This is a genomic window from Coprococcus sp. OM06-34AC, from assembly GCF_003462545.1.
In the GTDB taxonomy this organism is placed as follows: domain Bacteria; phylum Bacillota; class Clostridia; order Lachnospirales; family Lachnospiraceae; genus Coprococcus; species Coprococcus aceti.
Genome location: NZ_QTZF01000002.1, coordinates 461,374 through 519,044, shown reverse-complemented (window position 1 = coordinate 519,044; position 57,671 = coordinate 461,374). Strand labels below are relative to the sequence as shown.

General features: G+C 45.7%; 52 protein-coding genes and 1 other RNA gene (2 of these 53 only partly in view). 36 read left to right on the top strand and 17 right to left on the bottom strand.

What is annotated here, in order from left to right:
* Positions 1–720, top strand: partial view of a glycoside hydrolase family 5 protein gene (locus DXB91_RS05525; RefSeq protein ID WP_055145864.1) — the 3' portion only. Its footprint begins 357 nt before the window's first position; the window shows 720 of its 1,077 coding nt (coding positions 358–1,077); its start codon lies beyond the left edge, outside the window; it ends in the stop codon at positions 718–720.
* Between the two features lie 107 nt (positions 721–827).
* Here DXB91_RS05525 and DXB91_RS05520 read toward each other — a convergent pair whose 3' ends face one another.
* The gene (locus DXB91_RS05520) at positions 828–1,043 is read right to left on the bottom strand and encodes a cold-shock protein (RefSeq protein ID WP_015534471.1); all 216 of its coding nucleotides are present in this window, start codon (positions 1,041–1,043) and stop codon (positions 828–830) included.
* A gap of 261 nt (positions 1,044–1,304) precedes the next feature.
* On the opposite strand from DXB91_RS05520, the gene DXB91_RS05515 reads away from it, so the two are divergent.
* Together DXB91_RS05515 and DXB91_RS05510 are read left to right on the top strand one after the other, a co-directional pair.
* Complete coding sequence (locus DXB91_RS05515; protein ID WP_243002908.1) at positions 1,305–2,255, top strand: SpoIID/LytB domain-containing protein; 951 nt, start codon at positions 1,305–1,307, stop codon at positions 2,253–2,255.
* Positions 2,256–2,338: 83 nt separating this feature from the next.
* The gene (locus DXB91_RS05510; RefSeq protein ID WP_055145858.1) at positions 2,339–3,100 is read left to right on the top strand and encodes a M23 family metallopeptidase; all 762 of its coding nucleotides are present in this window, start codon (positions 2,339–2,341) and stop codon (positions 3,098–3,100) included.
* A 198-nt stretch (positions 3,101–3,298) separates the two neighbouring features.
* Here DXB91_RS05510 and DXB91_RS05505 read toward each other — a convergent pair whose 3' ends face one another.
* On the bottom strand, positions 3,299–5,782 hold the full coding sequence (locus tag DXB91_RS05505; RefSeq protein ID WP_055145855.1) for a GH36-type glycosyl hydrolase domain-containing protein: 2,484 nt from the start codon (positions 5,780–5,782) through the stop codon (positions 3,299–3,301).
* Positions 5,783–6,052: 270 nt separating this feature from the next.
* On the opposite strand from DXB91_RS05505, the gene DXB91_RS05500 reads away from it, so the two are divergent.
* Positions 6,053–6,685, top strand: a complete 633-nt coding sequence (locus tag DXB91_RS05500; protein WP_117549985.1) for a nuclear transport factor 2 family protein — start codon at positions 6,053–6,055, stop codon at positions 6,683–6,685.
* 93 nt (positions 6,686–6,778) lie between these two features.
* On the opposite strand, the gene DXB91_RS05495 is transcribed toward DXB91_RS05500, so the two are convergent.
* The 3 genes from DXB91_RS05495 to DXB91_RS05485 form a co-directional block, all read right to left on the bottom strand.
* A complete protein-coding gene (locus tag DXB91_RS05495; RefSeq protein WP_242992646.1) occupies positions 6,779–7,009 on the bottom strand; it encodes a substrate-binding domain-containing protein in 231 nt (76 codons plus the stop codon).
* A 243-nt stretch (positions 7,010–7,252) separates the two neighbouring features.
* Complete coding sequence (locus DXB91_RS05490; protein WP_118017017.1) at positions 7,253–9,454, bottom strand: InlB B-repeat-containing protein; 2,202 nt, start codon at positions 9,452–9,454, stop codon at positions 7,253–7,255.
* A 134-nt stretch (positions 9,455–9,588) separates the two neighbouring features.
* A complete protein-coding gene (locus tag DXB91_RS05485) occupies positions 9,589–10,593 on the bottom strand; it encodes an aldose 1-epimerase (protein ID WP_015534480.1) in 1,005 nt (334 codons plus the stop codon).
* A gap of 218 nt (positions 10,594–10,811) precedes the next feature.
* Here DXB91_RS05485 and DXB91_RS05480 point away from each other — a divergent pair, with 218 nt between their 5' ends.
* The 11 genes from DXB91_RS05480 (at position 10,812) to DXB91_RS05430 (ending at position 20,692) form a co-directional block, all read left to right on the top strand.
* On the top strand, positions 10,812–11,789 hold the full coding sequence (locus DXB91_RS05480; protein ID WP_118017016.1) for a hypothetical protein: 978 nt from the start codon (positions 10,812–10,814) through the stop codon (positions 11,787–11,789).
* A 15-nt stretch (positions 11,790–11,804) separates the two neighbouring features.
* Positions 11,805–12,281: a DUF4358 domain-containing protein gene (locus DXB91_RS05475; protein ID WP_117549994.1), complete on the top strand. Its 477-nt coding sequence runs from the start codon at positions 11,805–11,807 to the stop codon at positions 12,279–12,281.
* 283 nt (positions 12,282–12,564) lie between these two features.
* The gene (locus tag DXB91_RS05470; RefSeq protein WP_015534482.1) at positions 12,565–13,128 is read left to right on the top strand and encodes a flavin reductase family protein; all 564 of its coding nucleotides are present in this window, start codon (positions 12,565–12,567) and stop codon (positions 13,126–13,128) included.
* A 47-nt stretch (positions 13,129–13,175) separates the two neighbouring features.
* A complete protein-coding gene (gene ispE, locus DXB91_RS05465) occupies positions 13,176–14,057 on the top strand; it encodes a 4-(cytidine 5'-diphospho)-2-C-methyl-D-erythritol kinase (RefSeq protein WP_118017015.1) in 882 nt (293 codons plus the stop codon).
* A complete protein-coding gene (locus tag DXB91_RS05460) occupies positions 14,057–14,728 on the top strand; it encodes a GntR family transcriptional regulator (RefSeq protein ID WP_015534484.1) in 672 nt (223 codons plus the stop codon). The genes ispE and DXB91_RS05460 overlap by 1 nt, the downstream gene beginning before the upstream one ends.
* Before the next feature lie 151 nt (positions 14,729–14,879).
* Positions 14,880–16,370 carry a spore germination protein gene (locus tag DXB91_RS05455; RefSeq protein WP_117549998.1) on the top strand — a complete coding sequence of 497 codons (1,491 nt, stop codon included), beginning with the start codon at positions 14,880–14,882 and terminating at the stop codon, positions 16,368–16,370.
* A 383-nt stretch (positions 16,371–16,753) separates the two neighbouring features.
* Positions 16,754–17,947, top strand: coding sequence for a hypothetical protein (locus DXB91_RS05450; RefSeq protein ID WP_147343974.1), 1,194 nt, complete (start codon positions 16,754–16,756; stop codon positions 17,945–17,947).
* Between the two features lie 28 nt (positions 17,948–17,975).
* Entirely contained in the window at positions 17,976–18,470 is a 495-nt protein-coding gene (locus DXB91_RS05445; RefSeq protein ID WP_118017013.1) for a hypothetical protein, read from the top strand.
* 87 nt (positions 18,471–18,557) lie between these two features.
* On the top strand, positions 18,558–19,610 hold the full coding sequence (locus tag DXB91_RS05440) for a D-alanine--D-alanine ligase family protein (protein WP_022217335.1): 1,053 nt from the start codon (positions 18,558–18,560) through the stop codon (positions 19,608–19,610).
* Between the two features lie 31 nt (positions 19,611–19,641).
* On the top strand, positions 19,642–20,064 hold the full coding sequence (locus DXB91_RS05435) for a DUF1934 domain-containing protein (protein WP_055280406.1): 423 nt from the start codon (positions 19,642–19,644) through the stop codon (positions 20,062–20,064).
* Positions 20,065–20,074: 10 nt separating this feature from the next.
* On the top strand, positions 20,075–20,692 hold the full coding sequence (locus DXB91_RS05430; RefSeq protein ID WP_118017012.1) for an SAM-dependent methyltransferase: 618 nt from the start codon (positions 20,075–20,077) through the stop codon (positions 20,690–20,692).
* Here DXB91_RS05430 and DXB91_RS05425 read toward each other — a convergent pair.
* The 4 genes from DXB91_RS05425 to malQ all read right to left on the bottom strand — a co-directional run bounded on the left by DXB91_RS05425 (position 20,675) and on the right by malQ (position 24,484).
* The gene (locus tag DXB91_RS05425) at positions 20,675–21,457 is read right to left on the bottom strand and encodes a CPBP family intramembrane glutamic endopeptidase (protein WP_118017011.1); all 783 of its coding nucleotides are present in this window, start codon (positions 21,455–21,457) and stop codon (positions 20,675–20,677) included. The two genes, DXB91_RS05430 and DXB91_RS05425, sit on opposite strands and share 18 nt — an antisense overlap.
* Positions 21,458–21,480: 23 nt before the next feature.
* Positions 21,481–22,044: a hypothetical protein gene (locus tag DXB91_RS05420; protein ID WP_015534491.1), complete on the bottom strand. Its 564-nt coding sequence runs from the start codon at positions 22,042–22,044 to the stop codon at positions 21,481–21,483.
* Between the two features lie 70 nt (positions 22,045–22,114).
* Positions 22,115–22,855, bottom strand: a complete 741-nt coding sequence (locus DXB91_RS05415) for a lysophospholipid acyltransferase family protein (protein ID WP_118017010.1) — start codon at positions 22,853–22,855, stop codon at positions 22,115–22,117.
* Between the two features lie 60 nt (positions 22,856–22,915).
* Entirely contained in the window at positions 22,916–24,484 is a 1,569-nt protein-coding gene (gene malQ, locus DXB91_RS05410) for a 4-alpha-glucanotransferase (RefSeq protein ID WP_118017009.1), read from the bottom strand.
* A gap of 427 nt (positions 24,485–24,911) precedes the next feature.
* On the opposite strand from malQ, the gene pncB reads away from it, so the two are divergent.
* Positions 24,912–26,153 (top strand): nicotinate phosphoribosyltransferase, encoded by a 1,242-nt coding sequence (gene pncB / locus DXB91_RS05405; protein ID WP_118017008.1) that lies wholly within the window; start codon positions 24,912–24,914, stop codon positions 26,151–26,153.
* 116 nt (positions 26,154–26,269) lie between these two features.
* The gene (locus DXB91_RS05400; protein WP_117550011.1) at positions 26,270–27,148 is read left to right on the top strand and encodes a DegV family protein; all 879 of its coding nucleotides are present in this window, start codon (positions 26,270–26,272) and stop codon (positions 27,146–27,148) included.
* Positions 27,149–27,381: 233 nt separating this feature from the next.
* Here DXB91_RS05400 and DXB91_RS05395 read toward each other — a convergent pair whose 3' ends face one another.
* Together DXB91_RS05395 and DXB91_RS05390 are read right to left on the bottom strand one after the other, a co-directional pair.
* Positions 27,382–27,996: a Maf family protein gene (locus DXB91_RS05395; protein WP_015534495.1), complete on the bottom strand. Its 615-nt coding sequence runs from the start codon at positions 27,994–27,996 to the stop codon at positions 27,382–27,384.
* Positions 27,997–28,068: 72 nt separating this feature from the next.
* On the bottom strand, positions 28,069–29,256 hold the full coding sequence (locus tag DXB91_RS05390; protein ID WP_118017007.1) for a pyridoxal phosphate-dependent aminotransferase: 1,188 nt from the start codon (positions 29,254–29,256) through the stop codon (positions 28,069–28,071).
* A 431-nt stretch (positions 29,257–29,687) separates the two neighbouring features.
* Here DXB91_RS05390 and DXB91_RS05385 point away from each other — a divergent pair, with 431 nt between their 5' ends.
* The 7 genes from DXB91_RS05385 to DXB91_RS05355 all read left to right on the top strand — a co-directional run bounded on the left by DXB91_RS05385 (position 29,688) and on the right by DXB91_RS05355 (position 34,581).
* Positions 29,688–30,458, top strand: a complete 771-nt coding sequence (locus DXB91_RS05385; protein WP_118017006.1) for a TatD family hydrolase — start codon at positions 29,688–29,690, stop codon at positions 30,456–30,458.
* A gap of 37 nt (positions 30,459–30,495) precedes the next feature.
* Positions 30,496–31,359 carry a 16S rRNA (adenine(1518)-N(6)/adenine(1519)-N(6))-dimethyltransferase RsmA gene (gene rsmA, locus DXB91_RS05380; RefSeq protein ID WP_055145795.1) on the top strand — a complete coding sequence of 288 codons (864 nt, stop codon included), beginning with the start codon at positions 30,496–30,498 and terminating at the stop codon, positions 31,357–31,359.
* Between the two features lie 88 nt (positions 31,360–31,447).
* Complete coding sequence (locus DXB91_RS05375) at positions 31,448–32,446, top strand: DUF6128 domain-containing protein (RefSeq protein WP_117550018.1); 999 nt, start codon at positions 31,448–31,450, stop codon at positions 32,444–32,446.
* Positions 32,447–32,465: 19 nt separating this feature from the next.
* Entirely contained in the window at positions 32,466–32,975 is a 510-nt protein-coding gene (gene tadA / locus DXB91_RS05370) for a tRNA adenosine(34) deaminase TadA (protein ID WP_118017005.1), read from the top strand.
* A 76-nt stretch (positions 32,976–33,051) separates the two neighbouring features.
* An RNA gene (gene ffs / locus DXB91_RS05365) (signal recognition particle sRNA large type) lies at positions 33,052–33,315 on the top strand.
* 140 nt (positions 33,316–33,455) lie between these two features.
* Entirely contained in the window at positions 33,456–34,046 is a 591-nt protein-coding gene (locus DXB91_RS05360) for an HD domain-containing protein (RefSeq protein WP_015534503.1), read from the top strand.
* Positions 34,047–34,086: 40 nt separating this feature from the next.
* The gene (locus DXB91_RS05355) at positions 34,087–34,581 is read left to right on the top strand and encodes a hypothetical protein (RefSeq protein WP_015534504.1); all 495 of its coding nucleotides are present in this window, start codon (positions 34,087–34,089) and stop codon (positions 34,579–34,581) included.
* A 100-nt stretch (positions 34,582–34,681) separates the two neighbouring features.
* On the opposite strand, the gene DXB91_RS05350 is transcribed toward DXB91_RS05355, so the two are convergent.
* Positions 34,682–35,755 carry an undecaprenyldiphospho-muramoylpentapeptide beta-N-acetylglucosaminyltransferase gene (locus tag DXB91_RS05350; protein WP_118017004.1) on the bottom strand — a complete coding sequence of 358 codons (1,074 nt, stop codon included), beginning with the start codon at positions 35,753–35,755 and terminating at the stop codon, positions 34,682–34,684.
* A 20-nt stretch (positions 35,756–35,775) separates the two neighbouring features.
* Entirely contained in the window at positions 35,776–36,024 is a 249-nt protein-coding gene (locus DXB91_RS05345; RefSeq protein WP_015534506.1) for a TIGR03905 family TSCPD domain-containing protein, read from the bottom strand.
* Between the two features lie 253 nt (positions 36,025–36,277).
* Between DXB91_RS05345 and DXB91_RS05340 the strand changes: the two genes are divergently transcribed.
* Both DXB91_RS05340 and DXB91_RS05335 read left to right on the top strand, forming a co-directional pair.
* Positions 36,278–36,976 carry a hypothetical protein gene (locus tag DXB91_RS05340; protein ID WP_118017003.1) on the top strand — a complete coding sequence of 233 codons (699 nt, stop codon included), beginning with the start codon at positions 36,278–36,280 and terminating at the stop codon, positions 36,974–36,976.
* An 85-nt stretch (positions 36,977–37,061) separates the two neighbouring features.
* A complete protein-coding gene (locus DXB91_RS05335) occupies positions 37,062–38,039 on the top strand; it encodes a polysaccharide deacetylase family protein (protein WP_243003524.1) in 978 nt (325 codons plus the stop codon).
* 31 nt (positions 38,040–38,070) lie between these two features.
* Here the strand turns inward: DXB91_RS05335 and DXB91_RS05330 are convergent, their stop codons facing one another.
* A complete protein-coding gene (locus DXB91_RS05330) occupies positions 38,071–38,874 on the bottom strand; it encodes a MerR family transcriptional regulator (RefSeq protein WP_117550028.1) in 804 nt (267 codons plus the stop codon).
* A gap of 215 nt (positions 38,875–39,089) precedes the next feature.
* On the opposite strand from DXB91_RS05330, the gene DXB91_RS05325 reads away from it, so the two are divergent.
* From DXB91_RS05325 to DXB91_RS05295, 7 genes are all read left to right on the top strand, one after another.
* A complete protein-coding gene (locus tag DXB91_RS05325; RefSeq protein ID WP_118017002.1) occupies positions 39,090–43,391 on the top strand; it encodes an MBG domain-containing protein in 4,302 nt (1,433 codons plus the stop codon).
* A gap of 148 nt (positions 43,392–43,539) precedes the next feature.
* Positions 43,540–44,895: a glucose-6-phosphate isomerase gene (locus DXB91_RS05320; protein WP_004852292.1), complete on the top strand. Its 1,356-nt coding sequence runs from the start codon at positions 43,540–43,542 to the stop codon at positions 44,893–44,895.
* Positions 44,896–45,075: 180 nt separating this feature from the next.
* Positions 45,076–47,214, top strand: a complete 2,139-nt coding sequence (locus tag DXB91_RS05315; RefSeq protein WP_118017001.1) for a DHH family phosphoesterase — start codon at positions 45,076–45,078, stop codon at positions 47,212–47,214.
* Positions 47,215–47,217: 3 nt separating this feature from the next.
* Positions 47,218–47,664 (top strand): 50S ribosomal protein L9, encoded by a 447-nt coding sequence (gene rplI / locus DXB91_RS05310; RefSeq protein WP_015534512.1) that lies wholly within the window; start codon positions 47,218–47,220, stop codon positions 47,662–47,664.
* A gap of 16 nt (positions 47,665–47,680) precedes the next feature.
* Positions 47,681–49,012, top strand: coding sequence for a replicative DNA helicase (dnaB, locus tag DXB91_RS05305; RefSeq protein ID WP_015534513.1), 1,332 nt, complete (start codon positions 47,681–47,683; stop codon positions 49,010–49,012).
* 30 nt (positions 49,013–49,042) lie between these two features.
* A complete protein-coding gene (fabV, locus tag DXB91_RS05300) occupies positions 49,043–50,206 on the top strand; it encodes an enoyl-ACP reductase FabV (RefSeq protein WP_118017000.1) in 1,164 nt (387 codons plus the stop codon).
* A 128-nt stretch (positions 50,207–50,334) separates the two neighbouring features.
* Positions 50,335–50,997 carry an HAD hydrolase-like protein gene (locus DXB91_RS05295; protein ID WP_118016999.1) on the top strand — a complete coding sequence of 221 codons (663 nt, stop codon included), beginning with the start codon at positions 50,335–50,337 and terminating at the stop codon, positions 50,995–50,997.
* Between the two features lie 445 nt (positions 50,998–51,442).
* On the opposite strand, the gene DXB91_RS05290 is transcribed toward DXB91_RS05295, so the two are convergent.
* The 3 genes from DXB91_RS05290 to DXB91_RS05280 form a co-directional block, all read right to left on the bottom strand.
* Positions 51,443–52,027, bottom strand: coding sequence for a rhomboid family intramembrane serine protease (locus DXB91_RS05290; protein WP_015534516.1), 585 nt, complete (start codon positions 52,025–52,027; stop codon positions 51,443–51,445).
* Between the two features lie 70 nt (positions 52,028–52,097).
* Positions 52,098–52,700 (bottom strand): transglutaminase-like domain-containing protein, encoded by a 603-nt coding sequence (locus DXB91_RS05285; protein WP_015534517.1) that lies wholly within the window; start codon positions 52,698–52,700, stop codon positions 52,098–52,100.
* 4 nt (positions 52,701–52,704) lie between these two features.
* Positions 52,705–53,904 carry a class I SAM-dependent rRNA methyltransferase gene (locus DXB91_RS05280; protein ID WP_118016998.1) on the bottom strand — a complete coding sequence of 400 codons (1,200 nt, stop codon included), beginning with the start codon at positions 53,902–53,904 and terminating at the stop codon, positions 52,705–52,707.
* Between the two features lie 258 nt (positions 53,905–54,162).
* Between DXB91_RS05280 and DXB91_RS05275 the strand changes: the two genes are divergently transcribed.
* The 3 genes from DXB91_RS05275 to DXB91_RS05265 all read left to right on the top strand — a co-directional run.
* Positions 54,163–55,953 carry a CAP domain-containing protein gene (locus DXB91_RS05275; RefSeq protein ID WP_118016997.1) on the top strand — a complete coding sequence of 597 codons (1,791 nt, stop codon included), beginning with the start codon at positions 54,163–54,165 and terminating at the stop codon, positions 55,951–55,953.
* A 143-nt stretch (positions 55,954–56,096) separates the two neighbouring features.
* Entirely contained in the window at positions 56,097–56,984 is an 888-nt protein-coding gene (locus tag DXB91_RS05270) for a hypothetical protein (protein ID WP_118016996.1), read from the top strand.
* Positions 56,985–57,009: 25 nt separating this feature from the next.
* Positions 57,010–57,671, top strand: the 5' portion of a protein-coding gene (locus DXB91_RS05265; RefSeq protein ID WP_117874380.1) for a DUF6734 family protein. Its footprint extends 184 nt past the window's final position; only the first 662 of its 846 coding nucleotides appear in the window; it begins with the start codon at positions 57,010–57,012; its stop codon lies off the right edge, out of view.

Below are 57,671 nucleotides of genomic sequence, written 5' to 3'. Positions count from 1 at the left end.
CTTCGAAATCAGATATACAAGGGCGTGAAATATGCGACCGACCTCGGCATGTATGTGATCATCGACTGGCACATACTCAACGACGGGAATCCTATGACACAGGTTGCAGAGGCAAGAAGATTCTTTGCAACTATGGCGAAGAAGTATAAGAAACAGAAAAATATCATTTATGAGATATGCAATGAGCCAAATGGCTGCGACTGGAAGACCGTCAAGCGATATGCGTCCCAGGTCATAAAGGTCATAAGAAAGTATGACAAGAAGGCGATCATCGTAGTGGGAACGCCGACATGGTCCCAGCTCGGTTCGGATGGCACACACAATGAGGTTGCGGATAACCCTATCAAGGGCTACAAGAATATAATGTACTCACTCCATTTCTATGCAAATGAGTGGAGCCACAACCGGTATCTTCCTGCGAAGCTTGCATACGCAAGGAAGAAGGGGATAGCGGTCATAGTCACAGAGTTCGGAATGTCCGCGGCAAGCGGCGATGGAGGCATAAGCAAAGCCTACACCGGCAAATGGCTGACCAGACTCAACAAGGCGAATGTCAGCTATTTCTGCTGGAGTCTCAGCAACAAGAATGAATCGGCATCCCTCCTGGCGTCGTGGACGAGCAAGACGAGCCGGTGGAAGACGAGTGAACTGTCTGAGGCAGGCCGTTATATCAGAGCGAAATACAGAGCCCGCAAGAAGGCTCTCGGAAGCAGGGCGTAACGGGAAGCCGTGAGGAAACCGTGATATTAACAAGCAATAAAAAACAGGCGCTATATAGATCAAAGATCTGTATAGCGCCTGTTCTTGTGTTAATGGTTATATGTGAATTAAGCTACAACTGTTACGTTAGTTGCTCTCTCCTTAGAAGCGTCCTTAGGATCAGCCTCTACGTCAAATGTAACCTTCTGTCCCTCGTTAAGAGTCTTATATCCATCAGAGTTGATTGCTGAAAAATGAACAAATACGTCCTTTCCTGTCTCATCATCTGAGATGAATCCATAACCCTTTTCTCCGTTGAACCACTTAACTGTACCGTTCTTCATCACGAGTACCTCCTAAAAATGAAAATTTGTACTCAATGAAAACACTACAATATACCTTATAGAGAATACTCCAAAGAAAAGCTTACCTTATATAGCAATCGAACCGTTAATCTTGAATACGCTATTATCATATTATGTCAGGTTGCATTTGTCAATAAACGATACGACTAAAATTTGCGTTAAGATTTCTCAGTAAAAAGGGTATATGAGCAGTGTAAAAACGATATATATATAAGAGGTATAAAAATGCGGGAGGGTGAAATGAGGAATGCAAAGACGATCATTATAGGGATTGCGTGTGCTATGGCACTTGCTTACATAATATCAGGAATATACGACAAGGCGGTTGGGGGAGATGACACTGACGGATCGGCAAAAAGCGGACGCAATGTGTGTATTTATGATAATGGGGAGTATTCCCTCGTGGATGTGGAAGAGTATACAGCATCGACGCTGGCGGGAATGATGAGTGACAAATGGAGCGATGAAATGCTCAAGGCGGTCGCAGTTGTGGTTAGGACCGGAATCTATTACCAGATGGATGAAAATGACAGAAATTCCGCCACACAGGGGCAGACAAAGAATCTTATAAATGAATCCCAGCTCCGGGAGATAAGATATACGGAATCGCAGCTCAAGAAGAAATGGGGAGGCGAGTGCTCCGGGATAATGAGAAGGGCGGAGAAGGCGGTGTATGCGACCGGTGGACAGGTTATGAAATACGGTGGAGAGATAATACTTCCGGCGTATCATATGATAAGTACAGGGCATACTGTGAGTGCACAGGAAATATATGGGCATGACATACCGTATCTCAGGCAGGTGGCAAGTGATGTGGATCAGATGGCGGAGGACTTTTCGACCACTGAGATATACAGCGGGGACAGGCTTCAGAAGATATTCAGAAAATGGATAGACGCTGACAATATGACGGATGAGGTCAAGGTTATGACAGCCACAGAATCTGGATTTGCACAGACCATAAATGTATTTGGGAGCGAGCTGGAGGCTGATGTTTTCAAAGAACAACTGGGACTTGCCTCGACGAATATACACATAGATAAGGTTAAGGATGGATACAGGATCATAACGGTGGGCGTTGGAGATTCTCTGGGAATGTCACTGTATGGGGCGTCTGTATTGGCGGAAAATGGAGAGAAGTATGATCAGATCCTCAGGTATTATTATACTGGAATAGAGATTGCAAAATAAAGGTTGATAAAAAATATTTACACATTCAAATCATCTGTATATAAGTGCCAATAAGTGGACATGATACAGATGAGGTGATGAATATGAAGAAATTTTTGGGCGGCATAAAGAAGAATATATTTTATATCTCGCTCATCACAGGCATGGCAGTGCTTGTGACAGTGCTCGGACTTTATAACGCACAGACCAATTCAAAGGAGAAGACCATAACAATAGGACAGAATACGCCGAATGACAGTACGACGGAAGCCGATGCGAAGGAAGCTTTGAACGATAAGAAAAATGATAAGAACAGCGGAGTGTCGGATGAAGGTACATCAGAGCAGAAAGATATTGAGACGGATAATACCATAGAGAATTCCACTGCATCCACAGCGGAGAGTGAGAGTGCTGAGACTGGAGCTTCAGGAGTTTCAAATGACAGCCTGCATTACGATCCAAAGGATAGCATATCATGGCCTATAAATGGCAATGTGATAATTCCTTACAGCATGGATACGACAGTGTATTTTGAGACACTCAAGGAATACAAGTGCAGCCCTGCAATGGTAATTGAGGCGCAGACGGGCGATGAGGTCAAGGCTGTATATGAGAGTAAGGTAGCGGAGGTCTCAAGCAACCCAGAGCTGGGCAATTACGTCAAGCTTGAGCTTGGAGACGGCTACACCGTGACACTTGGACAGCTTCAGGATGTGAAGGTTGCACTTGGCGAGCATCTGGATGCCGGCCAGGTAGTGGGAACCGTTGGCGAGCCAAGCAGATTCTACAGCGAGGAAGGAAGCAATCTCTATTTTGCAGTCGAGAAGGACGGCAATCCTGTGGATCCGATGCTGCTTATACAGTAGAGGTAGGGTTGGACAGGTTGCTAATTTGTATCTTTTACGAGGACAACACAGTGTTTGGCGACAATCCCGTGGCGGGATGAAGAAGATAGGCCATATAAACAAAAAAGCCCCACAATATCTAAAATAGATATTGTGGGGCTTTTGCACTATATACTTACGTATATTTTCTTAAATGTGCTTTATAATCCACGGTCTATATTAGCCCATTACAACCTCTACTGAGTGAGTCTTGCCATCGCCAAATGCTGGGATAACGTTGCCCTCGATAGCGTTGCCATCAACGAGTACGCTCTTAACGCCCTTGTTGATGTGATCTGGGTTAGAAACCTTGATGTCGTATGTAGCACCACGGAACTGACGTGTAGCTGTCATTCCATCCCATGCAGCAGGAATTGATGGATCGATCTTCAGACCATCGAAGTCTGCTGAGATACCAAGGATGTACTGTGATATAGCTACCATGTTCCAAGCAGCAGTACCAGTCAGCCATGAGTTCTTACCCTGACCGAAGTGGTTGCCCGGCTTGCCGATATCAGATCCGGCATCCTTACCACCGATCATCTGGCCGTATACATATGGCTCAGTCTTGTGTATATCTGATGTCTCCTCAGTGAAAGCTGGAGCTATCTCTGAGTAGTACTTAAATGCCTGATCACCGGCACCTGCGTAAGCAGCAGCACAGATGATCCATGCATTGTTATGTGTGAAGATTCCGGCATTCTCCTTGTATCCACCTGGGTATGTAGAAATCTCACCATACTGGATGTAATACTTTGTAAATGCTGGGTTGTTGAGTACAAGTCCGTGCTGTGTATTAAGTCGCTCATCGATTGCAGCAAGAGTCTTCTTGTCGCAGCCCTGATCCTTACCGATGTCTGACATGATAGCGAATCCCTGTGGCTCGATGAAGATCTGACCTTCCTCGCACTCCTTGGATCCCATCTTCTCACCGTTTGCATCGTAAGCTCTGAGGAACCAGTCGCCGTCCCATGCTGACTCCATGATGTTGGCCTTCATCTTGTCGATCTCAGCCTGAGCAGCATCAGCCTCAGCGTCCATTCCAAGGTGCTTAAGGATAGCAACGTAGTTAGGACCTGCATATGTGAAGAGTGTAGCAACCATAACTGACTCAGCAACCTTTGAGTATCCACCCTCAGCAGCAAACTTAGGGTTGGTGTATGTCTGGAAGCTCTCACCTGGTGTATCTGAGAAGCATGAAAGGTTGATACAATCGTTCCAGTCAGCTCTCATTGCAAGTGGAAGTCCGTGTGGTCCAAGGTTGTTCACGATCTTGTAGAATGAAACCTTGAGGTGGTCAAGCATAGGCTTTGCAATTGACATATCGTTGTCATATGGAACCATCTCGTCAAGGATGCCCCAGTCGCCAGTCTCCTTGATATAAGCTGAAACTGAAAGGATCAGCCATAATGGATCATCTGAGAAGTCTCCACCGATATCTGCGTTACCCTTCTTGGTAAGTGGCTGGTACTGATGGTAGCATCCACCGTCTGGGAACTGTGTTGAAGCTATATCGATGATTCTCTCTCTTGCACGATCAGGGATCTGATGAACAAATCCAAGCACATCCTGGTTGGAATCACGGAATCCCATACCACGGCCGATACCTGACTCGAAGTATGAAGCTGAACGTGAAAGGTTGAATGTAACCATACACTGATACTGATTCCAGATGTTGACCATACGGTTAACCTTGTCATCAGGTGTGTTAACGTTGAGAATGCTCAACAGTCTGTTCCAGTGCTCCTTGAGCTCCTCAAGACCTGCAGCAACCTTCTCAGGAGTGTTGTACTTCTCGATCATCTCGAGAGCCTTTACCTTATTGATAGTCTTGCCGTCTGCCTCGAACTTCTGGTCAACAGGCATCTCAACATATCCAAGTATAAATACAAGAGTCTTTGTCTCGCCTGGAGCAAGAGTGATCTTCTTGTAGTGTGAAGCGATAGGCGACCATCCATCAGCAAATGAATCATTTGACTTGCCAGCCTCAACAGCCTGTGGGTTGTGGAAGCCGTTGTAAAGTCCGATGAATGAATCTCTGTCTGTATCGTAACCATCGATCTCGTCATTCACTGTGTAGAATGCGAAGTGGTCACGTCTGTCTCTGTACTCTGTCTTGTGGTAGATAGTTGATCCGACAACCTCTACACGACCTGTACTGAAGTTTCTCTGGAAGTTGGTGCAGTCATCCTGTGCATCCCAGAGACACCACTCCTCAAATGAGAAGAATGAGAATGTCTTCTCCTCTGAGCCTTCATTTGTAAGAACGACCTGCTGAACCTCTCCAGCGTAGTTCTGAGGAACAAAGAAAGTAACCTCAGCCTTAAGGTCATTCTTCTTACCTGTGATGATTGTATATCCCATACCATGACGGCACTGATACTCGTCAAGCTCTGTCTTTACCGGTGACCATCCCGGATTCCATATTGTACCATTGTCGTTGATATAGAAATAACGTCCGCCCATATCTATAGGCACGTTGTTATAACGATATCTTGTGATTCTACGAAGACGAGCGTCCTTGTAGAAGCTGTAACCTCCTGCAGTGTTGGAGATCAGTGAAAAGAAATCCTGTGTTCCAAGGTAGTTGATCCAAGGATAAGGAGTTCTAGGAGATGTGATGACATACTCCTTGTTGGCATCATCAAAATAACCAAATTTCATGTAGCATATACCTTCCTTCCAATGTTTTGTGAAGGCTTCCAGATGGCTATGCCAGCCCCCCTGAAGCCGCTTTTGTATCGACTTGTGCTAAATTCTCCCTTAAAGTCAGCCATACACTCTGATTATATAATAAAAGACTTTAAAACACAACAAAGTTATAGTGAAAATTGCACAATTACTAAATGTATTAATTCCTGTATTTGAGTAATTAATTGATGCTTATGCTGTGTTATACTGTGTAATATCAAAACAGTATAGGAGTTATTTACTATGGGAAAAAATGAAACTAAGAATTATGTAGGCGGAAGCGGAATGGATGATATGGAGCTGGACGAGCGTGATATACAGCTTATGGAGGAGAGCAGAAAAGAAGGCAAAAAGAAGCTGTTTATAGCGCTTGGTGCGATCGTGTTAGCAGTGATAGTAGTGGTGATATACATAGTTGTCAAAAAAAATATGACCGGAAAATCAGAGAGCGAGGAACTGATAAAGACCTACATGGAGGGTCTTGAGGAGGCGGATCTTGACAAGGTGGAGAGTGTTATGGATCCTGATACCATAGACAGCGATTCGTCAAAGGATCTGGTCACTGTGTTCCAGACTTATAAGGAAAATAATATAGAATATACAGTCAGCTATACCATGGGTGATGGGCATGTGGCAGAGTCCGGCGATCTGGCGGCAGTCAGCAGCACTGTATATGGAAAGACCCAGAAGGAAGCAGGTATATCAAAGGGTTATGTCATTCCGGTTACCGGAACGATAATGATGACATTCCAGGGTCAGACTTCACCGTATGATCTGGACATGGATATCATTTGTTATGAGAAGGATGGAGAGTGGTATCTCGGCGGAACAGTTATGACTACGGGAGATACGACTACAGATGATACGACAGAGTAGTCACGAGAAGGACAACTGCTGGATACAGATATTGAATACAGAAACTGAATATATGGACATGGATACGTGAACAGACGACAAATGGTGCGGATATTAAATGTAATATTCGCACCATTTGCTGTCTTCTGCCAGTGTGCAGCTATCTCTCTTGATGAGCTTGCACTGGAACTCAATTCTTGCGACTCCCTTGTGACCGCCCTTGAGGCTGTCCATTAGAAGCTGCAGGGCGAAATGCCCCATGTCCGTCTTGGATATCTCCACGGTGGTCAGCATCGGAGTTGTGTACTGGGCTTCCTCGCACATCCTGCGGATTACAGAATCCACGTTCTCATACCTGCATCTCCTGTCGTCGGAGAAGATGGACCGATACCATGCCTTGGACAGGATGCATCCGTTCTTGTGGATCTCACTCTCTATGACATGCAGCAGTTCTGTAAAGAATGGGTCCGACGCTCTGGGCGATGTCTTTTATGGATGCCACGGTCGTTTCTTATGTTCATGCTGTTACCTACCTTCAGTCTATGCCGCTGACTATTCTGACGTGCTGCCTTATTGAACTTTTCGGTATTATTTCTTCTTCATACCTGAAATTATGATTATCACAAACGAGATTAGAATGGTCGCAAGCACTGTTATAAGGATTATGAGCTGAAGGTTATGTACCTTACTCTTACTCTTATCAGTGGAAGAGTAGCTGCCCACGGTGAGTGTGCTCTTTTCTGTTGTGACCTCAGTGGTCGTCTCGGTTGTGGTACGCTCTATCGTGGATATCTCAGTTGTGGTCGCCTCGGTCGTCACAGGGGTAAATGTATTTCTATACTCTGTGGTGACCTCGGTCGTACTTGCCGTTGTCGCCTCGGTTGTGGCTCTGGTAGTTGTCTGTGTGGTTGTGGAAGTCTTCTTCTTGGACACTGTAAATGTTGTCACAGCATCTCCGGTCTTGGATCTGATGGTTATGGTGTGGCTTCCGACCGAGAGGGATTCAAGATAGCTCGTCTTGAGCTCGATTATGATGCTTCCCTCTTTCTTGTTGTAATATGAAGGGTCAAGTTCCTTGTCATCTATGAGGACACAGACAAAGTCAGCGTACTCAGCGTTCGATCTGAACTTGATAGTGTTCTTGCTGGCCTTGCTCCATTTGCTTCCCTTGCCGCCGATGATCTCGGGTGCTGCCTTGTCGATGACTGTGTCAGCCTTGCTTATCTCCTTTGTACAGCCCTTGTTGCTGAAATATTTCTTGCAGGCTGAGCAATACCAGTATTCTATATTGCCCTTGCTGGAGGTGGTTGCTGCTACATAATCAGTTTTCTTAAGGTCTGTGTGGTTCGTTGTGCTGAGTTTGCCGTAGCTCTTGCCGCACACAGAGCACACTGCCTTCTTCTGGCAGGTTGCGGTTCCGCCGGAGCAGTCCTGGATGACCTTATATCCACAGCCCTTGTTCTTGCACTTGCGGGAGTGGGTTTTGCCGTTGCCATCACTTGTCCAGTTGCCGAGGTCGTGGCTGCTCTTGCCCTCCACGACGATCTCACCGCAGTAGCGGCATTTCTGAGGTGTCGTGCAGTCACCGTCGTCGGTTTCTGCGGTGTGTTTCTTGTTTACTGTTACAGTCAATTTGGTTTCATTTCCCGCCTTGTCGGATACGATGATGGTCTGCTCACCATCTGTGGCTTCCAGAGCAAGTGAGTGATCGTCGTCAAGGGGTTTCTCCTCGCCGTTCACTGTGACCTTTGCCAGATGGGATTCCTTCACGGTCATCACGGCTGACAGGCAGTAAGTCTCTCCGTCGGCGATTCCTGTGACCTTTGGCGCGTGTGTGTCGATGATGAAACCATCTGTGGATAAGTATGTTGTTTTGCCGTCCTCTGATGAAAGCTTTGCGTATACAACATATTTGCCCTCGTCCTTTATGGAAAATGCTTTCTTATACTCGGTAAATGTTGCTGCACCCAGATCGTCCGATGACAGAGCTGAGTCGCTTATCAGGTAGCCGACTGTGATGGAAGGGTCGGAGTTGTTGTCACAGGTGATGGTAACCTTCTGGGCCTTGTTGTAATACTGCTCAAATGATGATACATCCTGGAGACCGTTCCAGCTCTTATCGCCCATGCTGATGGTGCCTGTAGGAGCAGAGTCTGATTTCCACATCGCATAAAATACCAGGTTTCTTTTAGCCGATGAGTCATCAGTATCGGAATACTCATATCCGTTATCTGCCGCCTTCTCAAAGGAAGAGGTGTATATGATGTTCACGGTCTTGCCTGATCCGTCGGACTTCGTGTTCCAGCCCTTGAACTCATAGCCCTCACGGGTCGGTGGGTAGTCGTTCAGTGCCACGCCATATCCTGATCCTGCTACATCAAAGTCATATGTTCCGCTGTCCGCATCTCCGAGCTTGCCTCCATTTGCATTCAGTGTGAAGGTGAGCCCTGAACCGGAGAAGCTGTCCTTGGTGTACATCGCTGTCAGCTTTATACGGTTTGTAGACTGGAAGTATGATGTGTCAATGCTGGTGACCTTTGTCTTGTCGTTGTACCATCCGGTGAATGTAAAGCCGTCTTTCTCCGGCTTGTACTTTGACAGGTCAACAGTCGTAAATTCTGCTGATGGGCTGCTTATCACAGTGGAAGTCTCCCCTGATAACTGTCCTCCTGCTGCATCCAACTCCAGATAGTATGTGTCTGGATCGTCGGTATCTTCTGCAAATGCTGTGAAGCATGTCATACAGAGCATTGCCGCGAAAACCAGTAAAAATCTAAGCATCTTTTTCATAGAATCCCTCCTTGCATATGGTATTATAATAATTTTATTATACTGGGGGGAGAAAAACAACGAGACAGGGGAAAAATTAATAATATGAAAGAACGGCCTCCACCGGGAGACCGTTCCATAGAAAATGTCATGTTTTATGCCATTGTGAATATTCTTTCTTTTACTGTCTTGGACTCGCCTGGAGCAAGCTCTGTGTAGCCTGTGATCTCCGGTGCTCCTGAGAGATTTGGAGCGTCAATATTCCAGCTCATTGGCTCAGGACAGAAGTAACCCTTGTCGCCGTGATCGTTCCACATGATCCAGAACTTCATTGTGTCGTCAACCTCATAGCAGACCTTCTTGCCTGTGGCAACATCAGTTGCGTATACTCCGTAGAAAGGCTTGCCGTCCAGCTCGTTCATCTCCGCTGTGTAGAGATCGTTGTCGATGTCCTTCAGAACAGGTACCATGGTTCCGTTCTTGTACTGGAGATCGTAATCTGTTATAGGAAGGTTCTTCTCTGTAGGGATAGCGTGCTCATCAAGCTCCCATTTGTCTCCAACAGGTACACAGAGACGTACATCCTCGCCCTTTCCTGTGCTTGTGAAAGGCCCCTTGAATGCAACGTGGTTACATACGCCGTATGGCATCTGCTTGTCGGAGAGGTTGGTGAGTGTGAACTCATAGTGCATACCGTCCGGAGCAAGAGTGAATGTGAAGTCTGCTCTGAAGCTCACAGGGTATGTAGCGAAAAACTCATCCTTCTCATCATATACATATGAAGTCTTGCCGATGGCCTTGTCTCCATCCACTGACACGCTCTCTATGCTGTGGTTTCTGAGATGAAGGAAACCGTGGAGATGGTTGCCGAGAGGATCATTGCATGGGAAATGATACATGGCATCGGAGGTTCTTAAGTTGCCGTGTGACAGTCTGTTAGGGAGATACAGGGTAGGCATTCCGTAGATCTCTGCTGCTGCTTTGAGCTGTGCAGGAGTCAAGGAAGGATCGTTCCTGAATATATCAATATCCAGAGCGGTGTTCTCCATCTTCATAATGTTGCTTCCGTTAAATGGTGCGATCAGTGCACGGTAATCGCCTGATATAAGTTCAATACAAGTCTCGCCCTTGTAGTCTATTGTACGTGCTGTAGTGTTCATCGTGTTCTCCTCTTCTATAAATATGTTGTGTTTAAGTTGTATGCTGAAATCCACAAAAACAGTGAACTTTCCTATGTAAAATAGTAACACGGAAAAAATTGTATGGCAACAATGAGGTTCACAAAACGCGGCGTTCTTGATTATTTTATCATTAATTGCTATACTATCATAGGATATTTTGCGAAAGACATGAAAGTTAGTTAATTCGGAGGTCGAAGGTGACTAAGAATAATAACACTGATTATAGAAAAAAGATATACAGACAGCGGCATCACCGCAGAATGAAACTCGTCGAGAGCGGAATAGGAGTGATCGTCGCAGTCATAATGATATTTGCGCTTGGACAGGGCAACCTGAAAAAGAATGTGAACGGTCAGGAGGAGTTCCAGCCTGAGAGCGGAACATCGGCAGATATAAGTGAGAGCAGCAGTCAGGATATGTCATACAGTGACACGGAGGAGGTTGCACAGCAGTATCTGGCAACTGCGGAGGATGCGGCCATTCCGGATCAGAGAAATGGTCAGTATGTACAATTTGTCAATTACACCAACCCTGATGTGAGCGGCAAGGGAGCGGACAAATATGACAGCAATATATACATGCCGGCGAATGCTACGGATGACCAGTATTTCTCGACATCTCTGCTCATAGGTGATTCCAGAGCCGAGGCGCTGGGACTGTACAGCGGTGTAGATAACTGGGATATGTGTGTGGCGAAGAATCTGGACATAGAGAAGGTCGCTAATACCAAGATGTTCACCTGCGATTCAGGAGAACAGTGTACGGTTGTCGAGATGCTTGGCATGAAGAGCTATGAGAATATATACATTTCATTTGGGCTTGAGGAGCTTTCGTGGTATAACAAGCGGTACATGTCGGCCTACAAGACTTTACTGGATCAGATCTCCCAGTTACAGCCTGCGGCAAATGTATATGTGATGTCAGTACTTCCTGTATCGGCGGAGCTTTCATCAAAAGACCAGGTGTATAACAACCCGGGTGTGGACAAGCTCAATTCTCTCATGCAGGAGATGTGTGGCAGCTACGATCAGGTGATCTATCTCGATGTGGCTCACAGCGTGTCTGTGGATGGTGTTCTGCCGGAGGATGCGGGAATAGATGGAAAACATTGTAATAAGAAATATTGTCTCAAGATGATGGAATACATCAGAAAGAACGTGTATGTCAGAAGATAGTGGAGACGGAGGCATATGATAAAAAGAATAATATATTTGTTTGCATGCTGTCTGATGATCTGTTCGCTTGCGGGATGCGCAGGAAATGGAGACGACGAGGCAGATACGCCGGATGTGCACTCTCTGGCTGATATGCTCATGCAGAACGTGAAGTTTGAGGATTCCGTGGAGGAGGTCTCCTCTGAGACGGCGCTCAGATATTATGGTATAGACAGCGCTCAGGTGCAGGACAGTGCAGTGTACATGTCAACGGGAGCCACCGCCGAGGAGCTCGCAGTATTTCAGGCGTCGTCAACGGTCGATGCCCAGGGCATACTGGCGGACATGAAGAAAAGACGCGACTCACAGTTGCGGATGTACCTTGATTACAAATCGTCGGAGACCGCCAGACTTGATGATGCGGTTCTGTATGTGCATGATACATTTGTGGTATACATGGTGTCCGATGACAGCGAAACGGCACAGGGAATAATAAGTGATTATCTGGAATGATCTTCCGGGTGATCATTTTTTTTGTCTGCATTTCCTTGTGTAACACCGGGACAGATCATTCATATTATAGTAATAAATCCGCTGTCAATAAAATAAGATAAATAAAGAGCGCTGTATGCGGTTGTAATTTTATGCACTGGCATGTATTATTATGTATAATGTATACAATATACAAAATACGAACAATTGACAGCTTGAGATATCAGCACTGTGGTGCGTTGCGCCACAGTGACTGAAAGTGGCTGAAAATGAGTTGAAGGTCAATAGAGAAAGAGGTATAGACATGGCAAAACAGAATTGGAAACCAGGAAATATGTTGTATCCGGTTCCGGCAGTTATGGTGAGCTGCCAGAGACCAGGAGAGAAGCCAAACATAGTGACGATAGCGTGGGCCGGTACCATATGCAGCGATCCTGCAATGGTGTCCATATCGGTGCGTCCGGAGAGATATTCCTACGACATAATCAAGGAGACAGGAGAATTTACCATAAATCTCGTCACCGAGAAACTGGCATTTGCAACTGATTATTGTGGTGTGAAGTCAGGAAGAGACGTGGATAAATTCAAGGAGATGAACCTCCATGCATGTGACGGCGTTAATGTGTCATGCCCGGCTATAGAGGAGAGTCCGGTGAACGTAGAGTGCAAGGTAAAGCAGGTAGTTGAGCTTGGATCCCACCACATGTTTATCGCTGAGGTGGTCGGAGTCCAGATAAGTGATGAATACATGGATAAGACCGGCAAATTCAACCTCAACAGCACGGGACTTGTCGCATATTCACATGGAGAGTATTTTGCACTTGGCGACAAACTCGGCAAATTTGGATATTCTGTTAGAAAAAAGTAATCGTAGGCTGAAAAGCTGCAGGGGAAATGTCACGGACAGGAGAGAAAATGGAAGTATCATTAAAGGCATATGGAAAGATAAACCTCGGTCTCGACGTGGTCAGGAGACGCGAGGATGGATATCATGAGGTGAAAATGATCATGCAGACGGTCGATCTGTGGGATGAACTGACATTTTGCGATGTCACCACAGACGAGATCGTTATAACATCGGATTCGTCGGAGCTGCCGGATGTGAAGGATAACATCATATACAAGGCGTGCCGGATGATGAAGGATATATATGGAATAGACAAGGGTGTTCATGTAACCGTGGATAAACACATACCGGTTGCAGCCGGAATGGCAGGGGGAAGCGCTGATGCAGCGGCAGCCCTCAAGGCGATGAATATGCTGTTTGGACTGAACCTTTCCGATGAACAGCTCATGGAACATGGAGTGAAGCTCGGCGCAGATGTGCCTTACTGTATCATGCAGGGTACGGCACTCTCGGAGGGAATAGGAGAGATCCTTACACCACTTCCACCTATGCCGGACTGCCTGATCGTCATAGCGAAGCCGGCGATCGGAGTGTCCACAAAATGGGTATACCAGAACCTGAAGGTGGATCTGCTGGAGGAGCATCCAGATATCGATGGCATGGCGGATGCACTCAAGACCGGAGATCTGAAGGGAATAACAGACAGAATGGCAAATGTGCTCGAGACGGTTACGATACCTGCAAATCCTGTGATAGATTCAGTCAAGAAGCTCATAGCGGAGAACGATTCCATGGGAGTGCTCATGAGTGGCAGTGGGCCGACAGTGTTCGGAATATATGACAACAGGGATAAAGAACTGGCACAAAGGGTAGTAGATATGCTGCGTGAAAAGGACGAGATACAGGCTGCGTATGCCGTCAGCCCGTATAACATAAGAAGAGGTATGTGATGGATCTTAGATTGAATATGGATGAGTACCTGCCTCTTCGAGAGGTAGTGTTTAAGACTTTGAGGAATGCTATAGTTCACGGTGAGTTTGAGCCGGGGGAGAGACTTATGGAGGTCACTCTTGCGAAGAGGCTTGGCGTAAGCCGTACCCCTGTCAGGGAGGCCATGAGAATGCTTGAGCTTGAAGGGCTTGTGGTCATGATCCCGAGAAGGGGAGCAGAGGTTGCCAGGATAACGGCAAAGGATCTGAGCGATGCGCTTGAGATCAGGATGGCGCTTGAGGATCTTGCGGCAGGGCTTGCCTGCAAGAGGATAGACGACGAGGGAAAAGAGCGGTTGAAGCAGTCCTATGCCGACTTCAAGAAAGCGGTAAGCTCCAAGATAATCCCGGAGATAGTAGATGCGGATGTTGCATTTCACAATACTATAATGGACATGACGAACAATCCGAGACTGATCAGCATGTCCCAGAGTCTTCGTGAGCAGGTGTACAGATACCGCGTGGAGTATGTAAAGGATTTCAGCTATCACGACAAGCTTATAGCGGAGCATGAGGCTCTCATGAATGCGATAATAGCCAGGGATGAAGAGAAAGCCAAGGAGATAACCCGTATACATATATACGATCAGGAACAGATCGTGATCGCAAATGTTGTCATAGCACAGAAATAACAATATGCATAATAATAAATACCTGTATAAGAGGCGGAATGCGTGAAAACGTGTTCCGCCTTTTTATGTGTATGTCTGAATAAAAACACATCCGTTGGACAAGATAGATTACAGGAGATAAACGGTATGTTGGAGGTGTTTACGGCGGACGATGGCTTCAATCAGTAAAAAAATAGACGAAAACATCACACAAATTGAGACAATGTTCGGTAACTGGAGCGATATCGTGGAGCGAAGGTTTGATCTGGACCGCTGTGCCTGGGGAGATGATCCGGCAATATACGTGGTGTATATAGATGGACTGTGCGATCATGAGTTGATTGAGAACACATTAATAAAACCAATAACCTGGGAATGGCGGAATAAAGACACGGCAGATCTGTGGGAGCATATAATCTCCTGCGAGGGTCAGACGGCGGATTATACCCAGGAAAGTGACATGGACAACGTTGTCAGGGCGGTTCTCAGGGGGGATACGGCCATATTTGTATCCGGGAGCGATCAGGCAATAGTAGTGTCATCGAAACATTTCCCTGTGAGAGGTATAGAGGAAAGCTCCACCGAGGGAGGAATGAGAGGGCCGAGGGACAGCTTCAATGAGAACTTTAGGACATCCACAGCTCTGATAAGGAGAAGGATCAAGGACGTACATCTGAAGCTGGAACAGGGGACAATGGGCGTCAGATCCAGAACAGAGTACGGGATATTCTATATGGAAGATATAGCGGAGCCTGAGCTGGTACAGCAGATAAGGGACACCATCGATAAGTATGAGATAGATGCGGTGTTTGACAGCGGTATGGCTGAACATCTGATGGAGAAGAAATGGCAGGAGATATTTCCGATATACCAGGCGACCACAAGACCTGACAAGGCGGCCGCGGCTCTGGTGGAGGGCAGGGTTGTCGTTGTGTTTGACAATTCCCCTGAGGTCATAATTGCTCCAGCCACCATCAACACTCTGTTTCAGACGGCGGACGATTATTATAACAGATGGCCGGTGGCGACATTTGCCAGAATGATAAGGTATGTGGCAGCGTTCATTGCGGTGGGACTACCGGGACTTTATATTGCGATCACCTGTTATCACAGGGAGCTGATACCCGACAAGCTTCTGTATGCGATAGCCGATGCGAGAAGCCAGCTATCGTTCCCCGTTGTAGTTGAAGTGCTGATAATGGAGCTTTTGTTTGAATTGCTCCGGGAGGCCGGGATACGACTGCCGAGCCAGCTTGGAAATACGATAGGAGTGGTTGGCGGTCTGATAGTTGGTCAGTCAGCCGTGGAGGCGGGGATAGTCAGCACCATGGTTGTGATAGTTGTGGCACTCACGGCTATAGCTTCATTTGCCATTCCGAATGAGGCGTTTGCGTCTGTTTTCAGATTGCTTAAGTTCGTAATTATAATCACCAGCGCACTTTATGGAATACTTGGATTTATCCTTGCGATGCTGGTTCTCGTGTTTCATCTTGCATCCATGGACAGCTTTGGCGTGCCGTATATGTCCCCTGTCGTGACCTGTGGATACACTGGCGAGGGATATAAGGACTTTGTTGTCCGCGCGCCTATAAAGAAAATGATCAACAGACCTAAATGGAGCAATCCTGACGAGCGGCGCAGGTTGGTCAGAAAGAGAAAATAGATATGAATGATAAATATAATGTGACGTTTTCTGCTTTTTTTAAGATGACTTTGCTCGTTTTGCCGGGGATGATAACTTTTGTGGTTACATTAATACCCTCATATTTTGGAAGAAATTGCCTGATTTTGTCACTTTTTTTGACGCTATGCATGGCTTTTGCTTACGTGATAGCACTATATATTGTATACATGAAGATTGATGAGAGAGGGAACAGCGAAAGCGGTAAAGTCAAAAATAGGACTATTGCATTGATTTATGGGGCAAGAACTGCCGTTAGGATGGGCTTGCTGCTGTTTGTCCTTGCCGAGTGTTCCAGGCAGTTGATGTTGAAAAGATACACGGTAATTGCTATCTCAATCCCCTTGTTGCTTGCATGTCTGTATATGGGTAGCCGTGGCACAAGGGGGATGGTCAGGTTTGCGGAGTCCGTGTTCTGGTTCGCTGTCGCGGCGGGGGCTGTGGTCATTCTGTCTTCTGTGAGTAACCTTGATCTGTCAGTGCTTAAGACTGTGACTGAGATAGGAGACGAGGGCGGGGCGAATCTCACCATAAGCCGTGTCATGGCTAGGGGAGGACTGCTTTTTCTTGGATTCTCGGCTATGGAGACGGTGATGCTGGTGTATATACACGTCATTCGGAGGCGAAGAGGAATGTTGTGTGCAGCCGTAGGCACAAGTACCATAATAGGCATTATGTGTTCGATAATTGTGATATGTACATTGGGCACGGGTGCGCTCATGGCTAAGGAGAAAAATATACTATATATAGTTGGAGCCATGGAACTGCCTGGCGGAGTGAAGCTCAGGCCGCTCATGCTGGTGTGTTACCTTGTCATCGTGTTCGGTGTGATGGCACTGGTTCCAAACGTCATAGGTGGATGGGGCGCTGTGGACAGACTGGGTGTTCGGCACAGATGGCCGTGGAAGACATTGTGGGCAGTCCTTGCATTTGCCGTATGCCTGTGGGCCGGGATGCTGCCCGGACAGCAGGACCGTATAAAGATCATCTCCGGATATCTTATTCTGGTGGATGTACCCCTGTCGATAATATTGCCGGCGGCATCACTTGCCGGGAAATGGCCTGTAAAAAAATCTGCCGGACTGGCGGCGGTGTTATTGACGGCGTGTATATTGAGTGGGTGTGAATACAAGCCGGTGGAGGATGTGGACTATGTGAATGCGGTCATCATAGAGCGCAGCACGGAGGAGCCTGCCGGCGGCGGGCTGAGATACAGTCTGGTCATAACAGGACTGGACGACGATGAGGATTCCCTGACCGAGGAGGGGGTGTACCAGGTGGACGCCGGCTCATTTGCCGACGCTTGCAGAAGTTATAATGAGAGTCATGCGAAGTCCCTCGATACGAGTCATGTGGAGTATATAGTAGCGGAGAATACCCAGGTAATGAACGAGGCTGCAGCCGAACTTGAGAAGGAATTTGCTACAAGCTATGTGACTGTGGTGATAGAACAGAATATACTGGAGAAATCCGGGGATAACAATACAAATGAATATCTTAAGACACACTATGAAGGCCAGTGTCTGGCGACATACGCGAGAGATGGGATAGGTGAATAGAGACTTAGATGATCAGGAGGTATTGTTTATGTGGAGAATGTTCAGGGCGGCCATACTGGGTGTCCTCATAGGAATTGTCGGCGGTGTGATATTTGGACAGGTTTCTTATGTGAAGAAATATAAGGATAAGGTGTCGAGGGAGATAATGGCGGATGCGGTCATGTACAACAATTCACTGGATGGCAGTGGAAGGGTCATAAGGCTTAAGGTCGATTATGATGGCGATATGAAGTCTGAGGATGAGAGAGATGAGCTTGAGAGCTATGTGGGCAACACAGTCATGAAGCAGATCGGCATGTGGCTTGGGGACGACTACAATGAGAATCTGAGTTATATACAGATGCGCCACAATCTTGTCATGGCGATGGAGGATATAAATGACATTGCCCAGAGCGCGGCAAATGCGTGGGGCGTGGATGCCGATGCAAACTCTGGATTTTCTTATGAGTATTTTGGCGATTCCGGGGAGGACTGTCCGCCCGGAATGTATGAGACATTATGTATAGATCTGGGGGATAAGTGACGTTGAAAAGTTGATTCCCAGGTGTTATACTTTGACCTGTGGTGTGCCCCGGGTGCACCGCGGATTAAAGTATAAGGAGCACATGTCATGGCTAAGGAAAATTTGGTTGTAATATTTGGAGGAAGATCATCAGAGCATGAGGTTTCATGTATATCGGTACAGACAGTTGCCAAGGGGGTTGATCTTGAAAAGTATAATATGACATTGGTTGGCATTACCAAGGATGGAAGATGGTTAAAGGCAGATAATATAGAGAGTATAGCGGATGGAAGCTGGTATGACAGCAAGGTCACAGCAGTGATCTCACCGGACACCAGAAGAGAGCTTATAGTTTTCTCCGATGCAGGTGTGGAGCGCCAGAAGGTGGACGTCATATTCCCTGTACTTCATGGTATGTATGGCGAGGATGGAACTATACAGGGATTGTTCGAGATGGCAGATATTCCATATGTTGGATGTGGCGTTCTGGCATCGGCAGCATCCATGGATAAATTCTATACGAAGATAATCGTTGATCACATCGGTGTTTCACAGGCGAGATTTGTACCTGTGCTTGCAGAGGATTTCAGCGACATAGACAGTGCTATGGACAGAGTTGAGGCTGAGCTTGATTACCCTGTATTTGTAAAGCCGTCAAAGGCCGGATCATCAAAGGGTGTAAATAAGGCGACTGACAGAGCAAGCCTTCTGTATGCGCTGAATGAGGCCGTAAAGCACGACAACAAGATCCTCGTTGAGGAGACGATAGTTGGACGTGAGCTTGAGTGCGGAGTCCTCGGTTACAAGGACAATACCAAGGCTTCGGGAGTTGGCGAGATACTTGCCGCTGCTGAGTTCTACGATTTCGATGCAAAGTACAACAATGCTGAGTCGAGAACGGTTATCGGCGCCGACATCCCTAAGGAAGCAGAGAACGAGATAAGGGAAGACGCTGTGAAGATATTCAAAGCACTTGACGGCTTCGGACTCTCCAGAGTGGATTTCTTCCTTGAGAATGGAACAAACAGAGTTGTATTCAATGAGATCAACACACTTCCTGGATTTACAGGAATAAGCATGTATCCAATGCTGTGGAATGCTCAGGGATACGATATAAAGACTCTCGTCACAACGCTTATTGAGATGGCAAAAGAGAGATAAATTTATAAAATTACATAGATTGGAAGTTTATATGGTAAAGAATGTTACTGTGACAGTAGTTGGAGAGCAGAGGACGAGCAGGGAAGAGAACAATGTTGAACCCATAGAGCTTGTTACCAGGGGAAGCCTTCATGAGAAGGACGGGGTATTTTACCTGAAATACGATGAGTATTATGAGGATCTTGAGAAACCGGCGAGAAATCTGCTGAAGTTTGACAAATTAGGACTTGACCTGACAAAGAAGGGCGAAGTCAGTGCTGCCATGTCATTCAGACCGGGAGAGACCAGAGAGGCATTTTATTCCACTCCGGTTGGTATGATGAATATAAGCATACTCACTGAAGGCTATCAGCTCGTGGAGACGGAAAAGGGGCTTGGTCTGGTCGTGGTGTATGTGATGGATTATGGCAATGAATGTGTATCGTTTAATGTACTTAGGATAACCGTGGAGTGAGGATAGATATATGGATGACGAGAAGGCGTTTGATGATTTTCTGTCTATAGATACGACGCTGTGTATAGGTGCGGAGCAGCCCACAGAGGAGAATAATATATATCAGGCGACTTACTACAGGGATCTTGTGACCCTGTTCAATGCCGTGTCCATGGAGCCGGAGGATACACTTGTTGACTTTGGCTGCGGACTGGGGCGTGTGTTGTTCTATGGCAACTCAAGACATTACTGCCGCGCCACGGGTATAGAGGCGGATGCTGACATATACGAGAAGCTTATGGAAAATGCCGCGGGTTATCAGAGCAGATTTTATGATCAGGAAGACAGGATGAACTTCTATAACATTCCGGCGCAGGAGTATGAGGTCGCAGATGAAGATAATTATTTCTATTTCTTCAATCCGTTTTCCTCGGAGGTGTTCAAGAAGGTCATAGACAATATAATAGATTCCGTGCGCAGGGCACCGAGAAATATATATCTGATGCTGTACTACCCGACATTTGAATATCAGAGAGTCATGAGGGACAGCAGGTATTTTGTGCTGAAGAATATCATCAAGCTGTCAGGATACGAAGATGATCCCGCTGAAAAAGTGTATGTGTATCACATGTCAAGATACTTTGTGTGATTTGCCACTTCGGCACAGCAGCAGATATAGGGCGGTGAAGCCTGCGGCTGACGTGATACCAGTTGTAAGTATACAGCCTGTATGTGACAGTGCAAATGGCAGCATCCCGGTGAAATAAGAAGATACGTTGATCGTTATGTGAAGAAGGATCGATGGCAGCAGGGAAGACGTCCATGTGGCGAGCAGCGCGAGAAGGATTCCCATGGGAAGGGCGTAGCAGAACTGGACTAAATTGCCGTGATAAAGGGCGAACAGCAGCGCTGACAGCAGGATGGCGATGGCATCTGAATGTCTGCATGTAAATGCACGTCTGGAAGAACTCAGAGAGATCCCTCTGAACACAAGCTCCTCACAGACCGGTGCAAGCAGCATGACTGTTGTAACTCTGAAGATACCGTTGTTTAGAGAGAATGATGAACGAACCATGTCTCTGTAACTGCCGAGAAGCTCTGGACGATGGAGCTCAATGGCGTTCAGTATTCCGGTCGAAAAAAACTGCAGGCTGAGGCCTGTTATGACAATAAGTATAAAAATACAAAAACAGAACAGGAATGAGAGTGATCTCGTTCCTGTTCTGTTTTTATTGTTACGGTTATCTCCTGTGGTGAATACCCAAGAATATACATGATGTATATATCCGCAGAGAATAATTATTATAACACATGATACCAGAGATGATGGAATAAGCCCCTGGACAAAAGTTATGCATATCGGTGCAAGTGAAGCTATTCCAAGTTCGCGGAGGTTAATATGACATTTCTTCATATTGGGAACCTCCTTTCAAGCTGTTACATCTTCTGGATCTTTTTAGCTCTCTCTTTTTCTTCCTTGGCCTTAGCCTTGGCTGCGGCCTTCTGCTCCTTGCTGAGCTTTGACTCGGCTACATCCTTGTCGTACATATCCTGATACTTTCTCTGCTTTGCACGAAGCTTCTCACCAAAGGTCTTCTTGCCCTTCTTCTCCTCGATCTTACCACGAACATTCTTGACGCTCATGATATAGATACCGCTGACCATAGCCTTTACCTCTCCGCGGACAGGCATCTGATCATATATACCGTCATCACAGATAAGATTCATGATCTGAGGTCCGATCTTGGCCTTTACTATAGGCATCTTGGCCTTCTGGTAACGCTTTGGTGTCTGTTCCATTACCATCTTAGGCAATCCGGCATCCTTCATAGGGAGCATCTTCTTGTCGATGACAAGCATCGTCACAGGCTGTGCCTGTTCCTTCATCATTTCCTTCTGTGCAGACTGCTTTTTCTGAAGCTTATTGCCCACTATGTATAATGCAATAAGACCTCCGATAAGTATAACTGCAACTATTATCAACCATACCCACCATGCCATGTTTAGTTCCTCCTGATTATATTTAGTTATTGGTGTTTTGTCTTGCTGTGATCAGATTATTATAGTCTGATCACTTTTTTGTTGCAAGGGGAAGATTCTTAACCCTTGCTTCCTGAATGAGTGCCGGAATGGTTTCAAGAACCTCCTTGCGCTCCTTTGGCTTCAAGCCATTTATGTCGATAGGGTCAAGAAATTCGATGACCACCTTGTGACTTCTGATAAAGTTGTGCTTGTTGGCCTCCATGATATTGTCTGTTCCGCATATGGATACAGGTACGATAGGACATCCGGCCTTCTGTGCGATCTTGTATGCTCCGTCCTTGAAAGGAAGAAGTTCTTCGCCGTCATTTCTGTGTCCTTCAGGAAATACCATCATGGAATGTCCGGATTTTACGATATCAGCCGACTGCATGATAGTCTCCAGTCCCTTCTTCAGGTCGGATCTGTCAAGGAATGTACATCCTATGTCCTTCATATACCATGGAAGGATAGGAACCTTCAGGATTCCGTCCTTGGACATAAATCCCAGAGGTCTGTCCAGTGCGTTGTGACAGCACAGTATATCAAAGAAGCTTCTGTGGTTGCCGACAAACAGAATAGGCTGATCCTTCGGTACCCGTTCCAGACCTATGACAGTGCACCTGGCACCGCATATGAACATGACTATTCCAAAGAAGCCTTTGACCAGCTTCTGGGCATGGCGGTACGCCTTTTCCTGATCCTTCTTAGCCAGAAGGTACAGATACAGGTGATACGGAGTACACAGGATGATGCCCAGAAAGGCAAATAAATATGCAAATATTGTTCTCAATATTATAATTCTCCTTATGCTATTTTAAATGTTCCAGCATTGATTTGACTCATCGTATGATTACTTCTCCTCAGAATCCTTCTTCTTCGGTATTGGAGTATATCTTCCATAGAGCTTTGATGTCTCAAGAAGCCTGTCTGACAACTGCTTGCTCAGGTCTGAGGCTTTGAATCTCCATGCCCAGTTGCCCTCTCCAACGCCTGGCGTGTTCATACGTGCCCATGAGTCGAGCTTTAGCACGTCCTGCATAGGAACGATGGCCATGTTGGCAACAGAAGAGAAGCATGCTCTTATCATAACCCAGCAGATATCACTTGCATCAGTGCTGTAGTATCTTCTGAGCTTATCCTTTGAAGCCTCATAAGCCTGCGTATACCATCCAAGGGTGGTGTCGTTGTCGTGTGTTCCTGTATAGCATACACAATTAGGTGTATAGTTATGTGGAAGGAAGTCGTTCTCGTTTGGATTTTCAAATGCAAACTGAAGGATCTTCATTCCAGGAAGTCCGAATTTGTCTCTGAGTTCTATGACTGAATCATCTATCTCGCCGAGATCCTCGGCGATGATAGGAAGATGGTAGCCGAGATTAGCTTCGAGCTGTGTGAAGAAGTTCAGCCCTGGAGCTGGCTTCCACTCGCCGTTGATGGCGGTCTCCTCACCGTAAGGCACTGCCCAGTAACGGTCAAATCCTCTGAAGTGATCTATCCTGAGGAAATCTGTTACTGTGAGCTGATACTTGATTCTCTCTATCCACCATGCATAGCCTGTCTCGGTATGCTTTTTCCAGTTGTACAGAGGGTTGCCCCAGAGCTGGCCGGTAGCTGAGAAATAATCTGGTGGAACACCTGCAACCTCGATAGGGTATCCTTTTGAATCCAGCAGGAACAGTTCCTGATTGGACCATACGTCTGCGCTGTCCCATGCGAGGAATATAGGTGTGTCACCTACTATACTGATTCCGAGATCATTTGCATATGTCTTGAGGGCCTGCCACTGCTCTGTAAAAAGGAACTGGAGGAAGTTGTAATATCCGATTCCATCGGCAAGCTTCTTCTTCCATGTGGTCTTCTGCCTTGCGGTCGGCTTCTTCAGTGAATCATCCCACATGTACCAAGGCATTCCCTCGTGCGCATCCTTGCCTGCCATGAACAGAGAGTAGTCAGCAAGCCATGATGTATTCTTGACAAATGCATCGAACTTTGCCATGAGATCCTCGTCTCCTGACATATCATCTGCATAGTCAGTGTCGATAAATCTCTCGTACGCTTTCTTCAGAAGGCCAGTCTTGAATTCTATAAGTGTTCCATAGTCGATCTTCTCAGGATCCCAGTCAGGCATAGCTGAGAAGTCCTCGTCCAGAAGTAACTTCTTCTTTCTGAGGTAGTCGATATCGATGATAAGTGGTTGTCCTGCAAATGCTGAAAATGGCTGATAAGGTGAATCACCAAAGCCTGTGTGACCGAGTGGAAGCACCTGCCACAGATTTAATCCTGAAGCTGCAAGAAAGTCGATAAACTGATAAGCGCCCGGACCCAGATCTCCGATTCCATAAGGACTTGGGAATGATGTCGGGTGAGCCAGAATGCCGGCGTACTTCTTAGGCTTTTTTTCGTTGTTCTGCTCTAACATAATCTATCCTCTTTTCATAATATGTAAAACCACAGAGCCAGCCACCTCACAGTCTCTTCGAGCCTGTTCGGCTGGTGTGCCCTGCGGCATTCAGAGCCATGCCACCTCACAGTCTCTTACGAGCCTGTTCGGCTGGTGTGCCCTGCGGCATTCAGAGCCATGCCACCTCACAGTCTCTTACGAGCCTGTTCGGTGCGGCGTATCCGCCGTATAGCACAATATAAGAAATGCCTTGTTCATGCAAGCATGACAAGCCACTTCTTATATTGTGCTGCATGGCTCTGAACGGTAACATTATACAATACTATGTGTGATAGTTGCAAGGTAATAGTGCTTGACAGCGGGCTGTGTGCTAACTTATTATAAGTGGAAGTATTTGAACTTGCGTATACTTCCGTATTTCCGTGATATATGGCGGTTAAGCCGTATGTGTGGAGCGGATAAAAAGAGAAAGAAGAGTATAAAAATGGAAAGAATAATCACAAGCCTGCTTGAAACGGATATGTACAAGTTTAGTATGGGACAGGCGATTTACCATCAGTTCAGTGACTATAAGACAACATGGTCATTCAAGTGCAGGAATACTGACGTGTTCTTCACAAATGAGATGGTTGATGAAATCAAAAGACAGATACAGCTCTACTGTGATCTGAGATTTACAGAGGAGGAGCTTGAGTATCTGCACAATATCAAGTGGATAAAGGGTTCTTATGTTGATTTTCTGAGACTCTGGAAGGCAAGATATGAGGACTTTGAGATATCAGATGACGCTGAGTGTGGACTGAAGATAGAGGCGAGAGGCACTTGGCTCAATACTTCCATGTATGAGATACCTACTCTGGCTATAGTGAATGAGGTCTACTTCAGAATGAACGATGACTATGATAAGCTGCTTGCATCATTCAGGGAGAAGCTTGATGAGAAGGTCCGAAAAGTCGAGACCGGAGAGTATAACCTTGGAGCTTTCAGTGAGTTTGGACTCAGAAGAAGACTTTCGGCTGAAGCTCAGGAGCTTGCAGTCAAGGAACTCAGCAAGCGCAAGTATCCGGGTTCAACATTTGTCGGAACAAGTAATGTATATCTGGCAAGGAAGTATAATCTGGTTCCGGTTGGAACTATGGCGCATGAGTGGATCATGTGTGTTGGACAGGGTAATCATAAGCACAATCCTGCATATTCCAACTGGTATGCATTGGATGCATGGGTTAAGGAGTATGGAGTGCTGAACGGAACAGCTCTCACTGATGCCATCACAACAGATTGCTTCCTGAAGGATTTCCAGCTCACATATGCGACACTTTTCAGTGGGGTGAGACACGACAGTGGCGATCCTTATGAGTGGGGCGACAAGATGGTTCATCATTATGAGAAGCTTGGACTTGATCCAAAGACCAAGACACTTCTGTTCAGCGACAGCCTTGATTTCGAGAAAGCGGACAAACTCAACAGCTATTTCAAGGACAAGATCAAGGTTGCATTTGGAATAGGAACATATATATCCAACGATACGTGCGATGAACCGCTCAACATAGTTATGAAGACTACAGCATGTAACGGCATGGATGTTGCCAAGATATCTGATGATAAGGGCAAGGGTATGTGCAAGAACCCTGATTATGTTCATTATCTCAACAGATGTATCAAGTGGCGTATGGAGAATGATAAGTAAATTTTCATAAGGAGGGACCCACGTAAGTGGGAGGATTCCTTATGAAGCACGCAGACGCCGCGCGCAGCGCATTTTCATGCGTCTGCTCATTAGCAAAAAATGGAGTTTTGTGAATTATGGGAAAAATTATTATAATGACAGATTCTGCCAGTGACATTTCAGAGAATGAGGAGAAGGAGCTCGGCATCAAGATCCTTCCTTTCCCGGTCGTGATAGGTGGCAAGTCTTATCTGAGCAGAGTCGATTTTGACAATGAGGGCTTCTACAAGCTCATGGCAGAGAATGATGATCTTCCAAAGACATCACAGATCACAGCGTACCAGTTCGGCGAGGTGTATAAGGAGCTGGTGGAGCAGGGTTACACGGATATTATATATGTAAGCATCAACAAGGATGGTTCTGCCTCATATGCAAATGCGCAGATGGCCGCAGATCAGTTCGAGGAGGAATATCCTGAGTGCGCCGGAAAGTGCAATATATATGTATTTGACGGAATAGGCTACAGTGGACAGTATGGCTATCCGGTGGTTGTGGCAGCTAGAATGGTTCAGGAGGGCAGGGATGCCAGGGATATAGTGTGGTATCTGAAGGAAGAGCTTCCAAAGAGAAGGATATACTTCGGAATATATGGCCTCAAGTATGCAGCCAAGTCAGGAAGAATCCCAAGTGCGGCAGCTCTGGTTGGTGACGCACTCGGCGTGAAGCCTATCATGAAGATCTGGGCAAATGAGATCGTGACAGCTATCAAGTGCCGCGGCGAGAAGAAGCTCATGGCAAAGATGGTGGATGTCACAGTGGAAGAGATGGATCCGGGTTCAGAGTACCAGATAGTATATGGTAACGATGAGATCGTAAGAGACGAGCTGACAGCCCGTATGACGGAGAAGGTTGGCTATGGCCCTTCAGATTACTTCCAGATCGGGGCAGCAGTTGCATCAAATGCGGGCCCGAAGGTCGTTGGAACTATCTTCAATGTGAAGAAAGAGCTTATGTAAGGATTCGTGTAGGAATTATTTCTTATGGCACGATGGCGGATAAAAGTCTTTGTGCTGTTTATCGTGGAATTTAATAATATGTGCATAAAATTATCCCTTTTCAAGGAAATTTTGTTGAAAGGATACAAAATCTCAGATTTTGTGCCTTTTTCAAGATATTTTCCTCAAAAAGGGATAATTTAGTGTCGTAAAATAAATATAATTGCCATTTAGAGAAAATATTTCCAAACCATTCAAGAAATCAAATCATCAAGCTCGTGATACACCCTTGCGAGTGGCAGCCCGACAACATTGTTGTAGTCGCCCTCAATTCCCTTGACGAACAGACCGCCCTTGCCCTGAATTCCATAGCTTCCGGCTTTGTCAAACGGCTCATTTGTGGCGAGGTACTGGATTATCTCGTCGTGGGATACAGGATAGAAGGTGACATCCGTCTTCTCATAGAATGAGCTGGATGACTTGGCTCTTCCGTTCACATATATCAGACACACGCCGGTGTACACCTGATGCGTCTGGTCGGACAGACTGTTCAAGGTGTTGTATGCATCGTCGTAGTCGTAAGGCTTACCAAGAATCCTTCCGTTCAGCGATACAACAGTGTCTGCGCCGAGGACAACGAAGCGTTCAGGAAGCTTTTTAACCCGTCTTACAACATCCTGGGCGATGATCCTGTTGCACACTTCATCTGCCTTCTTCTTAGCCAGAAGCATTACATATTCAGATGGAGCCATAGGTTCAAGATCTTCATCAGAAAGACTTGGACACACATCGAAGTCGTATCCCGCCTGGGCCAGAAGTTCCTTTCTTCTAGGCGATCCCGAGGCGAGAATTATCTTTATGTTAGTCATATGCTATATCTCTATACTTTCCTAAAATAATTTTGTACAAACAAGATCTGTTATTGTCGTACACACAGATCATTATTTACACATCTTAATAGCCTTCTCAAACAGTGGCAGAGAGCGCTCAACCATATCTGTTGTAGTACAGTAAGCCAGTCTCATATGTCCCGGACACATAAAGCTGTCGCCAGGAACAAGGATCAGATCAAGCTCATGGGCAGTCATGTTACAGAACTCATTTGCATCTGCGATAGGAGTCTTAGGGAACATATAGAAGGTTCCGCCCGGCTCAACACACTCATATCCCATGGCGGTGAGCTCCTTGTACAGGATGTTCTTGTTCTTCTCATAGATTGACAGATCAGATGTCTCATCGAGCACCTTTGCAACTCCGAGCTGTATCAGAGATGAAGGACAGTTGTGTCCTGTGAAACGTGATACCTGTCCGCACATATTGATGATGAGTTCAGCGTCCTTGCACTTAGGGTTTACAGCCACGTATCCGATACGCTCTCCAGGAAGTGACAGAGATTTGCTGAATGAGTAGCAGCAGATCGTGTTGTCGTAGAACTTTGAGATGAACGGCGAATCGGTTCCCTCAAATACGATCTCTCTGTAAGGCTCGTCTGATATAAGGTAAATGTCATGTCCGTACTCCTCCTGTTTCTCTGAGAGGATCTGGGCAAGATGTGTTATAGTCTCTGTTGAGTAGACGATTCCGGATGGGTTGTTTGGCGAGTTGATGAGGATTGCCTGAACATTTGGGTTCATCATCTCGAGAAATGCGTCAAAGTTGATCTGGAATGAAGTAATGTCCGCGGGAACGACCTTGAGAACAGCACCGGTTCCGTCAACGTATGGAACATACTCAGGGAAGTAAGGCGCAAATGTGATGACCTCGTCGCCCGGCTCTGTGACACATCTGATGGCGTGGGCCAGGGCTCCGGCAGCACCTGATGTCATGAAAATGTCCTCAGGAACATACTCCATGCCGAAACGGCGGTTCAGAGAATCTGCGACAGCCTTTCTTACAGAGTAAATAGTAAGTGTAGGGCTGTAGCCGTGAAGTGCCAGTGAATCCTCATTCTGGATAAGATCGATAAGTCCTTTGTTGAAGTCGTCTGTGGTAGGCACAGATGGGTTGCCTATAGTATAGTTGAACACATTCTCAGCACCGATCTCAGCGGCACGCTTTGAAGCATACTGTGCAAATTCCCTGATGATGGAAGTGTTGTTTAACATTGATGAATATTTCTTTGAAATCATGAAAGTCCTCCTGTTATGTAAAATGTTATGATAAATATACATATAAAATCAATGCAATATGACACATGTAATGTGGACACATATTATACGTTGATGTAATCTATGTGTACATATATACATCACAATAAATATACAGTTTTGGACACAAAAAAACAAGAGGTAACAGAACGGGGAAGATCTGCTGCCTCTTGCAAAAAAATGAGGGGAGAGAGGATTCAAATAAATGAAAAACTCTTTACGATTGTTAGTATATTCAGGATTTGTGAAAAAAATGTGTTTAAAGATTAATCTATTTATAAAGATTAATAACTAATCATAAACAAATAATTAAACGTTCACAAAGTGCGGGTATTTCTGTATAATACAGCGTGACGGATACGATATTGCGGTACTATAAACAATGCATTAGTACCATAAGAGAGGTTTGAGATATGATATTTGAGACACATGGTCATTATGACGATACTCAGTTTGATGAGGACAGAGAACAGTTAATTGCAGAATTCCTTGAGAAGGATATAGACAAGGTCATGAACGTCGGAGCGGATATGCAGTCGTCGAGGAATTCGGTGGAGCTTGCCGGAAAGTATCCGCATTTCTATGCAGCGGTTGGCGTGCATCCAAGTGAGGTCGGTGAGCTGACGGAGACGGATATACAGGAGCTTAAGAGCATGGTGCTGGATAATCCAAAGGTGAGAGCCATAGGTGAGATAGGCCTTGATTATCATTTTGATGATGATCCCCCGAGGGATGTGCAGAAGAAATGGTTCGTCAGACAGCTTGAGCTTGCACAGGAGCTTGCCATGCCGATCATCATACACAGCAGGGACGCCGCGTCAGACACCATGGAGATATTGAAAAGAATGGATGGCGGCAGAAATGGCGGTGTGATACACTGTTATTCATACAGCGTAGAACAGGCAAGAGAATATATTAAGATGGGATTTAACATAGGGGTTGGCGGAGTAGTCACCTTCAAGAACAGCCGGAAGCTTCAGGAGGTCGTGGAGGACATCCCTCTGGAAAAGATAGTTCTCGAAACAGACTCCCCATACATGGCTCCGGTTCCATTCCGGGGAACAAGGAACTCTGCCCTCAACATACCTTATATAGCTGAGAAGATAACCGAGATCAAGGGCGTTCCGGTTCAGAAAGTGTATGACCAGACATACGCGAATGCCCTGAAAATGTACAAGATGTAATAAAAACGTAGATTACAGGCAATGGAAAGGACAAAGCATGGAGAAGTTAAGTAATCCACAGGTCACGATAGAGACGATAAAGAAATACGAATTTGCATTTCAGAAGAAGTTCGGTCAGAATTTCCTCATAGATGCCCATGTCATAAACAAGATAATCAGCGCGGCGGACATCACGAAGGACGACTGCGTTCTGGAGATAGGCCCGGGAATAGGAACCATGACCCAGTATCTTGCGGAGAGTGCCGGACAGGTTGTGGCGGTGGAGATAGACAAGAATCTTCTCCCTATACTGGACGAGACCCTTGCGGAGTACGACAATGTGACCATCATCAACGATGACATACTGAAGGTGGATATCAACAAGATCGTGGAGGAGAGAAATGGCGGCAGGCCTATCAAGGTGGTTGCGAATCTTCCATACTATATAACCACACCGATCATCATGGGACTTTTCGAGAAGCATGTGCCGCTTCTCTCGGTGACGGTCATGGTGCAGAAGGAGGTTGCGGACCGCATGCAGGTGGGCCCGGGAACCAAGGATTACGGAGCACTGTCCCTGGCAGTTCAGTATTATGCCGAGCCGTATATAGTGGCAAATGTTCCGCCAAACTGCTTTATACCGAGACCGGGTGTGGGCTCAGCTGTCATCAGACTGAACAGATACCAGGAACCGCCGGTTAAGGTGAAGGACGAGCAGCTCATGTTCAGGCTGATAAGAGCATCATTTAACCAGAGAAGAAAGACTCTCCAGAATGGTATAGCCAACAGCGGAGAGCTGTCATTTGCCAAGGAGCAGATCGCAAAGGCTTTGGAATCCCTTGGAATATCAGCAAATATCCGTGGAGAAAGTTTGAGTCTGGCGGAATTTGCAGCTTTGAGCGACATTCTCACGGACAAATAATGTCATAGGTGGTGAGACAGAATCATAGATAATTGATAAAGCCCCCGGAAAAGGACGCAGAATTCCGGAAGGGAGAGGAGGATTATCTATGGTGTACTGGAACCGATTTATATCGTATATTTACAGGTATCACGACGGACACAAATGTGAAAATTCAGGATTTGCCAAGGTGGCAAAGGTGGGGAGAACGGGAAGACTCACGGTTGGACTGAGAAACGGAATGAACAGCAGAGAGGAAATCTATGGCGTGTTCATTTACAGGGAGACGCTGGCCGACGAAGGCGCAGTGGGCGGTGAACAGACAAATGAACCCGTGATGATCCCTCTGCCGGTGCTCGTCGGTAAGATGAGACTCAGAAATGGACACGGTGAGGAGTGCTTCTCATTCTGTTGGGATGATGTCATGGAGAGTGGACGGCCTGTGACTGCATTTGCCGGTATCGTCATAAGGCGTATACAGCCGGATGGAAATATGGGGCAGGAGTATTACGACAGCGATATATTCTGTTCGTCCTGGACGGACAGTGTGATAGATTATTCCAGAATGTGGGATGCGAAACGTGCGGGCCGCGATGCTGAGGAACTGAGCGAGGCGGTGAGAGAGGCCTCCATAACAGATACGGTCACGGCAGAGTTGGAGCTTGAGAGCTGTGCTGCACCGGCGGAGCCTGTATGTTCTGATGAGGTCGAGACCTCCGAGACCGGAACGGCGATAGACAAAATGTTTGAGAACTATGAACGTTTGCCACTTCTTCCGGGAAGCTCCCTGGATGACGGGCTGGACAGCGTCATAGAGAGCGTGAAGATATCCCCGAATGACATAGGTCTGCTGGACATGTGCAACTGGAAGCTCGGGGTGAACAGCTTCCTGACACACGGGTATTACAGCTACAAATACCTGATGTTTGGCAAAGTCATATTTTCCCCAGATGATGACCGCGTCAGTTACATACTTGGAGTTCCGGGGGTGTATTCCTCGAGGGAGAAATACCTTGCCGGGATATTTGGATTTGACAGATTCGTGCCGGAGAAGGAGACACATATCAAGACCGGCAGCTTCGGCTACTGGATAGTGGATATAAGATAGGAAGAAGAGGATAAAGAGAATGGAAGATACCAATATAGATGAGCTGACGCCGGAGGAGCGGCGTATCCATGAGAAGTATATGGGTAAAGCCATAGCCCAGGCAAAGAGGGCTTATGCAAATGGCGATGTTCCGATAGGCTGTGTCATAGTCCACGATGACAGGATAATCGCAAGGGGCTTCAACAAGAGAAATCTGAAAAAGACCACACTTGCACATGCGGAGATACTGGCCATAGAACAGGCGTCAAAGAAGCTCGGCGACTGGCGGCTGGAGGAGTGCACAATGTATGTGACCCTTGAACCGTGCCAGATGTGTGCCGGGGCCATAGTGCAGGCCCGTATCCCAAATGTGGTGATAGGATGCATGAATCCCAAGGCCGGATGTGCGGGCTCCATAATAAACCTGCTGGACATGAAACAGTTCAATCATCAGGTTGAGGTTATACGTGGTGTGCGGCAGGATGAATGCAGTGAGATGATGAAGAGCTTTTTTCGCGACCTGAGACAGGGAAAAGCGAAGAATGCTTGACGGCGGGCGGCATGTCAGATATAATGTAGCCTGCGGTGCATCTTGTGCACAGCCAATTAAATATGTTTTAAAGTTTCCATGCAACCGGGGAGGTAGCGGCGCCCTGTACCTGCAATCCGCTATAGCAGGGGTGATGGTCTTCCGGAGGGGTGGCCGCTGTAGGGCTGCCCTCAGTAAGTGATGTTGATGTCTGGGTCTCGCGCAACAGGAATCTTCGAACCGTGTCAGGTCGGAGACGAAGCAGCACTAAGGGGAATCTCCTGTGTGCCGTGAGGGTGCCTGGGCTGAGTTAACTGCTGAGGTAACGTCTATGGTGACGCTTCGAAGGAAGATCGCATGGATTTTTTTATTTTTAACATTATTTATTAAAAATTTAAAAAAATATAGCAAAATCCCACAAAAGATGTTATCATCAAGTATGATACTTTTGCAGTGTTATTATGCGCTGCAGAATAGTGATTTCCAAGGGGCGAAACGGATATGAATTACGCTGAAGTAATTGATTTTGTAAAGGAACAGACAGCCGTAAACGGCAGGCCGCCTAATTATCCATTCAGGAGCAGATTTGAACATACTATGCGGGTGTATAGATGGGCGATAAAGCTTCAGTCGAAGTTAGGTGGAGATCTGGATATAATAGTTCTCGCGGCACTTCTTCATGATGTGGGTTGGGATGATGAGAGACCACATGGGGAGGTCGGAGCAGAGATAGCTGTCAATTATCTTGACAGTCTGGGAGTCGATCCACAGAAGATAGCCAAGATAGGCGAGATAATCATGATCCATGAGGAGAAGGATACTGATGCAGATTTGTCACTTGAGTGCAGGATAGTTATGGATGCAGACCTGCTGGATGAAGTTGGAGCGATCAGTGTTCTGTGGGATTCCATGGCTACGGCTATAGAGGACGAGGCAAGCTATAAGCGCGCATATTACAGAATCAAGAATTTTTATAAGATCAATAAACCAAAGATCAAGAGATGTAAGACGGAGGCTGGACGACTTGAGTACAGCAAACGCATGCAGCTCCTTGAGGATTTCATATTCCAGCTTGAGAAAGAACTGTTCTAGTATCGATTGATGAATTTGATTGTGGATAGGAGAGATAATTATGAAGACATTTGTTAAGATCCTTGTAGCCATTATTGTGGTAGCAGCTATCTGTGGCGGTGTGTATCTGGTTCTTCCTGAGACAGCTCAGATATTTGTAAAGGGTAATATTCAGTATCGTACTAACGATGAAGCAAAGGACAAGATAGACAGCCTTAAGAAGAATGAGATCGTCTATACAGATGTACAGAGCAACGGAACAGAGAAGAAGGTTCCTACAGGTGTTACATATGGAGACGCTCTTGATAAGAAGGCCAAGACAACAGTATGGTATTATGAGGACACAACAAACGGTGGATTCAGAATCACATATTATGGAACAAAGGTCAGCATGGATCTTGCAAAGTATGGTTCAGATGGAACATATATAGACAAGACACTGAAGGCAGTATTTGATTTTCCTGCAGGCGGAAAGAGTACAGTTACATTGTACATAGGAGATGAGCAGTGTGACGATGCGATGAAGGCTGCTGTACTTCAGGCTCTGGCTAACTAATAATAGTTAATATACAATAAAACTCCACACCGACTATGATTTAGACGGTGTGGAGTTTTATTTTGCCTTTTTATAATTGCTTTTGCAGATCTTATGCAGATCAGTCGTGGCCGTTTACGAGATCCTCTATCATGTTGATGATGATTCCCGTTGAGTCGGTCAGGTTGCTGGACTCCATAGCCTGGATATATTTCTCTTTGTTGTTGTACACTTCATTTATTCCGGCGAACAGAGACTCTGTGTTAAGCTCTTCCTCCTGGATCACATAGCTGTATCCGCTCTTCTCAAATGACTGGGCGTTGAGAATCTGATCACCTCTTGATGCAGCCTTTGACAGAGGAATGAGGATGTTCGGTTTTCTGAGTGCGAGAAGCTCACAGATGGCATTGGCTCCTGCACGTGAGATGATGATATCGCACAGTGCAAGCATGCTTGCAAGTTCCTTCTTTACATATTCGTACTGGACATAGCCCTTCTTATCCTTGAGGGATTCATCCAGATTGTCCTTGCCGCACAGGTGGATGACGTTGAAGGTCTCCAGAAGACGGTCGATATTGTCTCTTATTGCGTTGTTGATTATGACGCTTCCTGAACTTCCGCCCACGATAAGGAGAACAGGCTTGTTGTCAGTGAAACCGCAGTAGTTATATGCAAATGCGGAATCGCCGCGGAAAAGTTCCTCTCTGATAGGGGTTCCGGTTACGACTGCCTTGCCCTCAGGGAAGAGATCCTTTGTCTCAGGAAAGTTACAGCATACCTTTGTCGCCTTTGGAAGGGCGAGCTTATTTGCAAGGCCGGGAGTCATATCTGATTCGTGTATCACCACAGGGATACCTGCTGAGTGTGCGGCAAATACCACAGGGACTGTGACAAATCCTCCCTTTGAGAATACTACATCAGGTTTGAGCTCTTTCATGAGCTTCTTTGCTTCAGATATTCCTTTAAGTACCTTGAACGGATCTGAGAAGTTCTTCATTGAGAAGTATCTTCTGAGCTTTCCTGAAGCTATGCCGTGATAAGGGATGCCCATATCTTCTATAAGCTTTTTCTCCATGCCGTCATATGAACCGATGTACTGGATGTCATATCCGTGCTTCTTCAGCTCCGGCATAAGTGCCATGTTTGGTGTGACATGACCTGCTGTACCGCCGCCTGTCAATATAATTCTCTTCATAATGATTGTTAATCCTCCTGTTACTGTGCTGAAGCCAGATACTGCTTGAGTGCCTGAGCCAGTTGATCCGGGCATGAAGTCGGCTTGAAACCGCAGGTTGTGCCCTCGAGTCTGGCGATGACGTCCTCTGGCTTCATGCCTTCTACGAGAGCTCCGATACCCTTGAGGTTACCATTGCATCCTCCGGTGAACTTTACATCATGCAGCCTGCCATCGATGACGTCAAAGTTGATCTCGACAGAGCAGGTTCCTTTAGTCTTATAAACCATAACAATACCTCTTTTCTATTGTACTTAACCAATCATTTTAATATTCGCTGATACATTCTAAGATGTATGTATCCTGCTTTTTTCATCTTGAAGTATATCAAAAGAGCATGCAAAAGACAAACATTTGTCGAGCGAAAATAATTGTATACTCCGGAATGTCGCTCATATAATACTACCATCCGGACCGGCCAAACGGATGTGGGGTTAAGCCCTGACAGGATATGATCGAATAATTGAAAAGAGAGGGAAAACTATGTTTGAAATTTTGTTGAATCAGAATGTGTGTATGTATGTGATGATAGTGTGTGGGTGTATAGGGCTGACAGGACGGGCTGTGATGAGCAGTTATCTTGCAAGACTGGCAAAGGCGGCTGAGCGCATGGGAACGACGCGGAAAAAACAATTGATGGAGATGCGCAGGCGGTATGAGGATATAACATCGCTGGATGTGAACATACATGACACTGCCGCATTTGTGGACAAGTACATAGACAGGCTGAAGATAGGTTTTATACCGATAAATGTGTGGAATGGATTTGTGAAAAATATGGGAGTGGCCGCAGCTGGGACAGGCATATTTGCAGCGGCGTATCAATATTATGTAGTAGGCGATGGCGTGGAGACATTGAAGATGCTGGGGTGTGGACTGGCAACCTGCATAGTGCTGGTGGCTGCTCATAACCAGTGGAATTGTGAATGGCATATGAGGACTCTGCGTGACAGCGCCAGAAATTATCTGGGCAACAGCCTGGCAAACAGATTGAAAAAGGAAGAAGAGAAACAGACGACGAAGCAGGATACTGTTGAGGCCATGGCAGCATGCAGTGAGACAGATGAAAATGACAGGATAAAAAGAAAGGCGAAGCCTGCGCGGAAAGCACAGCGGAGTGATAAGTCAGATTATGATGCTCTGCTTGACGGAATAATGAAGAAAATGCTTGCGGACGGATAGCAGGGGTGTTGATGAGCAGGTGCGTGGCAGATGAAATGTAGGTGAAAGCCGCCTGCAGAAGCCAATAAATTCAGGATGGTAGATAGTGAGAAAGCTGTACTTGATAGCAGGACTGTATGCTGCCTGCGTGATTGGAGCCGTGCTCAGCGGATGCTCCATATATGACAAGGAGGATCTGTCCAAGATGGTGGCGACTCCGGGGGACGCAGAGTGTCAGGCGGACGGTGCGAAGAATGGGGAAGGTGATGCGGAAGGAAAAGAAAAATCGGGAGACAAGACGGAAGATGCGGAGAGTAACACGGACACAGACGGGGAGAGTCAGGATGAGGATATGACCAGACTCAGGGATTACAGCCAGATATCGACAAAGAAATATTCATGGTACATAGTGCGGGACAAAAATCATGGAATGAGTGGCTGTGACAACAGCTTTCCGCTGGAGCAGTACGATGCGTTCTACGTGGACAGAGTGTGTGCTGAGAAGAATGAAAAGGTGATGTATCTGACATTTGACTGTGGGTACGAGAACGGATATACAGAGCAGATGCTGGATGTGCTCAAAAAGCACAATGCAAAGGGCTGCTTCTTCGTGACGATGACTTATATAAGGGACAATCCGGATATAGTGAAGAGGATGAAGGAGGATGGTCATCAGGTGGGAAACCACACGGTTCATCATCCGTGTATGCCGGAGAAGACTGTGGAGGAGCAGAAAAATGAACTCAGAGAGTGTTCGGATTTTATGAAGAGTGAAACGGGTTATGATATGGATATGTATTTCAGGCCGCCTTGCGGTGAGTACAGTGAACAGGTTCTGCAGCTGGCCAAGGATATGGGGTACAAGACCATATTCTGGAGTATGGCTTACCTTGATTATGATGTGAACAATCAGCCAGGAGCGGATTATGTCATTGATCATTTTGCGAAATATCATCATCCGGGAGCCATTCCGCTCATACACAATGTGTCGTCGTCAAATGCGCAGGCACTTGATACGGTTCTCACAAACCTGGAGAAGGAGGGATATGAGTTCAGGTCTTTGAATGAGATGAAAATTGAATAGTAGTATCAGAAACAGAAGCTCTCTGCGCGGATCATGCCGATCCGAACGGAGAGCTTTTGCGTATTGGCAGTGCGATCTGTGTGATATAAGCATCTTTATTTGCTCCGTGGGTTGGAGGACCCTCCATAAACGAATTGCGAAAATAACCACAGGTAGCAAGATTGTTTTCTTTTGCATAGTCCAATAGTTTCTTCTGGACAGTGTCAAAATTTTCGTATGGACCACGATGGTATATACAGATAGCTGCAGTCTGTGGAAGTTTTTTTATGTGTTCGTCATTGGTGTCAGGATCTGCTGCGACAGGTATGACATATCTTCCGGCTGATGCTGACTCGATAAAAACCTCTGTACACATTTTGCCTGTGGTGTCCAGTTGATATTTTTTTGTTGCCTCGATAAAGGTCTTGCGCAGATCTTCAGTTTTTCTGGCCAGATCAGAGTCTTTGAACTCCTGACAAAATGCAGTGAATGAGGGAAGAGTGGTAAAATGGATCTCCGGTTCTGATGTCTGGGACTGACGCAGCTGAAGCTGGGCTATGCACAGATCCAGCTGGGAACGGAGCGCAGTCATACGTTCAATGACATCCTCAAGCTTTTCGGTATTATTGAAGTACTTGTTAATCTCGGATAGCGATAATCCTAGTCCCTGAAGAACTTTTATAATTCGTATATGTACGATGTTATCGGCAGAGTAGTAGCGGAAACCGCTGCTCTCATTTTTGTATGCGGGTGTCAGAAGCCCCAGGTCTTCGTAGTTTAACAGCATTCTTCTTGTCACTCCAAGCATTTTGGTGACTTCGCCAATTTGATATAGATTTTTATTTGCGTGATTCATATGATTCCCCTTCTCTTAAAAATAGACAAAAAAAATTGTGAATGTTGCATAAATACCGCAAAATTATTGTTGACTTGAACATTGATGTACGAATTATAATTATCATAAATTGTTAAAGGGAAAGAGTCAAGAATTAACAGGAGGTAATGGTTGCAGAGAGAAAACATTAACGGACACACGAAAAAGAGGTTTTATTGAGAAAGAGAGGGAAGTGTATGAAAGAAAGAATTCTATGTAGAAAAGTTATGGCATGGCTCATGACAGCTTTCATGGTCATAACGTGTTTGATTTCGATAGGTGGTAAGAATACTGCCTACGCAGCGGCTATGGAGAATATCAAGGTAACAGACGTGGATATCAGCACAGATGGACATCTGAGAGGTCTCAAGTGGGGTTGGACGACCACCGGTTATGCCAGTGCGAGCTGTAAGCTTGGCATTCAGTCTGAGAAGTTCTTGTCTGGCGACCTCACAAACTTTGGTGATTATCTGAGCAGCCATAGGTATAGTGGATGGGCGAGTGCCGAGTCACCTGAAGGCTGCGGATTTAAAGGCTGGATAACAGAGAACTCGTTCTCAAGGAGTTCGGGTACATATGACAGAACGGATACCATTTCCGGAGAGGGAATAGATATGGGTACCACGGGTGTGTATTATCTGTATACGTGGACATATTACAATGGTTATGTATTCCCTGATATTTACATAGGAAGTATTGATCTGAATGCTGGCAAGATCGTGGACGCCAGCGGCAATGAAATAACATTTCAGATCGGTGGCTTTTCAGGCGGAGGCAATACAGATCCTTCGGAGGAAGAAGTTGTATTCATGAACAATGGATATCCATATGGCAAGAATATGACGAATAGTTCAATCACTCTCGTTATGGACGTGACAGGGGAAGCTGCAACATATCAGTGGCAGAGCGCAACCAGTAAGCGTGGACCATTTACAGATATTGAAGGTGCAAATGGAAGTACATATACGTTCACCCCGACTCATGGATACTGGTACAGGTGCGTGGTGGATGGTACAGCCAGCAGAGCGGTAAAGGCAGTTATCCCTACCAGTGACAATGGAAATACGTGGACAAAGCCAAATACTTGCTGGTATATAAGCAATGGAGTTATGGCCTATATGGCCAATGGCAATGGGTTTGATATTGTTGGCTTGTATACCAAGGACGGAAAGAACTATATGCTTGGAACAAGCTACGACAAAGTATGGAGATTGTACAGCAGAAGCGATTCAGAGCCTTCAGCAGAAACGGCTACATCACAAGTATCTGTGGCTTCGCTTGCAGCTCTAAGATTGTCGTTTGATCCTATGAATACTCACGATCTGATTTTTGATGCTGAACTTGGTGAGGGACAGCACTCATTCGCTATAGGAGCTGACGCGAATATTGGAAATGAAATTACAAGCTCTGACAGTGCAGATGAAGCGGTGCTTGCTGCCACTGTCAAGAATGGTGAATTACAGCAGATAGCGATGATGGGAGTTGCTAAAGTGGCGGATGCGGCAGATGATACTCCATCATTTGTTCTTGCCCCTATAACACAGGCAAGTTATTACTGGATCGGGGACTATGATTCCAGAAGAATATTTGAGTACAATACAGGTTCATCAAGTTACATAAAGGAAACTGCTGAAATAAATGGTCAGAATGCTGCATCCCTGGTTGAAGGAATAGATTCGGGATTGACAATGTCATGGACAAATGTTGAAGATGGCGGACATATAGGTTTCAAATTCAGCGTTGGAGCGGTGGCTGATGTAGGAGCAGTTACAGGACAGGTTGATTATATAACAGAAAATCTGACAGATCTTGATGGCGATACTTCATATATCATCACTGTTGATGGCGAGTCATATGAAATTGTGAGTGATATGTATGGTGATATAGCCCTTGAGGGAACAGATGATAACGACGTATCATATAGTTTGTTTGGTAAAAATATAAGTATCAGCAAGAAGGACAGTCAGGATACACCTGCTGATATAACTGTTGCAGCAAGACCGGAGGCGCCATCTGCACCGAAGACTCTTGCAGACATACAGAATCCAACACCAGCTGATATGGAAAGTGCTGCAGACGGCGAAGGCATTGAGATAGTAAGCGTGACTGGTGATTCTGTGACAGTAAGCCCGCTTGGCGGACAGCAGTATCAGTATTCGATGGATGGAGCGGCCTGGACAGTTCTCGATGATCTGAATGTGTCAGATAATTATGTTATCTCAGGACTTGAAGAGAATCAGAGGGTATATGTTCGCACAAGATACGTGGCTAATACGACAAGACCAGCTTCATTGTGGTCAGATGCCAAGGCAGTCTCACGTGACCTGATCGCCGGAGTAACTGCGGAAGATACAACCTGCACTTATGATGGATTGATACATAGCCCATCTGTTACAATTGCAGATGGCCTGGATGGAGCTTCTATCAGTTATTCATTGGCAGCAGATGAGCCGTACACACAGACGGTTCCAGAACTTAAAAATGCCGGAACATATAAGGTGTATTACCTTGTTACAGCAGATGAGTGTTCACCGGTATTTGGCGATGTGACTGTGACTATCGAAAAGAAAACGATCACAGCGGATAAGGTAATTGTTGATGAAAATGCATATATACAGGGAATCCAGTTCTCAGGATTGCTGGATGGAGATGAACTTGTATATGACGAGGATTATACTGTAGTACTGTGGGACGTTACACCTGGAATAGAGACGATTGTAACTACATACAGATTTGGGCTTGCAACTACGGGTAATGCAGCCAATTACATACTTCAGAACAAGTCATGGGATATGGTTCATCATCATGACTGGACGTATGAGATAAAAGAAGGCCACAGTAACAAGATAATTGCATACTGCAATGAAACTGAGAATCCGGCACACTGCGCATATCAGGGCAGAAACGAGGCGGTCAGCTGTACTGTGACAGCAGAAAGCAGAGCGTATGACGGCACAGAATATGCAGGTGCAGTTGTTAATAACTGGATAACAGAGAAGACCGGAGAGGCAGCTGTTACATATTATGAGGGAACAGGCGATACCGATTATCCGGAAAATGAGAATGCGCCGGTAAATGCAGGTACTTATAAGTTTGTTGTGAAGATAGCTGATGTTACGGCATATGCAGAATTTGAAATACAGAGACTTGACCAGAATGTTGAATTTGATGTAAGCGATTACACATTTGGCGACAGTATAGAGGGCCCAAAGGTTACAGGATCACAGGAGGATCCTGTTATAGAGTATTACTACACAACAGAGAACAGCAACACGGATGGAACATTGTGGGAGAACTCCAGATCGGCAGATCCGGGCACATATTATATGTATGCCAAGGTTTGTGCTACAACCAATTACAATGAGTATGTGACACAGCCGGTTCAGTTCACAGTTGCAAAGAGAGAGATAATTCCAGCAGCAACAACTCTCAAAGTAGGCAAGGTGGCAGCAAAGACATATGGAGATGCAAAGTTTGCCCTCAATGTGAAGTGCAGTAGAAATGACAAGAAAACATTTACAAGCAGCAATACAAAGGTTGTCAAGGTGGATGGCACAGGCAAGGTAACTATAGTTGGTGCAGGCAAGGCGGTTGTGACAGTATCCGTTGCGGCAAATCAGAACTATAAGGCAGCAGCTGCAAAGGTTGCGATCACGGTAAATCCAAAAGCCATCAGAGTAACTGCAAATGACGCATCTAAGTATGAAGGCAAGGCGGATCCGAAGTTTACATTTACAGCGGAGGGACTTGTTGGCAAGGATAAGCTTACAGGAATTGTTCTCAAGAGAGCTGCTGGTGAGAAGTCCGGAACATACACGATCACAGCAAGCCAGAAGAAGGGTGCAAATCCAAACTACAATATAACATTTGCTATTGGCCGTCTTGTTATAAAGAAATCTCCAAATGTTGAACCTAGTGGAACAGAACTCTATAAGAAGACACTTCCGTTCTTCCTTATGAAAGGAAAGGGAACAGGAACAAGAATAGATCTGACATGGGATAAGGTCAAAGGTGCAACAGGATATGATGTATACTGGTCATATTGTAATGGAAAGAACAACTTCAATAAGCTTGCTAATGTACCGAAGTCCCAGAAATATGCCGATAAGAACCTCAATAATAAGAGAGAATACAAGTATTTTACAGTCGCATACAAGATGTCGGGTGGCAAGAAGGTATATCTCGGCAGGACAAATACAGTCCATGTTGCAATGCCTCAAGCATCAAAGACAAATGTCCTGAAAGTTACTGTGAACAAGACCAAGGTTAACCTTGCAAAAGGTAAAACATTTAAGATCACCAAGAAGGTTAAGCTTGAGAATCCAAAGAAGAAGGCGTTAAACCATCTTACGAAGAAGGAAAGGTTCATAACATCCAATGCAAAGGTGGCAACTGTTTCATCTGCAGGAGTTATAAAGGCAGTGCGTAAGGGCACATGTACGGTTTATGTAATGTCTGAAAATGGTGTTTGTGCAAAGATCAAAGTGACGGTTAAGTAGTGCTTTAGACATGGTTATAATTGAAAACTCCTCCAAACCGGTTGTGGCTTTGGGGGAGTTTTTTGAGATTAATAGTTGATTATGGTATACCTATTTGCTAAAATTGATTCAATGTGAAAAATTTAATACAAGTAAGGAGAGAAAACAAATGGCACAGACAGTAAGTTTCGATTTTAAGAATGCAAAAGCCATGGCTACAGACGCTGATATCGCAGCAATCAAGGATCAGGTAGTAGCTGCAAAGGCAACACTTGTAAACAAGACCGGTGAGGGAAATGATTTCCTTGGATGGATCGACCTTCCAGTAGACTATGACAAGGAAGAGTTTGCGAGAATCAAGAAGGCAGCAGCTAAGATCCAGGCAGATTCAGACGTGCTTGTAGTAATCGGTATCGGTGGTTCTTACCTGGGTGCAAGAGCAGCCATCGAAGCTTTAAGACACAGCTTTTATAATTCAGTTGACAAGTCAATCCGTAAGACTCCTGAGATCTACTATGCAGGATCAAATATCAGCAGCACATACATGGCTCATCTGCTTCAGGTGATCGGTGACAGAGATTTCTCTATCAACATCATCTCCAAGTCGGGTACAACAACAGAGCCTGGTATCGCTTCAAGAATCTTCAAGAAGAAGCTTGTTGAGAAGTATGGCAAGGAGGGCGCAGCAAAGAGAATCTACGCCACAACGGACAAGGCAAAGGGAGCTCTCAAGACACTTGCAACAGAGGAAGGCTATGAGACATTTGTAGTTCCTGATGATGTAGGAGGACGTTTCTCAGTTCTCACAGCAGTTGGTCTTCTGCCAATAGCAGTAAGCGGTGCTGATATAGATAAGCTTATGGAAGGCGCAGCTTCAGCAAGAAAGGATTGTCTTGCACAGGACTTCGACGATTCAGATGCTATGAAGTACGCAGCAGTAAGAAATGTATTGTACAACAAGGGTAAGTCAATCGAGATCCTTGCTAACTTTGAGCCGGCACTTCACTATGTATCAGAGTGGTGGAAGCAGCTCTACGGCGAGAGCGAGGGTAAGGACGGCAAGGGACTTTTCCCAACAGCCACAGACTTTACAACAGACCTTCATTCACTTGGACAGTTCATCCAGCAGGGTTCACAGAACCATTTCGAGACAGTTATCAATGTTGTTAATCCAACATGTGAGATCGTTATGGAGGCTGAGGACTCAGATCTTGACGGACTTAACTATCTTGCAGGCAAGACAGTTGATTTCGCCAACAAGAGTGCTATGAACGGAACTATCCTTGCACACGCAGATGGTGGAATTCCTATCATCCAGATCAACATCGACAAGATTGATGAGTTCACTCTCGGTGAGCTATTCTACACATTTGAGTTTGCATGTGGTGTGAGTGGATACACACTTGGTGTAAATCCATTCAATCAGCCAGGTGTTGAGAGCTACAAGAAGAACATGTTCGCTCTTCTCGGCAAGCCGGGCAACGAGGAGCTTGGCAAGGAGCTTCTTGCAAGAATCAACGGTTAATAGATCTTTACAGATTAATATATAAGAGATGCAGGTGTGTTTTGCCACACCTGCATTTTTTTGCAATTCTATATTTCTTGTAATCAGAATCGCACAATGTTATACTTATGAAGTGTATAGGCTCAGAATTGAGCCTGATCATTTGCATTGTGAATGGAAGGATAAGAAGGGCAGTGACATATGAATGAAAAGAGAGATGTAGAGGGGCTGTACAACCGATATAGACAGGTTCCATTGTATCTGATAGGAATGTTCTGTCTGATGACAGTGTTCATGTATTTTGTCGGAATAGGAGCCGGCGTTATAGCCACCATTTTTACGGCAGTATACGGAGCGGTGAGCATTGTTGTTTTCCTGAGGATGAATGCTTTGTCCCGCGACAGATATGTGGAATTTGCCATGGAGCACGGCAAGATGCAGAAGGAGCTCATAAAGGAGTTTCCGGTTCCGTACGCATTGCTTGACGAGGATGGAAAAGTTGTGTGGGTGAACGACGAGTTCTCAGGTATAACGGAGACCAGTAAGAGAAAGCTCATGAAGCTGAATATAGTTCAGGTATTTGAGGAGGTTACCGAGGAGAGTCTTCCTTATCAGGAGGATGTCACCGAGGGAGAGATAGCATTTAACGGAAGAGAATACCGTTATGAGATCAGACGTGTACAGGTGAATAAGGTTGAGCCTGCTACGGAAGAGACGGATGCCCAGCCGGGTGAGGCCGGCACAGACGGAGATGGGGCTGATGAGCAGAAGAAAGAGTCGAAGGCTTCGCACGGTGGTTCAAGACATCACGGCAAGACGGACACCTTCCTTGCGTTCTACATGTTTGATGTGACAGTGGTGAATCAGCTCGCTCAGGAGAACCATGACCAGAAGCTGGTTGCGGGTCTCATATATATTGATAACTACGATGAGATATTTGAGTCGCTTGAGGAAGTACGACACTCTCTTCTTGTTGCCCTGGTCGACAGAAAGATTAACAAATACATGGCAAATGTCGACGCCATAGTCAAGAGCCTTGAGAAGGACAAGTACATGTTCGTGATGCCACAGAAGTATCTGGATCAGCTCAAGGAGAACAAATTTGCCCTGCTCGATGAGGTCAAGGCTATAAATATCGGAAATGATCTTCCTCTTACACTCAGTATAAGTCTTGGTACTGATTACAAGAGCTTTATAGAAAACTTTGAGGCAGCGCGTTCCGCCATGGAGCTTGCTCTGGGCCGAGGCGGCGATCAGGCGGTTATCAAGTCCGCCGACAGGATCACCTACTTTGGCGGTAAGAGTCAGGGAACGGAAAAGTCCACGAGAGTTAAGGCGAGGGTTAAGACTCTTGCGTTCAAGGAGCTTCTTGAGACCAAGGAGAAGGTTATAATCATGGCCCACAAGAATCCGGACATGGATGCTTTTGGTTCAGGTATAGGAATATACAAGATGGTGACTGCGCTGGGCAAGACGGCGCATATAGTTGTAAATGAGGTGTCATCGGCCATAAGTCCGATATACGGCAATTTCACTTCGAGCAATTCCTACCCGGCAGATATGATAATCAACAACGATCAGGCGCTCAGTCTGGTCGATGACGACACGGTCGTAGTTGTGACGGATGTGAATAATCCTACGCTCACGGAGTGTGAGGAACTGCTGGCATATGCGAAGAGCATAGTGGTGTTCGATCACCACAGGCAGACAAAGGATGTCATTGCAAATGCGACACTGTCGTATATAGAGCCATTTGCGTCATCTGCATGTGAGATGATCGCAGAGATGCTCCAGTACATGGATGAGAAGATAAAGCTCAGGCCTACAGAGGCGGACGCCATGTATGCCGGAATACTCATTGACACCGACAACTTCCTGAGCAAGACCGGTGTCAGAACCTTTGAGGCAGCCGCGTTCCTGAAGAGAAGCGGTGCGGATGTCATGCGAGTAAGGAAGATGTTCAGAACTGACATAGAGACCTACAGACAGAAGGCGGAGGGTGTCAGCCACGCAGAGATGGTGCTTGATGCATTTGCTATATCAATCATTACACCTGGGGATGGCCCTGAGTCGCCGGTGGTACTCACCGCCAAGATTGCAAATGAGATGCTGAACATCGCAGGTGTCAGAGCTTCGTTTGTAATAGCGCAGATGGGTGCGGATGTCAAGATAAGTGCAAGAGCCATTGACGATGTCAATGTCCAGATAATCATGGAGAGAATGGGTGGCGGCGGTCATGCAAATATCGCGGCAGCTCAGTTTGAAAATGCGAAAGCAGAGGATATAAAGAAGGAGCTTGTTGGGCTCCTGAATGAGATGTATAAGGAAGGAGATATTTAGGATATGAAGGTCATATTATTACAGGATGTTAAAAGCCTTGGAAAGAAAGGCGCAATGGTAGAGGTAAATGAGGGCTACGCAAGAAATTTCATAATTCCTAAGAAGCTCGGCATGGAGGCAACTCCAAAGAATATGAATGATTTCAAGCTCCGCAAGGCTCATGAGGAGAAGGTGGCAGCAGAGAATCTTGCTGATGCCAAGGCACTTGCGGCAGAGCTTGAGAAGGCTTCAGTAACTGTTAAGATCAAGGTTGGAGAGGGCGGAAGAACATTTGGCTCAGTATCCACAAAGGAGATCTCAGATGCCATCAAGAGCCAGCTCGGCAAGGATATAGACAAGAAGAAGATCGTTATGAAGGACTCCATCAAGGCGTTAGGAAGCTTTTCAGTGAAGGTCAAGCTTCACCCTGAGGTTCAGGCAGAGCTTGCTGTAAAGGTCGAGGAAGCATAAGGAGTATAGATAAAATATGGAAGATGCATTTGCAAGAAAAAAGCTTCCCTACAATCTGGATGCCGAGAAGTCTGTTATAGGTTCCATGCTCATGGACAGAGACGCCATAGTGGAGGCGTCCGATATGCTGACCAAGGAGGATTTCTACTACGGTCAGTACGGAATATTGTTCGAGAATATGGTAGAGCTGTTCAAGGAGGGTAAGGCGGTCGATCTGGTAACCCTGAAGAACAAGCTTGAGGAGAACAATGTACCTGATGAGGTCATAAGCACCAAATCCATAGCGGAGATATTGGAGACGGTTCCGACATCGGTGAATGCCAAGCATTACGCAGAGATCGTGGCGGACAAATCCATACTCAGGAAGATGATAAAGCTGTGCGAGGAAGTGGAGAAGGACTGTTATCTTGATTCTGAGGGAGTTGAACAGCTTCTTGAACAGGCCGAGAGCGGTGTGTTCAATCTGATAAAGGAGAGGAACGGCTCCAGCAAATTTGTGGGGATCGACAGGATCGTCATGAACGTTATCGAGCAGATAGAGGAGGCTTCCAGAAAGAACACAAGAGTAACAGGTATCCCTACGGGATTCATAGATCTGGACAATATGCTCACCGGTCTCCATGGATCGGAGTTTATATTGGTGGCTGCTAGACCTGCCATGGGTAAGACGGCATTTGTCCTTAATATTGCCCACCATGTTGCCGTGCGCAAGGGAATTGCCACTGCGATATTCAACCTGGAGATGAGCAAGGAGCAGCTTGTAACGCGTATGATAGCCATGGATTCCCTGGTTGATTCCCAGAAGGTACAGACGGGACAATTGGCTGAGGACGACTGGGATCAGGTGCTTGCCAGTGCGGAGAGTATAGCTGCCGCACCGCTGTACATAGAGGATAGTTCAGCACTCACCATATCCGAGCTGAGATCAAAATGCAGACAGCTCAAGAGCAAGAACAATCTTGGACTCATCATCATCGACTACCTGCAGCTTATGAGCACGACGGGACGAGTTGAGTCGCGACAGCAGTTCGTATCTGATATGTCGAGATCGTTGAAGATGCTTGCCAGGGAGCTGGATGTGCCTATCATAGCGCTGTCACAGCTTAACCGAGAGGTTGATAAGAGACCGGATCACAAGCCTGTGCTTGCGGATCTCCGAGAGTCGGGATCTATCGAGCAGGATGCCGATGTGGTTATGTTCATATACAGAGATGATTATTACAATCCTGATACCGACAAGAAGGGTATCTCGGAGATAATCATAGCTAAACAGAGAAAAGGTGCCACCGGATCTGTGGATCTGGTATGGCTGCAGGAATACACGAAGTTTGCCAACAAAGAGCACTAAATATATTATGTTTTATAAGGAGAATTTAAAATGGTAGTTGAACCAAGAGTTAAAGATTTTATTTGTACAACAGCTCACCCGGTGGGATGCGCACAGAATGTAAAGAATCAGATCGAGTATGTCAAGTCAAAGGGAGCAGTTAAGAGCGATAACGCACCTAAGAAGGTTCTGGTGATCGGAGCGTCAACAGGATACGGACTTGCATCACGTATCGCAGTTGCATTTGGCTATGGCGCAGATACCCTCGGCGTTATGTTTGAGAAGGAGTCAAATGGACGCCGTACAGCAACCGCTGGCTTCTACAACAACAGAGCATTTGAGGAGGAGGCTCACAAGGCCGGACTCTATGCAAAGTCCATCAATGGCGACGCGTTCTCAGTCGAGATCAAGGAGCAGGTCATCGAGACCATCAAGGCAGACATGGGCAAGATAGACATGATCGTATACAGCCTGGCTGCCCCTAGAAGAACAACTCCAGATGGAACAAAGTACACATCAGTACTCAAGACGGTTGGTGAGGAGTACACCAACAAGACACTTGTACTCAAGGACAACACCATCACAGATGCACATATAACAGCGGCAAATGATGACGAGATCAATGCCACCATCAAGGTAATGGGCGGTGAGGACTGGATCGACTGGATGCAGGCACTCTCAGATGCTGGAGTTCTGGCAGATAACGTGATCACAGTTGCATACTCATACATAGGACCAAAGATCACATTCCCTATCTACGCTGAGGGATCGATCGGACAGGCAAAGAAGGATCTGTACAAGTCAGCAGATATTATAAATGAAAAGTTCCCTAACATAAAGGCGAAGATAGCCATCAACAAGGCTCTTGTCACACAGTCAAGTGCGGCTATCCCTATCGTACCTCTGTATATCACACTTCTCTACAAAGTTATGAAAGAGAAGGGACTCCACGAGGGATGCATAGAGCAGATGCAGAGACTGTTCATGGATAAGATCCTGGATGATTCTCAGGTTGATGACAACGGATTCATCCGTATGGATGACTGGGAGATGAGAGACGATGTCCAGGCGGTCGTTGCTGAGCACTGGGATACAGTCAACAATGACAATGTCAAGGATATAGCAGACATCGATGGATACTGGGAGGATTTCTATAACATGTTCGGTTTCAAGATCGACGGTGTGGATTACTCAGCAGATGTTGATATCATGTAATATTCATGGGTAGTTTCAATATATAAATACTACAAATGCCCCACAGATTCATAGAATTTGCGGGGCATTTCGGTAAGCGCTTTTTTGGTGTGCCTGACCCATTATTTTCGCAAGGAGGAAGACGGTATATGTACAAATATTTATTATTTGATCTTGATGGAACCATCACCAAGTCTGAGAAAGGAATATTCAACTGTATAAAATACGCTCTTGACTGGGCTGGAATTCCATATCCTGAATACAGTGTATTCAGAAGCTTTATAGGACCATCGCTTTATGATTCTTTCGTGAGGGAATTCGGCATGGACGACGCAAAAGCGAAAGAGATGGTTGCGAAGTACAGAGAGAGATACAACGTGGTAGGTCTCTTCGAGGCTGAGGTGTACGACGGAGTGGCAGACACCCTGCGTGCCCTTAAGGAGAAGGGCTGCATACTCTCAGTTGCAACCAGCAAGCCGACAGAGCCGACACTCCGTATCCTTGAGAAGTTCGGTGTGGGAAAATATTTTGACGTTGTAGTTGGAAGTAATCCCGACGGAACAGGATCAGACAAGAAGCACATCATATCCCAGGTCCTTGAAAGCCTCAAGAAAGATCACGGACTGACAGAAGATATGATAAAATCAAACCAGGTTGTGATGATAGGCGACAGATGCTACGACATAGAAGGTGGCAAAGCCTGTGGCCTCCAGACCATAGGAGTCCTCTACGGCTACGGCAGCAGAGAAGAATTCGAAGCAGTCGGCGCAGACAACATAGTAGAAAGCCCAGAGGAAATCCTGAATCTGTAGATAGAAAGGTAGCTTATAGTTTATAGATGTCTGTGTTGATATATATTTTTTATTAAATATCTATGATTATTTTTGTGGGATGACACTCTGGGGAACTGAATAAAAGAAAAACAGGTAAGAGTCGATATCTATAATATAGTGTGGTGTATAAAATATATTTTTCAGCGAAATATGTCAGGAACATGATCTGAAAAGTATATATCCAATAAGATCAGGATGACATACTCTCCAGGGATATAAAAATTGGGTCTCTATATATGTAATCGGTAGCGAAGACGCCTGAACTTTGCTGCTTATTGCTAAGGCGGAGCTCGCAACGCCCTTATAGCGAGCGGGAGCCGCGTGCAGATATAAGCAAAGCAAAGTGAGGTAAGTCGAGCGTGATTACATATATAGAGACCCAATTTCTGTCCCTGGAGAGTATGTCATCCGTCCGTTCGTCACATCATCTCCTGACATTGGAGATGTACCCGAAGAACGCTCCGATGATCCCCCCGATAATGTGGGTGAGATTCGACACATTGTCCTTCACAAACACTCCGTCAGCCACCTGTCCGCCGATATAAAGCACTGCAACAAGTATGAAGGTGAGCGGTATGGAGCCGTCCTTTATACATGCAAAAGAAGACAGAAGAATGTATGCGAATACCACTCCGCTGGCGCCGAGCAATGCTGTACCAGGGAAGAATATAAAATGCACGATTCCTGTCACCAGTGCGGTGGTGATGGTTACGATGAGCAGATCCTTTGAGCCGTATTTTTCCTCAAGTAGTGGGCCGATCACAAGCAGCAGCGTCATGTTGTTGATAAGGTGACTCCAGCTTGCGTGACCAAACACATGGGCAAACATGCGGATGTAGGTTAAAGGATCGGTGAGAGGGGCTCTGTATACTTCAAATAGAAGAAAGTTACTTTTGCCGCCTGTGAGGATATTCAGGAGGTAAGCTCCCAGACAAATGAGTGCAAATGTAAGTACCACAGGTGAGTTAAAGGATATTCTTAATATGGTTTTGGATTTTGTCTTTGACATGGATCGGTTCCCCTCTTATTCATATAGTATAGAAAAATATTACCAGCGGTCATCCGCTGGTAATATTTTTTTAAGCGTCATAATCTGGCATATCGTTAAAGTACATCTTGTAGAAGTTGGTACTCTGTTCGAGAACCCTCATGGTTGATGGAAGCGGTACGGCGATGAGGTCGTTGAACTCATACTCTCCGGCTGCTGAATCAATCACATGTCCCATCTGAGTCTCATTATGTGTGTAATCGGCGTTGAAACCGCCGTATTTATTGCCACGGGCATCAAGACGTATCCACTTCTTGAGATCCGGGTGATATACCGCATTAAGTGCATGCATAGCCATAAGTCCGCCCTTGTGCTTGATACGGATATAGCAGAATCCTGTATATAAGTTGTTGGCACGAAGCAGTGCTGCCAGCAAATTGGCCTTTGAATAGCTGATGCCCGTGCTGGCTTCCAGTACATCGGAAGCGCTGATAGTTATTACTGAAAAGTTGCTGTCATATGTGTGAGAAATCCTATCCCGGACAAAATAGTAACATGCCTGTATGATCTCATCACTGCTCTTGCAATCTGCAGCAAGTTCCTTTGCCTTTGCAGCAACGATAGGATTGTCATAATTTACATACTTGTCGTATTGCAAATATGCTGAATCCTTATTTCTCTGAATTAGTTGCATTGTGTCATCTCTCCTTTATTACTTGGAATATGTAGAACTTCAGATAATAAGATTCATCTGCAGCCCATAATATTGGGTGATCAGGAGCCTGTGTGCGGAACTCTACCTGGCGAAGTCTTACATGTGAATTCATGGCGGCCTGTTTTATGGTCTTGGTAAATAACTCGAAATCCATAAAATGTGAACATGAACAAGTCGCAAGGAATCCACCATCCCTTACGAGTTTCATAGCACGCAGATTAATCTCGCGATAGCCTTTGACTGCGTTCTTTATTGAATTTCTTGATTTTGTGAATGCCGGCGGGTCAAGTATGACAACGTCAAACTGTTCGCCTTTTGATTCCAGTTCAGGAAGAAGATCAAATACATCTCTGCACTCAAAAGAGACAGTGCTCTCCAATCCGTTGAGCGCTGCATTCTCTCTGGCCTGGGCAATAGCAAGTTCTGAAGCGTCTACTCCCAAAACGCTGGAAGCACCGGCTATGCCTGCGTTGAGAGCAAAGGAGCCTGTGTGTGTAAAGCAATCAAGAACCTTTGCATCTTTACATATTCTCTGAATAGCAAGACGATTATACTTCTGATCCAGAAAGAATCCGGTCTTCTGACCGTCTTTCACATCAACAATATATCGAACGCCATTTTCATTTATATGAACCTTTGTGTTAAATTCGTCACCAATAAACCCTTTATAGGTATCCATCCCCTCGTGTTTTCTGACTTTTGCATCGCTTCGTTCATAAACACCCTCGATTATTATACCATCATTTTTAAGTATATTTTTTAAAATATTTATTAACAAATTTTTAACTTTGTCGATGCCGAGTGCCAGTGATTCGACAACAAGCACGTTTTCAAACTTGTCAATGACGATTCCCGGCAGAAAATCAGCCTCGCCAAATACGACACGGCAGCTACTGGTGTCGACGGTTTTCTTGCGGTAATCCCATGCATCCTGAAGTCTCTTTGTGAAGAATGCCTCGTTGATCTCGGTGTCCACATGTCTTGTGAGCATGCGGATGAAGATCTTGGAGTTGGTATTTATGAATCCTTTGCCGAGTGGATAACCGTCGAAGTCCTTTACTATGACGATGTCGCCGTTCTCAAAGCTGCCGACTATGGTGTCGACCTCATTGTCAAATATCCATGCTCCGCCGGACTTCAGAAGTCGTCCCTCTCCCTTTTTTAATGTAACAATAGCTCCCATAATATATGTATCCTTTCTCTGTACTGCCGTTGGCAGACATTTTTCGTTGTCTGTTTTTGAATTTTGCGGATTTATTTTACCATATGTAGACAAATAATCCAAGATGGGGCAACTTAACACATTTGTAACAAAAAACTTGTAAAAAAGTTATACTTGTAAAAATTATGTAACACGTGTATACTACGAACGTAGCAGAATGCACACAAACGTCAGATTCCCTGCGGAAACTGATGTTTAATAAAAAGGAGGACAGTAAAGATGTCTACAATGAAGACTAATATTGCAAAGAGAGAAAAGAGCCTGATGGCGGCAAAAGCTATAGGCAGTCTTATGGCGATTGCTGTATTGGCTATTGTGATTTTTTCTACAAATGTGGTGACACAGGCAGATGAGATGGGAGCTGACGGCACGGAAGTTCTGGCCACAGCATCAGATGTAGTTCAGAGTGGAGTGATACAGGATGAGGATGGTTACTTCAGATATTATGTTAATGGTGAAGTGCAGAAAACTGCAGGCTGGATAGATGCCGATGATGGCACCAGATATCTTATAGATGAAAATGGCGTGGCAGCTATGAAGTTTACACGTTCTGGCGATACCATCAAGATATACAGATTCAGCGCTGATTCAAAGGACTGGACTATCTGCAAGAACGAGTGGCAGACAGTGGATAACGTTCTCTATTATCTGAACAATTCCGGACTGTGTGAAAAGATATACGATAATAGCAGCAAGAAGGCAAAGTCACTGAGCAGCGGCAAGCTTGTCCAGGTGAAGAGCCAGATGCTTATTCTCAACGATGGCAGAACATATTATTTCAATTCAAATGGTGACAAGGTCACAAAGGGCGGTTGGTATCATATAAATTATGACAATATGGTATTTGTAACAGGCGGTGGATCACACTATGTAAAGGAGAGGATCTACAAGGCATCAGGCATTTTCAGAATGTATTCATTTAACGATTCAAAGAAGAGCTGGGATATGAACAAGAACCTGTGGAAGAATACAGGCAGAAAGCTGATGTATTTTGATGGATCAGGCACATGTACCATTCTGTATGATCAGGCATCGAATATATTGTACAGATACATATCAAGCAGCAAGTCATACAAGAGAGTCTCAAATGTGATCGACAAGCTCAACGGAAGCAGATACTACTTCTATGATGCAAATGGAAATAGACGTACATCATCAGGATGGAAGAAGGTAAATGGAAGTACCGCTTACTACGTATGTGACGGCGGATATGTTACCTCAAGATATACAGATCAGAAGAGGACAAAGAAGGTATACAACTTTGACTACTCGAAGAACAAATGGGTGCAGAAGAAGAATATGTGGAAGACCGTCTACAGCAGCAGATATTATTTCGGTTCTAATGGCGTAGCCACAATCAGCTATAACAACAGCACCCAGAAGGCATACAAGTTTACAGGCAGAAAGTGGAAGCCTGCAAAGAAGCTCATAATGAAGATCGGAAATGCCAATTACTATTTCAACAGCGCTGCAAAGCGAGTTGTAAAGGCTGGAAAGTATAAGACAGCCGATGGCTACATAGCATATGTCAACAGAAGAGGCGTTGTATATAAGAGAGAGTACGATCTCTCGGTCAAGAGATATTACACTATCGATCTTGGTAAGGGCAGAAAGACAAGAGTATATGGATATTATGATATAGGCGCGGCAAACAGACTGAGTAAGATGGTCAACCAGCATCGTGCAGAAAATGGACTTTCAAGCCTTAAGGTGTCAACATCTCTGACAGAGACCGCTACCACAAGAGCAAAGGAGATAAGCAACAAGTACAGCCATTACAGACCAAATGGAACACTGTGTCTCAACTCCATGTACGAGTTGTACGGAGAGAATCTTGCATGTGGTTTCAGTGGTGGAGATCTCGTGTTCAGAGCATGGTCCAAGTCGACCGCACATGACAGCAATATGCTGAATACTACATACAAGACCATGGGCGTTGCAGTATTTGTGGCTCTCAAAAATGATAAACAGGGATATAAGAGATATTATGTCCTTACATTTGGCAAGTAATTTTAATTAGGAAATTAGTGGAAAATAAGACTGTTAAATCCCTCAAATTAAATTGAATTATATGGAGAAATAGAGTACCATACATAGTATAAGGCAAATAGTCGGATATAGAATTTTGGCTAGTTTGGGAATGGAGATTGTGTGTGGGTTTCATATATTCGTCTTTAAATAGAGGTGCCGGCGAGAGTGTGGCACTATTTGACAATAGAATAGCCAGGATGCTTCCTTTTGTCACGGGAAAGGCATATTTTGACCTCAGGAATTATGATGCCCAGACTGGAGAATTCGGAGTATATATTGAATGGGATGGTGAGCTTGAGGCAGTGCTTGGATATTCACTGCCGGCAGGAGGATATTTCGTCAAAGCAACCACACCGCAGGCGTACAGATTCCACAGGCTCGACAAGGGACTCCCGGTATATATGAAGTTGATAGCGCAGAATGGCAGACTGTATCCTTACAGGACATATGTCATGATGGACGGCAGACCTTTCAGTGTGGAATTCGGCGGTGGAGTTCTGATCCCTTTTGAGGACAGATACGAAGAGCTTGGATGCGAAGCTGCGAAACAGACTGTGGATACTGGAAGCCAGAAGCTTTTGATGGGAAGTCAGAGTGGAATGACAGGAAGTCAGAGGTTCCGGTGGAATGGCAGTCAGATGAGACTGCTGTTTGGAAGTCAGGGAGGCTTCAGATACCTGGCGGGAAGCCAGTATAGAGTGTTTGGCAGCCAGCGTATGTTGTTTGGCAGCCAGCGTATGTTGTTTGGCAGCCAGCGTATGTTGTTGGGCAGCCAGAGAATATTGTCAGGCAGCCAATATAGAATATTTGGAAGTCAGCGGATAAAAAATATGCCGATGGTGCTTGAAAGTGACACACAGTGGCCACAGGACAGTATGGATTCAATCAGAACAAGCCAGGAGCTGATGGTTGAGTTCCCTAAGGAGTGGCAGCTTATCAACAGAAGCAGAAGACCGACCAGCCGGATTGGTGGCAATGCTAAGTTTGGATATGGACTGGATCTGATCTAGTACATGACCGGATCTTGGAGGATATATGAAGGATATAGAGGGATTCCACACATTGTGGACTGCTCCTTATTTTGAGAAAAGTAAAGATGACACTTACAGCATGCAGGATTATGAGCTTTTGACCATGATCCTGTCTGCTCTTATGTGGAGAAAAATGAATGGCCCTATCACACTTTACGGTGATGCAAGGGCCATTGATTATGTTGAGGGACAGGGATTGTCGCATATATGGAATGGCGGCATAAAAGAGATACAGGTTCCTGACAGCATATCCCCGGGAGTGTTCTGGGCTGCGGGCAAGCTGTATGCGCTTAAGGCGGCGCATATGCCGGCGGTCATGGTGGATCTGGACCTTATAGTGTGGAAGAATATAGGGGAATACATAGCGGGGACGGATATTTGTGCAATACACAGAGAAGGAATATATCCGGATGTATATCCCGGCAGGGACTTCTTCAATATGGACAGTTCGTACAGCTTTGATCCCCTGTGGAGCTGGGATGTTCCGCCGGTAAATACCTGTATGCTATATATGGCTAAGGAGCAATTTAAGAACTATTATGTGGACAGCTCCATACAGTTTATGGAGAATTGTAGGGAGACTGAGGAAAATCTGTGCCACATGGTATTTGCGGAGCAGAGACTGCTTGCGATGTGTGCTGCGAGAAAGGGAAAGATCATTGCTTC

Coding starts and splice junctions, on each gene's coding strand:
- DXB91_RS05425 (WP_118017011.1), bottom strand. CDS start 21,457: ATGAAGAAATGTCATATTAACCTCCGCGAACTTGGAATAGCTTCACTT.
- DXB91_RS05515 (WP_243002908.1), top strand. CDS start 1,305: ATGAGGAATGCAAAGACGATCATTATAGGGATTGCGTGTGCTATGGCA.
- DXB91_RS05275 (WP_118016997.1), top strand. CDS start 54,163: ATGTCTACAATGAAGACTAATATTGCAAAGAGAGAAAAGAGCCTGATG.
- DXB91_RS05320 (WP_004852292.1), top strand. CDS start 43,540: ATGGCACAGACAGTAAGTTTCGATTTTAAGAATGCAAAAGCCATGGCT.
- DXB91_RS05445 (WP_118017013.1), top strand. CDS start 17,976: ATGTGGAGAATGTTCAGGGCGGCCATACTGGGTGTCCTCATAGGAATT.
- dnaB (WP_015534513.1), top strand. CDS start 47,681: ATGGAAGATGCATTTGCAAGAAAAAAGCTTCCCTACAATCTGGATGCC.
- DXB91_RS05510 (WP_055145858.1), top strand. CDS start 2,339: ATGAAGAAATTTTTGGGCGGCATAAAGAAGAATATATTTTATATCTCG.
- DXB91_RS05290 (WP_015534516.1), bottom strand. CDS start 52,027: ATGTCAAAGACAAAATCCAAAACCATATTAAGAATATCCTTTAACTCA.
- ispE (WP_118017015.1), top strand. CDS start 13,176: ATGGAAGTATCATTAAAGGCATATGGAAAGATAAACCTCGGTCTCGAC.
- pncB (WP_118017008.1), top strand. CDS start 24,912: ATGTGTGGAGCGGATAAAAAGAGAAAGAAGAGTATAAAAATGGAAAGA.
- DXB91_RS05350 (WP_118017004.1), bottom strand. CDS start 35,755: ATGAAGAGAATTATATTGACAGGCGGCGGTACAGCAGGTCATGTCACA.
- DXB91_RS05390 (WP_118017007.1), bottom strand. CDS start 29,256: ATGATTTCAAAGAAATATTCATCAATGTTAAACAACACTTCCATCATC.
- DXB91_RS05325 (WP_118017002.1), top strand. CDS start 39,090: ATGAAAGAAAGAATTCTATGTAGAAAAGTTATGGCATGGCTCATGACA.
- DXB91_RS05420 (WP_015534491.1), bottom strand. CDS start 22,044: ATGGCATGGTGGGTATGGTTGATAATAGTTGCAGTTATACTTATCGGA.
- DXB91_RS05490 (WP_118017017.1), bottom strand. CDS start 9,454: ATGAAAAAGATGCTTAGATTTTTACTGGTTTTCGCGGCAATGCTCTGT.
- rsmA (WP_055145795.1), top strand. CDS start 30,496: ATGGAGAAGTTAAGTAATCCACAGGTCACGATAGAGACGATAAAGAAA.
- DXB91_RS05440 (WP_022217335.1), top strand. CDS start 18,558: ATGGCTAAGGAAAATTTGGTTGTAATATTTGGAGGAAGATCATCAGAG.
- DXB91_RS05385 (WP_118017006.1), top strand. CDS start 29,688: ATGATATTTGAGACACATGGTCATTATGACGATACTCAGTTTGATGAG.
- DXB91_RS05345 (WP_015534506.1), bottom strand. CDS start 36,024: ATGGTTTATAAGACTAAAGGAACCTGCTCTGTCGAGATCAACTTTGAC.
- DXB91_RS05430 (WP_118017012.1), top strand. CDS start 20,075: ATGGATGACGAGAAGGCGTTTGATGATTTTCTGTCTATAGATACGACG.
- DXB91_RS05360 (WP_015534503.1), top strand. CDS start 33,456: ATGAATTACGCTGAAGTAATTGATTTTGTAAAGGAACAGACAGCCGTA.
- DXB91_RS05475 (WP_117549994.1), top strand. CDS start 11,805: ATGATAAAAAGAATAATATATTTGTTTGCATGCTGTCTGATGATCTGT.
- DXB91_RS05470 (WP_015534482.1), top strand. CDS start 12,565: ATGGCAAAACAGAATTGGAAACCAGGAAATATGTTGTATCCGGTTCCG.
- DXB91_RS05285 (WP_015534517.1), bottom strand. CDS start 52,700: ATGCAACTAATTCAGAGAAATAAGGATTCAGCATATTTGCAATACGAC.
- DXB91_RS05460 (WP_015534484.1), top strand. CDS start 14,057: ATGGATCTTAGATTGAATATGGATGAGTACCTGCCTCTTCGAGAGGTA.
- malQ (WP_118017009.1), bottom strand. CDS start 24,484: ATGTTAGAGCAGAACAACGAAAAAAAGCCTAAGAAGTACGCCGGCATT.
- DXB91_RS05435 (WP_055280406.1), top strand. CDS start 19,642: ATGGTAAAGAATGTTACTGTGACAGTAGTTGGAGAGCAGAGGACGAGC.
- tadA (WP_118017005.1), top strand. CDS start 32,466: ATGGAAGATACCAATATAGATGAGCTGACGCCGGAGGAGCGGCGTATC.
- DXB91_RS05500 (WP_117549985.1), top strand. CDS start 6,053: ATGGGAAAAAATGAAACTAAGAATTATGTAGGCGGAAGCGGAATGGAT.
- DXB91_RS05455 (WP_117549998.1), top strand. CDS start 14,880: ATGGCTTCAATCAGTAAAAAAATAGACGAAAACATCACACAAATTGAG.
- DXB91_RS05330 (WP_117550028.1), bottom strand. CDS start 38,874: ATGAATCACGCAAATAAAAATCTATATCAAATTGGCGAAGTCACCAAA.
- DXB91_RS05355 (WP_015534504.1), top strand. CDS start 34,087: ATGAAGACATTTGTTAAGATCCTTGTAGCCATTATTGTGGTAGCAGCT.
- DXB91_RS05295 (WP_118016999.1), top strand. CDS start 50,335: ATGTACAAATATTTATTATTTGATCTTGATGGAACCATCACCAAGTCT.
- fabV (WP_118017000.1), top strand. CDS start 49,043: ATGGTAGTTGAACCAAGAGTTAAAGATTTTATTTGTACAACAGCTCAC.
- DXB91_RS05450 (WP_147343974.1), top strand. CDS start 16,754: ATGGGTAGCCGTGGCACAAGGGGGATGGTCAGGTTTGCGGAGTCCGTG.
- DXB91_RS05280 (WP_118016998.1), bottom strand. CDS start 53,904: ATGGGAGCTATTGTTACATTAAAAAAGGGAGAGGGACGACTTCTGAAG.
- DXB91_RS05520 (WP_015534471.1), bottom strand. CDS start 1,043: ATGAAGAACGGTACAGTTAAGTGGTTCAACGGAGAAAAGGGTTATGGA.
- DXB91_RS05395 (WP_015534495.1), bottom strand. CDS start 27,996: ATGACTAACATAAAGATAATTCTCGCCTCGGGATCGCCTAGAAGAAAG.
- DXB91_RS05485 (WP_015534480.1), bottom strand. CDS start 10,593: ATGAACACTACAGCACGTACAATAGACTACAAGGGCGAGACTTGTATT.
- DXB91_RS05505 (WP_055145855.1), bottom strand. CDS start 5,782: ATGAAATTTGGTTATTTTGATGATGCCAACAAGGAGTATGTCATCACA.
- DXB91_RS05375 (WP_117550018.1), top strand. CDS start 31,448: ATGGTGTACTGGAACCGATTTATATCGTATATTTACAGGTATCACGAC.
- DXB91_RS05315 (WP_118017001.1), top strand. CDS start 45,076: ATGAATGAAAAGAGAGATGTAGAGGGGCTGTACAACCGATATAGACAG.
- DXB91_RS05400 (WP_117550011.1), top strand. CDS start 26,270: ATGGGAAAAATTATTATAATGACAGATTCTGCCAGTGACATTTCAGAG.
- DXB91_RS05340 (WP_118017003.1), top strand. CDS start 36,278: ATGTTTGAAATTTTGTTGAATCAGAATGTGTGTATGTATGTGATGATA.
- rplI (WP_015534512.1), top strand. CDS start 47,218: ATGAAGGTCATATTATTACAGGATGTTAAAAGCCTTGGAAAGAAAGGC.